The sequence below is a fragment of the Agromyces sp. Marseille-Q5079 genome, from assembly GCF_051016555.1.
GTDB lineage: Bacteria > Actinomycetota > Actinomycetes > Actinomycetales > Microbacteriaceae > Agromyces.
In genome coordinates this window covers 55,282-110,252 of sequence record NZ_JBPEJF010000002.1, presented here as the reverse complement: position 1 = coordinate 110,252, position 54,971 = coordinate 55,282, and the positions used below count along the sequence as shown (strand labels likewise).

55 protein-coding genes and 2 tRNA genes (2 of these 57 only partly in view) are annotated in these 54,971 nt (G+C 72.1%); 28 read left to right on the top strand and 29 right to left on the bottom strand.

What is annotated here, in order from left to right:
- The 3 genes in view from ACR3IO_RS04300 to ACR3IO_RS04290 are tightly spaced (at most 57 nt apart) and all read right to left on the bottom strand, a layout consistent with a single transcriptional unit that may run on beyond the window.
- Positions 1-13, bottom strand: the 5' portion of a protein-coding gene (locus ACR3IO_RS04300) for a DNA repair helicase XPB (protein ID WP_434069942.1). 1,631 nt of this gene lie to the left of the window's left edge; only the first 13 of its 1,644 coding nucleotides appear in the window; its start codon is at positions 11-13; its stop codon lies beyond the left edge, outside the window.
- Positions 14-70: 57 nt separating this feature from the next.
- Positions 71-1,936 carry a helicase-associated domain-containing protein gene (locus ACR3IO_RS04295; protein WP_434069941.1) on the bottom strand — a complete coding sequence of 622 codons (1,866 nt, stop codon included), beginning with the start codon at positions 1,934-1,936 and terminating at the stop codon, positions 71-73.
- 9 nt (positions 1,937-1,945) lie between these two features.
- Positions 1,946-2,221 (bottom strand): hypothetical protein, encoded by a 276-nt coding sequence (locus ACR3IO_RS04290; protein WP_434069940.1) that lies wholly within the window; start codon positions 2,219-2,221, stop codon positions 1,946-1,948.
- A gap of 106 nt (positions 2,222-2,327) precedes the next feature.
- On the opposite strand from ACR3IO_RS04290, the gene ACR3IO_RS04285 reads away from it, so the two are divergent.
- Both ACR3IO_RS04285 and ACR3IO_RS04280 read left to right on the top strand, forming a co-directional pair.
- The gene (locus tag ACR3IO_RS04285; protein WP_434069939.1) at positions 2,328-2,708 is read left to right on the top strand and encodes a cold-shock protein; all 381 of its coding nucleotides are present in this window, start codon (positions 2,328-2,330) and stop codon (positions 2,706-2,708) included.
- Positions 2,701-3,567, top strand: coding sequence for a DUF3027 domain-containing protein (locus ACR3IO_RS04280; RefSeq protein ID WP_434069938.1), 867 nt, complete (start codon positions 2,701-2,703; stop codon positions 3,565-3,567). The genes ACR3IO_RS04285 and ACR3IO_RS04280 overlap by 8 nt, the downstream gene beginning before the upstream one ends.
- Here the strand turns inward: ACR3IO_RS04280 and ACR3IO_RS04275 are convergent.
- Together ACR3IO_RS04275 and serC are read right to left on the bottom strand one after the other, a co-directional pair.
- Positions 3,549-3,809, bottom strand: a complete 261-nt coding sequence (locus ACR3IO_RS04275) for a DUF2530 domain-containing protein (protein ID WP_434069937.1) — start codon at positions 3,807-3,809, stop codon at positions 3,549-3,551. The two genes, ACR3IO_RS04280 and ACR3IO_RS04275, sit on opposite strands and share 19 nt — an antisense overlap.
- Before the next feature lie 5 nt (positions 3,810-3,814).
- Complete coding sequence (gene serC, locus ACR3IO_RS04270; protein ID WP_434069936.1) at positions 3,815-4,930, bottom strand: phosphoserine transaminase; 1,116 nt, start codon at positions 4,928-4,930, stop codon at positions 3,815-3,817.
- A gap of 70 nt (positions 4,931-5,000) precedes the next feature.
- Here serC and ACR3IO_RS04265 point away from each other — a divergent pair, with 70 nt between their 5' ends.
- From ACR3IO_RS04265 to ACR3IO_RS04250, 4 genes are all read left to right on the top strand, one after another.
- Entirely contained in the window at positions 5,001-5,693 is a 693-nt protein-coding gene (locus ACR3IO_RS04265; RefSeq protein ID WP_434069935.1) for a metal-dependent transcriptional regulator, read from the top strand.
- A gap of 231 nt (positions 5,694-5,924) precedes the next feature.
- Complete coding sequence (locus ACR3IO_RS04260) at positions 5,925-6,779, top strand: C40 family peptidase (RefSeq protein WP_434069934.1); 855 nt, start codon at positions 5,925-5,927, stop codon at positions 6,777-6,779.
- A gap of 374 nt (positions 6,780-7,153) precedes the next feature.
- Positions 7,154-7,651 (top strand): HNH endonuclease, encoded by a 498-nt coding sequence (locus tag ACR3IO_RS04255; RefSeq protein ID WP_434069933.1) that lies wholly within the window; start codon positions 7,154-7,156, stop codon positions 7,649-7,651.
- 317 nt (positions 7,652-7,968) lie between these two features.
- The gene (locus ACR3IO_RS04250; protein WP_434069932.1) at positions 7,969-8,742 is read left to right on the top strand and encodes a CHAP domain-containing protein; all 774 of its coding nucleotides are present in this window, start codon (positions 7,969-7,971) and stop codon (positions 8,740-8,742) included.
- Positions 8,743-9,047: 305 nt separating this feature from the next.
- Here ACR3IO_RS04250 and ACR3IO_RS04245 read toward each other — a convergent pair whose 3' ends face one another.
- Entirely contained in the window at positions 9,048-10,082 is a 1,035-nt protein-coding gene (locus ACR3IO_RS04245) for a lactonase family protein (RefSeq protein WP_434069931.1), read from the bottom strand.
- A 274-nt stretch (positions 10,083-10,356) separates the two neighbouring features.
- On the opposite strand from ACR3IO_RS04245, the gene ACR3IO_RS04240 reads away from it, so the two are divergent.
- Together ACR3IO_RS04240 and ACR3IO_RS04235 are read left to right on the top strand one after the other, a co-directional pair.
- A tRNA-Arg gene (locus tag ACR3IO_RS04240) sits at positions 10,357-10,431 on the top strand.
- 161 nt (positions 10,432-10,592) lie between these two features.
- On the top strand, positions 10,593-10,832 hold the full coding sequence (locus ACR3IO_RS04235) for a hypothetical protein (protein WP_434069930.1): 240 nt from the start codon (positions 10,593-10,595) through the stop codon (positions 10,830-10,832).
- A gap of 28 nt (positions 10,833-10,860) precedes the next feature.
- On the opposite strand, the gene ACR3IO_RS04230 is transcribed toward ACR3IO_RS04235, so the two are convergent.
- Entirely contained in the window at positions 10,861-11,133 is a 273-nt protein-coding gene (locus ACR3IO_RS04230) for a hypothetical protein (protein WP_434069929.1), read from the bottom strand.
- A gap of 223 nt (positions 11,134-11,356) precedes the next feature.
- On the opposite strand from ACR3IO_RS04230, the gene ACR3IO_RS04225 reads away from it, so the two are divergent.
- Entirely contained in the window at positions 11,357-12,421 is a 1,065-nt protein-coding gene (locus ACR3IO_RS04225) for an ATP-dependent DNA ligase (protein WP_434069928.1), read from the top strand.
- A 54-nt stretch (positions 12,422-12,475) separates the two neighbouring features.
- Here the strand turns inward: ACR3IO_RS04225 and ACR3IO_RS04220 are convergent, their stop codons facing one another.
- A complete protein-coding gene (locus ACR3IO_RS04220; RefSeq protein ID WP_434069927.1) occupies positions 12,476-12,991 on the bottom strand; it encodes an Lrp/AsnC family transcriptional regulator in 516 nt (171 codons plus the stop codon).
- A gap of 126 nt (positions 12,992-13,117) precedes the next feature.
- Between ACR3IO_RS04220 and ald the strand changes: the two genes are divergently transcribed.
- Positions 13,118-14,218, top strand: a complete 1,101-nt coding sequence (gene ald, locus ACR3IO_RS04215; RefSeq protein WP_434069926.1) for an alanine dehydrogenase — start codon at positions 13,118-13,120, stop codon at positions 14,216-14,218.
- Between the two features lie 87 nt (positions 14,219-14,305).
- Here ald and ACR3IO_RS04210 read toward each other — a convergent pair whose 3' ends face one another.
- Positions 14,306-14,608 carry a metal-sensitive transcriptional regulator gene (locus ACR3IO_RS04210; RefSeq protein ID WP_434069925.1) on the bottom strand — a complete coding sequence of 101 codons (303 nt, stop codon included), beginning with the start codon at positions 14,606-14,608 and terminating at the stop codon, positions 14,306-14,308.
- Positions 14,605-14,913, bottom strand: coding sequence for a rhodanese-like domain-containing protein (locus ACR3IO_RS04205; protein ID WP_434069924.1), 309 nt, complete (start codon positions 14,911-14,913; stop codon positions 14,605-14,607). Before ACR3IO_RS04205 ends, ACR3IO_RS04210 begins: the two co-directional genes overlap by 4 nt.
- A 237-nt stretch (positions 14,914-15,150) precedes the next feature.
- On the opposite strand from ACR3IO_RS04205, the gene ACR3IO_RS04200 reads away from it, so the two are divergent.
- On the top strand, positions 15,151-18,837 hold the full coding sequence (locus tag ACR3IO_RS04200; protein WP_434069923.1) for an AAA family ATPase: 3,687 nt from the start codon (positions 15,151-15,153) through the stop codon (positions 18,835-18,837).
- Entirely contained in the window at positions 18,834-19,082 is a 249-nt protein-coding gene (locus ACR3IO_RS04195) for a hypothetical protein (protein ID WP_434069922.1), read from the top strand. Before ACR3IO_RS04200 ends, ACR3IO_RS04195 begins: the two co-directional genes overlap by 4 nt.
- Positions 19,083-19,146: 64 nt before the next feature.
- Here the strand turns inward: ACR3IO_RS04195 and mscL are convergent, their stop codons facing one another.
- From mscL to ACR3IO_RS04180, 3 genes are read right to left on the bottom strand one after another with little or no spacing between them, the layout of a single operon-like run.
- The gene (mscL, locus tag ACR3IO_RS04190; RefSeq protein WP_434069921.1) at positions 19,147-19,575 is read right to left on the bottom strand and encodes a large conductance mechanosensitive channel protein MscL; all 429 of its coding nucleotides are present in this window, start codon (positions 19,573-19,575) and stop codon (positions 19,147-19,149) included.
- A gap of 38 nt (positions 19,576-19,613) precedes the next feature.
- A complete protein-coding gene (locus ACR3IO_RS04185) occupies positions 19,614-19,919 on the bottom strand; it encodes an FmdB family zinc ribbon protein (RefSeq protein ID WP_434069920.1) in 306 nt (101 codons plus the stop codon).
- A gap of 31 nt (positions 19,920-19,950) precedes the next feature.
- Positions 19,951-20,529, bottom strand: coding sequence for a 5-formyltetrahydrofolate cyclo-ligase (locus ACR3IO_RS04180; RefSeq protein ID WP_434069919.1), 579 nt, complete (start codon positions 20,527-20,529; stop codon positions 19,951-19,953).
- A 72-nt stretch (positions 20,530-20,601) separates the two neighbouring features.
- On the opposite strand from ACR3IO_RS04180, the gene galU reads away from it, so the two are divergent.
- From galU to ACR3IO_RS04155, 5 genes are all read left to right on the top strand, one after another.
- Positions 20,602-21,501: a UTP--glucose-1-phosphate uridylyltransferase GalU gene (gene galU / locus ACR3IO_RS04175; protein ID WP_434069918.1), complete on the top strand. Its 900-nt coding sequence runs from the start codon at positions 20,602-20,604 to the stop codon at positions 21,499-21,501.
- 2 nt (positions 21,502-21,503) lie between these two features.
- On the top strand, positions 21,504-22,166 hold the full coding sequence (locus ACR3IO_RS04170) for a GNAT family N-acetyltransferase (RefSeq protein WP_434069917.1): 663 nt from the start codon (positions 21,504-21,506) through the stop codon (positions 22,164-22,166).
- A 51-nt stretch (positions 22,167-22,217) separates the two neighbouring features.
- On the top strand, positions 22,218-23,231 hold the full coding sequence (locus tag ACR3IO_RS04165) for a hypothetical protein (protein WP_434069916.1): 1,014 nt from the start codon (positions 22,218-22,220) through the stop codon (positions 23,229-23,231).
- A 58-nt stretch (positions 23,232-23,289) separates the two neighbouring features.
- Positions 23,290-23,365: transfer RNA gene (locus ACR3IO_RS04160), tRNA-Ala, on the top strand.
- 91 nt (positions 23,366-23,456) lie between these two features.
- Entirely contained in the window at positions 23,457-24,974 is a 1,518-nt protein-coding gene (locus ACR3IO_RS04155) for an MFS transporter (RefSeq protein ID WP_434069915.1), read from the top strand.
- Between the two features lie 32 nt (positions 24,975-25,006).
- Here the strand turns inward: ACR3IO_RS04155 and ACR3IO_RS04150 are convergent, their stop codons facing one another.
- The 4 genes from ACR3IO_RS04150 to ACR3IO_RS04135 all read right to left on the bottom strand — a co-directional run bounded on the left by ACR3IO_RS04150 (position 25,007) and on the right by ACR3IO_RS04135 (position 29,514).
- Entirely contained in the window at positions 25,007-25,705 is a 699-nt protein-coding gene (locus tag ACR3IO_RS04150; protein ID WP_434069914.1) for a DNA alkylation repair protein, read from the bottom strand.
- A 40-nt stretch (positions 25,706-25,745) separates the two neighbouring features.
- The gene (locus ACR3IO_RS04145; protein WP_434069913.1) at positions 25,746-27,227 is read right to left on the bottom strand and encodes an MFS transporter; all 1,482 of its coding nucleotides are present in this window, start codon (positions 27,225-27,227) and stop codon (positions 25,746-25,748) included.
- Positions 27,228-27,390: 163 nt separating this feature from the next.
- Positions 27,391-28,731 (bottom strand): M20/M25/M40 family metallo-hydrolase, encoded by a 1,341-nt coding sequence (locus tag ACR3IO_RS04140; RefSeq protein ID WP_434069912.1) that lies wholly within the window; start codon positions 28,729-28,731, stop codon positions 27,391-27,393.
- Positions 28,732-28,854: 123 nt separating this feature from the next.
- Complete coding sequence (locus ACR3IO_RS04135) at positions 28,855-29,514, bottom strand: NADPH-dependent F420 reductase (RefSeq protein ID WP_434069911.1); 660 nt, start codon at positions 29,512-29,514, stop codon at positions 28,855-28,857.
- A gap of 206 nt (positions 29,515-29,720) precedes the next feature.
- On the opposite strand from ACR3IO_RS04135, the gene ACR3IO_RS04130 reads away from it, so the two are divergent.
- Positions 29,721-30,845 carry an LLM class flavin-dependent oxidoreductase gene (locus ACR3IO_RS04130; protein WP_434069910.1) on the top strand — a complete coding sequence of 375 codons (1,125 nt, stop codon included), beginning with the start codon at positions 29,721-29,723 and terminating at the stop codon, positions 30,843-30,845.
- A 48-nt stretch (positions 30,846-30,893) separates the two neighbouring features.
- Here ACR3IO_RS04130 and ACR3IO_RS04125 read toward each other — a convergent pair whose 3' ends face one another.
- The 9 genes from ACR3IO_RS04125 to hrpA all read right to left on the bottom strand — a co-directional run bounded on the left by ACR3IO_RS04125 (position 30,894) and on the right by hrpA (position 42,435).
- The gene (locus tag ACR3IO_RS04125; protein WP_434069909.1) at positions 30,894-32,084 is read right to left on the bottom strand and encodes a cation:proton antiporter; all 1,191 of its coding nucleotides are present in this window, start codon (positions 32,082-32,084) and stop codon (positions 30,894-30,896) included.
- A 16-nt stretch (positions 32,085-32,100) separates the two neighbouring features.
- Positions 32,101-32,595 (bottom strand): cation:proton antiporter regulatory subunit, encoded by a 495-nt coding sequence (locus ACR3IO_RS04120; protein WP_434069908.1) that lies wholly within the window; start codon positions 32,593-32,595, stop codon positions 32,101-32,103.
- 69 nt (positions 32,596-32,664) lie between these two features.
- Positions 32,665-33,540 carry a metal-dependent hydrolase gene (locus ACR3IO_RS04115; RefSeq protein ID WP_434069907.1) on the bottom strand — a complete coding sequence of 292 codons (876 nt, stop codon included), beginning with the start codon at positions 33,538-33,540 and terminating at the stop codon, positions 32,665-32,667.
- A 10-nt stretch (positions 33,541-33,550) separates the two neighbouring features.
- On the bottom strand, positions 33,551-33,727 hold the full coding sequence (locus tag ACR3IO_RS04110; RefSeq protein WP_434069906.1) for a hypothetical protein: 177 nt from the start codon (positions 33,725-33,727) through the stop codon (positions 33,551-33,553).
- 82 nt (positions 33,728-33,809) lie between these two features.
- Positions 33,810-34,973, bottom strand: coding sequence for an acyl-CoA dehydrogenase family protein (locus ACR3IO_RS04105; protein ID WP_434069905.1), 1,164 nt, complete (start codon positions 34,971-34,973; stop codon positions 33,810-33,812).
- 9 nt (positions 34,974-34,982) lie between these two features.
- Positions 34,983-35,957 carry a DUF4349 domain-containing protein gene (locus ACR3IO_RS04100; RefSeq protein WP_434069904.1) on the bottom strand — a complete coding sequence of 325 codons (975 nt, stop codon included), beginning with the start codon at positions 35,955-35,957 and terminating at the stop codon, positions 34,983-34,985.
- Between the two features lie 163 nt (positions 35,958-36,120).
- A complete protein-coding gene (locus tag ACR3IO_RS04095) occupies positions 36,121-36,942 on the bottom strand; it encodes an aldo/keto reductase (protein WP_434070561.1) in 822 nt (273 codons plus the stop codon).
- 26 nt (positions 36,943-36,968) lie between these two features.
- On the bottom strand, positions 36,969-38,177 hold the full coding sequence (locus tag ACR3IO_RS04090; RefSeq protein WP_434069903.1) for an MFS transporter: 1,209 nt from the start codon (positions 38,175-38,177) through the stop codon (positions 36,969-36,971).
- A gap of 181 nt (positions 38,178-38,358) precedes the next feature.
- The gene (gene hrpA / locus ACR3IO_RS04085) at positions 38,359-42,435 is read right to left on the bottom strand and encodes an ATP-dependent RNA helicase HrpA (RefSeq protein ID WP_434069902.1); all 4,077 of its coding nucleotides are present in this window, start codon (positions 42,433-42,435) and stop codon (positions 38,359-38,361) included.
- Positions 42,436-42,544: 109 nt separating this feature from the next.
- Between hrpA and ACR3IO_RS04080 the strand changes: the two genes are divergently transcribed.
- Genes ACR3IO_RS04080 through pnuC form a run of 4 tightly spaced genes read left to right on the top strand, consistent with a single transcriptional unit; the run spans position 42,545 to position 46,510 of the window.
- Complete coding sequence (locus tag ACR3IO_RS04080) at positions 42,545-43,381, top strand: aldo/keto reductase (RefSeq protein WP_434069901.1); 837 nt, start codon at positions 42,545-42,547, stop codon at positions 43,379-43,381.
- Positions 43,382-43,383: 2 nt separating this feature from the next.
- Positions 43,384-45,369, top strand: a complete 1,986-nt coding sequence (locus tag ACR3IO_RS04075; protein WP_434069900.1) for a thioredoxin domain-containing protein — start codon at positions 43,384-43,386, stop codon at positions 45,367-45,369.
- Complete coding sequence (locus ACR3IO_RS04070; protein ID WP_434069899.1) at positions 45,366-45,818, top strand: DUF3054 domain-containing protein; 453 nt, start codon at positions 45,366-45,368, stop codon at positions 45,816-45,818. Before ACR3IO_RS04075 ends, ACR3IO_RS04070 begins: the two co-directional genes overlap by 4 nt.
- Positions 45,815-46,510, top strand: a complete 696-nt coding sequence (gene pnuC / locus ACR3IO_RS04065) for a nicotinamide riboside transporter PnuC (protein WP_434069898.1) — start codon at positions 45,815-45,817, stop codon at positions 46,508-46,510. The genes ACR3IO_RS04070 and pnuC overlap by 4 nt, the downstream gene beginning before the upstream one ends.
- Here the strand turns inward: pnuC and ACR3IO_RS04060 are convergent.
- The gene (locus ACR3IO_RS04060) at positions 46,461-46,793 is read right to left on the bottom strand and encodes a hypothetical protein (protein WP_434069897.1); all 333 of its coding nucleotides are present in this window, start codon (positions 46,791-46,793) and stop codon (positions 46,461-46,463) included. The genes pnuC and ACR3IO_RS04060 overlap by 50 nt on opposite strands.
- A 218-nt stretch (positions 46,794-47,011) precedes the next feature.
- Between ACR3IO_RS04060 and ACR3IO_RS04055 the strand changes: the two genes are divergently transcribed.
- Positions 47,012-48,664 carry a DUF7059 domain-containing protein gene (locus tag ACR3IO_RS04055; RefSeq protein WP_434069896.1) on the top strand — a complete coding sequence of 551 codons (1,653 nt, stop codon included), beginning with the start codon at positions 47,012-47,014 and terminating at the stop codon, positions 48,662-48,664.
- Between the two features lie 3 nt (positions 48,665-48,667).
- On the opposite strand, the gene ACR3IO_RS04050 is transcribed toward ACR3IO_RS04055, so the two are convergent.
- Positions 48,668-49,093, bottom strand: a complete 426-nt coding sequence (locus ACR3IO_RS04050; RefSeq protein WP_434069895.1) for a DUF1761 domain-containing protein — start codon at positions 49,091-49,093, stop codon at positions 48,668-48,670.
- Positions 49,094-49,259: 166 nt separating this feature from the next.
- Here ACR3IO_RS04050 and ACR3IO_RS04045 point away from each other — a divergent pair, with 166 nt between their 5' ends.
- The 3 genes from ACR3IO_RS04045 (at position 49,260) to ACR3IO_RS04035 (ending at position 52,313) form a co-directional block, all read left to right on the top strand.
- Complete coding sequence (locus ACR3IO_RS04045; RefSeq protein WP_434069894.1) at positions 49,260-50,192, top strand: DnaJ domain-containing protein; 933 nt, start codon at positions 49,260-49,262, stop codon at positions 50,190-50,192.
- 175 nt (positions 50,193-50,367) lie between these two features.
- Entirely contained in the window at positions 50,368-51,645 is a 1,278-nt protein-coding gene (locus ACR3IO_RS04040) for a M18 family aminopeptidase (protein ID WP_434069893.1), read from the top strand.
- A 134-nt stretch (positions 51,646-51,779) separates the two neighbouring features.
- Positions 51,780-52,313, top strand: coding sequence for a rhodanese-like domain-containing protein (locus ACR3IO_RS04035; protein WP_434069892.1), 534 nt, complete (start codon positions 51,780-51,782; stop codon positions 52,311-52,313).
- A gap of 49 nt (positions 52,314-52,362) precedes the next feature.
- On the opposite strand, the gene ACR3IO_RS04030 is transcribed toward ACR3IO_RS04035, so the two are convergent.
- Complete coding sequence (locus ACR3IO_RS04030; protein ID WP_434069891.1) at positions 52,363-53,748, bottom strand: L-serine ammonia-lyase; 1,386 nt, start codon at positions 53,746-53,748, stop codon at positions 52,363-52,365.
- Between the two features lie 120 nt (positions 53,749-53,868).
- Between ACR3IO_RS04030 and ACR3IO_RS04025 the strand changes: the two genes are divergently transcribed.
- Both ACR3IO_RS04025 and ACR3IO_RS04020 read left to right on the top strand, forming a co-directional pair.
- Complete coding sequence (locus ACR3IO_RS04025; protein ID WP_434069890.1) at positions 53,869-54,453, top strand: GNAT family N-acetyltransferase; 585 nt, start codon at positions 53,869-53,871, stop codon at positions 54,451-54,453.
- Positions 54,454-54,577: 124 nt separating this feature from the next.
- Positions 54,578-54,971 carry the beginning of an ATP-binding cassette domain-containing protein gene (locus ACR3IO_RS04020; protein ID WP_434069889.1) on the top strand. 638 nt of this gene lie beyond the right edge of the window, so only the first 394 of its 1,032 coding nucleotides appear in the window; it begins with the start codon at positions 54,578-54,580; its stop codon lies beyond the right edge, outside the window.

Here is a 54,971-nt window from a genome sequence, read left to right as displayed (position 1 = left end):
GGCCGTCTGACATAACCGTCGAGTCTACGCCCGGTTCATGTGAGGGCGGCCTCGTGCGCCGTGATCGGCGTCACACGTTGGACGGCGCCGGCATGACGGCGGCGATGGCGGAGAGGGGCAGCGTGCGCTCGATGTCGGCCTTGCGGTCACGTGCCCGGAGCCGACCGTTCGCGACGCTCGCGGGGGCGAGCAGGTAGTCGGCGGTGGTGCCGCCCGGCATGCGCACCGTGACGGTCAGCGTCTCCTTCGCTCGTGCGGCCGCCTCGAGCTGCCTGGCGAGCCAGGCGACCTCGGTGGCGTCGTCGTCGCCGTCGACGAGCACGCGATCGAGCATCGCGCCGATGGGGTCGCTCGCGGTGGGCGGCGGCGGCGACTGGGCCAGATGGTGCCGCCGCAGGCGCACGATGGCGCCGTCACGGTCTTCGGCCGCGACCGGATAGCGGGCATCGGAGAGCGCCCAGAAGACGACATCGGGTGCGAATCGCGAGAGCAGGCGGTTGGGCCCGACCTGGCGCAGTCCGATCGCGCTCAGCGCCTGGTCGACGGCGAGGGTGCGCACGACCTGCTCGTCGTCGGAGCGCACCACGGTGCGGGCGGGGAGCTCGGCGTCGTCGGCGGTGGCGACGCGGACGCTGCCGAAGCGCTTGGCCGCCTCGTCGATGAGGTAGGCGACGGGCTGCGGGATGCCGGTCAGCGAGATGCCGCCGAGGAACGCGAGGATGGTGTCGGCCGATTCGCCGGCGGCGAGGCCGCGGTTCACGGATGCCGCGCTCACGCGGTATGTGGAGGCGAGGTCGCGGGCCTCCACGTCGGCGAACCCACGGAGACGTGCATCGAGCACGGGCTCGAGCGGGCCCGGCGAGACGATCGTGAGGTCGTGCTGCAGGTAGACCTTCGAGACCTGCGCCGGGAAGTGCGCCGAGAGGAGCGCGGCTGCACGCTCCACGTCGCCGACGAGCACGAGGCGGCCGGATTCGACCGGTTCGCCGGCCACGGCGAGGCCGAGCGCCTCGGCGTCGTCGACCAGGCGGTCGAGCCCGTCGTCGAGCCATCGGCCGCCCGCCGGATACAGCCAGCGGACGTCTTCGCGCAGGTCGGTGGAGGAGAGCGTCTCGCTGCGGCGGGCCACGAGTTCGCGCAGGGTCGGCGGGATGCGCGACAGCCACTGCTCGGCCAGGCGCTGCCATCGCTCCGCGGCGCTGCGCTGGGTCCAGCTCGCGCCGATGTCGGACTCCAGCCAGTAGGCCCCGTCGCGCAGCACCAGACCCGCCTCGTCAGCACGGTGGAACAGGCGCGGCAGGGCGTCGAGGTCGATGCCGCACACCTCGGCGAGCCGTTTCGAGTCGGGCAGCGTGAGACCGCCCTTCGCGAGCTCGCGGGCAGGTTGCGACCCGAGCGCGGCGAGGAGTTCGGCCGTCGCCGCGACGGTGGCGTATGCCGCCTCGGAGGCTCGGCGGTCGAGGATCGTGCGGTCGACCTGGTCGACGCCGACGAGCACGGGCGGCGCCGGGGCGGCGAGATCCGCGGCATCCGGGACGTCGCGGCCGGTGCGCGTGGCGAGGCGGCTCGAGACCGCCATGGGCAGGTGCACGCGCCGTCCGTCGAGGATGACGATCAGCAGGGCGGCGAGATCGTCGAGCAGGTCGGGCGCCGCCTTCGTGAGCTCCGCGGATGCGCCGAGGCGGGCGAGTTCGTCGACCACCGCGTCGACCGTGGTGTCGTTGTGGTCGGCGGTCAGCTCAGCCGTCGCGGCCAGCACCGCGAGGCGCGGACGGTCGAGTCTGGAGATGACGTGATCGAGCGAGTCGGGCGCGAGCAGCACCTCGGCCAGGTCGAAGAGGTCGCGGATGCCGGTCGTGTCGAACTCGCGCGTCTGCAGCGCGGCCGCGAGTCCTGGTCGGGGCAGCGCGCGAAGCCGCGCGGCGAGTTCGAGCATCGTCTCCGATCAGTTCGTTCGAGGGCGCGAGGAGCGGGCCCGGTTCACCGCGTGCACGATGAACAGGGCGATGAGCATCAGGAAGCCGAGCGGCAGTCCGAACCAGGGCAGCATGATGACGACCGGCCAGATGCCCTGACTGAACCCGTCGTTCTCGGCCACGCCGGCCATGGTGCCGATCAGCACGGCGATGAATGCGGCCACGGAGAGCAGCACCATCGTCGTGAACATGTACGCCAGGACGCGCTCGACGCGATGGCTGCCGCTCTGATCGGATTCGCTCACGCCTCAAGGATACGGCAGCGGCGTCGTGCGGGGGGTCGGGACTCTAGACTGGTCGTTGCAGGGCGCGCGCATTCGGCGCGCCTCCGACACGAGCGAGGTTCACACGATGCCCACCGGCAAGGTCAAGTTCTACGACGAGGAGAAGGGGTTCGGCTTCATCAGCTCAGATGACGGCCAGGAGGTCTTCCTCCACGCTTCCGCTCTTCCCGCCGGCGCGACCGTGCGTGCGGGCTCTCGCCTCGAGTTCGGCGTCGCCGAGGGCAAGCGGGGTGCGCAGGCGCTGTCCGTGCGCGTGCTCGACGCGCCCGTGAGCCTCGCGAAGATCAACCGCAAGCCCGCCGACGACATGGCGATCATCGTCGAAGACGTCGTGAAGGTGCTCGACGGCATCGGCAGCGACCTCCGTCGCGGCCGGTACCCCGAGAAGTCCAAGGCGCGCACGGTGGCTGCCGTGCTGCGCAAGGTGGCTGACGATCTGGATGCCTGAGCTTCCCGACTCCGAGATCCGGGCGGATGCGGCGGCCGACGTCGACGCATCCGTCGTGAGCGATGCGCTCGAGTACGGTGCGACCGAGGTCGAGTCCTCAGAGACCGGCGTCGAGTCGATCGCCGACGACGCCGAGTCGTCCGAGACCGGCACCGAGACGATTCCGGCTCCCGACGCGCTGGTCGCCGACGAGCCGGCCGAGGTGTTCGAACCCGACCAGGTGCTGCTCGACGCGGTCGACCTCGCGCGCCGGGCACTGCTCGAGACCACCGCTCCCGAGACCGTCGGCTCCGTGATCGGCCACATCGCCGAGGGCGAGCACGTGCTGACGCTGCACTTCGCGTCCGATCTCTCCGGATATCCGGGATGGCACTGGAGCGTGACCCTCGTACGGGTCGACGACGCCGAGCCCACGATCGTCGAGACGCAGCTGATGCCGGGCGACGGCGCATTGCTCGCGCCCGCCTGGATCCCCTGGTCCGAGCGGCTCGCCGACTACCGTGCCGCGCAGGCGGCGGCGGCCGAGGCCGCGCGCGAAGCCGGCGACGACGAGCACGGCGACGACCTCGACGACGCGTCCGAGGAGCTCGAGATCGTCGCCGACGACGAGTTCGACGACGACGACGATGACGACGACGGTGCGGGCGACGACGGCGACGGCGAGTCCGACGCGTCGGACCACGACGCGCATCGCGACGCGTTCGACGGCATCGACTTCGAGGAGCTCGACGAGGGCTCGCTCGACGACGCGCACCACGACGATGTCCGACTCGACGAGTCGTCGCTCGCGGCCGAGGAGCCTGCGGGTGCCGAGGACGGCGACGCGGACTCAGCCGGGCGTCACGACGACGAGGACTGACGTGCCGCTCGGCGCCTGATCGCCAGCACGACGACCAACGCGATCACGCCGAGCGCCGCGCCCGCCACGCACGCCCAGATCAGCCACTCCAGGCCGGCCGACGCGAGCGCGTCGCGCAGGAGAAGGCACACCGCGAGCGCGACGAGCCACAGGGCCGTGCCCGCGAGCACCGCCTTGCGCGCATCGGCACGGGCGGGCGCCGGATCCGGCCGGCGCTCCGACTCCGCGAGCCAGAGCCGCATGCGGTTCAGCCGATCCGCTCGAGCACGTGGTCGATCGACGCGGTGAGCGCGCGGACGTCGTCAGGCTCGATCGCCGTGAACGTCGCGACGCGCAACTGGTTGCGGCCGAGCTTGCGGTAGGGCTCGGTGTCGACGATGCCGTTCTCGCGCAGGATCGCCGCGATCTTCGCGGCATCCGTCGACTCGTCGAAGTCGATCGTGACGACGACCTGCGAGCGATCGGCGGGGTCGGCGACGAACGGGGTGGCCACCGAGGTGCGCGCAGCCCAGTCGTAGAGCACCGAGGACGATTCGCGCGTGCGGGCGTCGGCCCAGTCGAGGCCGCCCGAGCCGTTCATCCAGTCGAGCTGGTTCTCGAGCAGCAGCAGGGTCGCAAGGGCCGGCGTGTTCAGCGTCTGGTTGAGGCGCGAGTTGTCGACGGCGTTCTTCAGCGAGAGGAACTCGGGGATGTAGCGGTCGGAAGCCGCGATGCGCTCGACGCGCTCGATGGCGGCGGGGGAGAACAGGGCGAACCAGATGCCGCCGTCGGAGGCGAAGTTCTTCTGGGGCGCGAAGTAGTAGACGTCGAACTGGGTCGGGTCGACCGCGACGCCGCCCGCCGCGCTCGTCGCGTCGATGACGGTGAGCGCGCCGTCGTCGCCCGCGACGCGCTGCACGGGGGCCATGACGCCGGTCGAGGTCTCGTTGTGCGGCCAGGCGTACACGTCGACCCCGGCGACGGCCTCGGGGTTCGAGCGCGTGCCCGCGGCGGCTTTGCGCACGTCGGGCGCCTCGAGCCACGGGGCGGATGCCGCGCCCGCGAACTTCTGGCCGAATTCGCCGAACGCGCACAACTGGGCGCGATGTTCGATGAGCCCGGCCGAGGCCGAGTCCCAGAACGCGGTGGAGCCGCCGTTGCCGAGCACGACCTCGTAGCCGTCGGGGAGGGCGAACAGGTCGGAGAGGCCGCTGCGCACGCGCCCGACGAGGTTCTTGACCGGCGCCTGGCGGTGCGAGGTGCCGAGCAGCGCGGGGCCCTCGGCGGCCAGGTGGGCGAGCTGTTCGGGCCGCACCTTGGACGGGCCGCAGCCGAATCGTCCGTCGGCGGGCAGGAGGTCGCTGGGGATCACGAGGCTCGGCATGGAGTCGAGTCTAACGAGGCTCCGCATCCGGCTAGGCTTGATGACGGGCTGCGACAGGGAGGGCTTGCTGATGACGGATCTCATCGACACCACGGAGATGTACCTTCGCACGATTCTCGACCTCGAGGAAGAGCACATCGTGCCGCTGCGCGCCCGCATCTCCGAGCGTCTCGGCCACTCCGGCCCGACGGTCTCGCAGACCGTCGCCCGCATGGAGCGGGACGGGCTCGTCGTCGTGTCCGGAGATCGTCACCTCGAGCTCACCCCCGATGGCCGGAGCAAGGCCGTGCACGTCATGCGCAAGCACCGCCTGGCCGAGCGGCTGCTCGCCGACGTCATCGGACTCGAGTGGGAGTTCGTGCACGACGAGGCCTGTCGCTGGGAGCACGTCATGAGCGAGCAGGTCGAGCGCCGCCTCGTCGAGATCCTGGGCGAGCCCACGCACTCCCCGTACGGCAACCCCATCCCCGGGCTCGACGAACTGGGCCTCGAGCCCGCAGCCCCCTTCATGACGGGCGTCGTGCGCGTCACCGACGCCCTCGCCGACAGCGAGACCGAGGTCCGCGGCGTCGTTCGCAGGCTCGGCGAGCCCGTGCAGTTCGACCCCGAACTGCTCCTCCAGCTCAAGCAGGCCGGCATCCTCCCGGGTGCCGCCGCGAGGTTCGCCAGGAACGGCGGCTACGTGCTCGTCGAGGTCGACGGGGTCGACGGCGGACTCGAGCTCACGACGGATGTCGCGGGCCACATCTTCATCGGCGTGTAGGCCCCCCGTTCGGGGGTGTTCTCGCAAGTATGTGCGCCGAACCGTGATCAGAATGTGACATTCGGTCCATCGTCACGTATTCTCGGTCGAGTTCGACGGCACGAAGCCGGTCGTCGGACCAGGACCGGGATCGCCTCTCAGCACCCACCGCCCGGTTCAGGACGAAGACGCGCCTCGAGCGCACCAGGTGGGACGGATCAGGTTTTCCGTGGGGCGGTGGAGGAACCCGATTTGGCTCGATTCACCCCCCGTCGTCCCAATGCCCAGCTCAAGAGGAACACCGCCAAGGCGGTCGCGCGCAAGAACCGCGATCGTGCGGCAACGCCTGCAGACGAGGTGATCGCGCGGAAGCCGTTGGCCTCGACCAGGCCGCTGCGTCGTGGAGCGGTCGCCAACGTCGCGGTCATGACGCTGGCCGCCGGCATCGTGGGCACCATCGCCATCCCGGCGTACGCGTTCGCCCCGGGCAGCAACGGCCCGCAGTTCGCGACGAGCGCCGAGACGAAGCTGACGAACGCGCAGGCGCAGTCCGTCGAGGTCGCCGAGGACGTCATCGCGGCCCCGGTCACGAAGGACGGCTTCGCCGCCACGACCGCGGCCGAGATCGAGGCCGCCGCGGAGGCCCAGCGCCAGGCCGAGGCCGCCGAGGCCGCGCGCGTCGCCGCCGAGGCCGAGATGGCCTCGTACGCCGCGTCGTACTCCGGGCCGTCGGTCGACGCCTTCCTCGCCAACCCGGCGTACCCGAGCTACGACCTCGCGAGCGTCTACAACGTCGCCACGCAGTACATCGGCACGCCCTACGTCTACGGCGGCGCGACGCCGGCCGGCTTCGACTGCTCCGGCTTCGTCATGTACGTCTACGCGCAGTTCGGCATCGGCATGCCGCACTCCTCCGCGGGCCAGGGCGCCATGGGCACGCAGATCTCCGAGGCCGACGCCCAGCCGGGCGACCTCGTCATCATGGACGGCCACGACGGCTTCTACGCCGGCAACGGCATGATCCTCCACGCGCCGTACGAAGGCGCCGCGGTTCGCGTGCAGCCGATCTGGACGAGCGACTACTACATCGTGCGCATCGGCATCTGAGGCGTGAACATCGCGTGACACGACCTGTGAATGACGCGCCGGGAGGCCCCGGCGCGTCATTCATGTCGTAGCCTGAAAGCCTGACGATCCGAGATCCGGGCGAGGGGAACGCCGATGGTCCGCACGTGCAGCATCCATTCCGCGGATGCGCGCGCGCAATTCCACCAACGGCGCAGTAGTCAGCCGATCACCAGCCGAGCCGACGTTTCGACGGGCACTGTCTTCATGACGGTGCCCGTTCTGCGTTCTCGGGCCGGTTCTGCGTCGGCACGCGACATCCGCCCCCTTCATGGCCTCACGCGACCCGCACGTCGCCGGAGCGTCGTTCCGTTCACGCGGCTGGAAGCCATCCAGCCCCGATCGAAAGGCACTCCATGCGCACACTCGTGCTGAACGCGGGTTACGAACCCCTCGCCGTCGTCTCCTTCAAGCGGGCGCTCCTCCTGGTCATGAACCAGAAGGCGACCATCATCCGGCACGACGAGGGCAATCCCGTCTGCGCCGCGAGCGGCTCGTGGCAGAGACCGAGCGTGATCGTGCTCACCCGGTACGTGCGAACGCCACGGGTGCACGCGGTGCCGGTGAGCCGACGTGGGGTGCTGCGCCGCGACGAGCACCGGTGCGCGTACTGCGGACGTTCCGCTGCGACCATCGACCACGTGCTGCCGCGCTCGCGCGGCGGACGCGACACCTGGGAGAACCTCGTCGCGTGCTGCCTGCGCTGCAACAACCTCAAGAGCGACCACACCCCGGCCGAGATGGGCTGGGAGCTCCGGTTCACGCCGAGGATGCCGCACGGACGGAGCTGGGTCGTGCGCGGATTCGAGCGCCCGCTCCCGCAGTGGGACGAGTATCTCGCGAACGTGGCGTGACGTCGGGGTGACTTCGCCGTTCGGTTGCCCTAGGGTGGATCCAGTCGCCGGACGACCCGGCCGATGCGACGACGCACGTATCCCGAACAGGTCCCGACCGCGGCCCTGAACGGTGTCCGGAGGATCGACTTTTGCACGAAGGTGAGAACGCCGAGCAGCCATCGCGCTCGCAACGGCGCGCGGCCGAGTCCGCGAGATCGCGACGATCGGCCCCCTCCCAGCCCGCCCGTGCGCGTCGACGGAACCCCAGCCGCGCCGAACGGCGCGCCGCAGCGGCATCCGCGCCCTCCGAGCCGATGCGGCAGCACTCGGATGCCGTGCCTCCGGCGCCCGGCTCGGGGCGCTCGACCACGACCGTGCGGCGGGTCCGCCCGCTCCGCGTCTTCGCGACCGTCCTCGTGGTGCCGGCCATCGTCGGCACCGTCGCGATGCCGGCCTATGCGCTGATGCCCTCGGGCGACCTGTTCCAGACCTCCGGCCGGTTCAGCTTCTCCGTGGCCGAGGCGCAAGACGTCGACGTCTCGGCCGACGCCTCCGGCGCCCCGGTCTCGAGCGACGCCTATTCGGTCACCACCAAGGCGGAGATCGACGAGGCGGCGCAGAACGCCGAAGAGGAGGCCCAGGCGGCCTGGGCCGCCGAACTCGCGTCGAGAGGCGCCGGCGCCTACGCGATCTACACCGTCAAGGCCGAGGGAGACGACTACCCCTGGTGGGACCAGATCCCCGACGACTACGGCGGAGGCCTCTCGCCGCTCCGGTACTACTACCGTGAGTGCGTCGACTTCGTCGCGTGGCGCCTGAACCGCGACGCCGGCGTGACGAGCGCGCCCTGGAAGTGGGACTGGTCGAACCTCGCATCGGGCAGCGCTTACGCCTGGGCCGACGAGTGGGTCTCCCACGGATGGCCCACGAGCGACGTGCCCGTGGTCGGCGCGGTCGCGTGGTTCCCGTACAACCACGTGGCGTACGTGCAGTCGGTCAACGGCGACGGCACCGTCAACATCGAGGAGTACAACCAGAACTCCGACCACTCGTACCACCAGCGCACGATCCCCGCCGGGGACGCGCTGTACCTCTACCCGCCGACCTGATCCGCGGCGTCGGTCGCCCGACTGTGACGATGTGGCGAAATCCGCACGCGAAGTTGGACGACTCGGACAATGATGCGGTGACGCGACTCCCGTAGCGTTGGGAACCATCCCACGCAGAGGCAGGTGACCGCGATGACGCAGCCGGTGAACGAATCACGACTCGAAGAGAACACGTTCGTCGACGAGCTCTCGCCGACGACCTCCGCGATCGTGGTGCTCGGCTACAACTAGCGACTCGCCCGGCCAGACGGCTGCGCCGCACGCCCCGAGCGTGCAGGGAACCGATCAGGGCGCGTGGGGACCGATCAGGGCAGGCGGGCGAGGCACGCGGGCGCGGGCGTGCTGACCGTGCGCACGACGTGGGTGGGAACGCCGGACTCGAGCTCGATCACGGCGATGGAATCCGATGCCTGGTCGGCCACGAGCGCGAATCGCTCGTCATGCGTGAGATGCAGGTCGCGCGGATGCCGGCCGCCGGTGCTGACGGAGGCGACGTGCGTGAGCGTACGGGCATCGGCGTCGAAGCGGAGGCACGCGAGGGCGTCGGCGTCGCGATCGCCGATGAGCACGGTGCCCGAGGCCGTGAGCCGGATCGCCGAGAGCCCGAGGCCCCGCGGAGCCACGCTCGCATCGACCGGGAACGAGTCGAGCTCGAGGCCGGTGACCAGGTCGATGATGCTCGCCGTGCGGTCGAGTTCGTTCGCGACGACCGCGAGGTCGCCGAGGATCACGAGGTGCCGTGGCCCCGCGCCGGCGTGGATCAGGATGTCCGCGGCCTCGCCTGAGGTGGGGTCGAAGGTCTCGGGCAGGCCGTCGAGACCGATCACCCGGATGCGGTCGGCTCCGAGGTCGGGCACGAGAAGTCGTGACCTGGCCGCATCGAGCACCACCTGGTGCGGGTGCGAGGACTCCTGCCGCGAACGGTCGGGCCCCGTGCCGCTGTACGCGGCGGAGAGCGCGGCGTCGGCCGCGGCATCCGCTCGCACCGGATGCGCCGTGACCACGCCGCCCGAGTAGTTCGCGGCGAAGGCCCAGTCGCCGGTCGCGTCGAAGGCGATGTGGCACGGGTCGCCGGCCCCCGTGGCGCCGGCATCGCCGAAGGGGCGCACGGCGTCGCCGTCGATGCTCCACGTCGAGACCCGGCCGACGGTGAGCTCGTGCACGATGCCGAGCACGCCGGCAGGCGAGACGGCGAGGAACATCGGGTTCTCGCCCACGTCGACGGGGTCGCCGAGCGTGATGGCGCCGTCGGCCGCGACCTCGAGCGGGCGGATGCCGCGTGCGGGCGACCCGAGCGCGCCGACCGTGGACGCGCCGACCCAGAATCTCGTGCCGCTCATGATGCTCCGTTCCGTTGTGGGGGAGTGCCGGACGTGCGCGAGCACCGCGCGACGTGCGGAACGCCGTCGGACAGGGTATCGCGGTCGACCGACCCCGTCGTGCCGACGCCGTGCCGGGCCCGAACCGAGCGTGCTTCCCGACCTGCGAGGACTTCGAGCTGAGCGGCGATTCGGATCCCCGGGGTGCGTGCACGCCGTGCCCGCGACATCCGTCGTTCGCGTGACGGAGCGGGTTCTCGACCCGCCCGCCATTGCGGGTAAACTCGTGCGGTCAGCCTCTGTAGCTCAATGGAAGAGCAGTTCCGTCCTAAGGAAAGGGTTGGGGGTTCGAGTCCCTCCAGGGGCACCACGAATGCGTGGTCGCCATGCGTCAGGCCATGCGATCCAAGGCGCCGAGACGGCGGGGGCGCCGTCTCGGCGGCGGAGTATCGCGGCGCGGAGTTCGCTCGTACAGTGTGAGAGCGCGCATCGTGCTCGCACTGCAAGAGAACCGGACCTCGAGGAGATTCCATGGACACGCTCGTCTCCGTGCTGCACGACGCCACCCACCTCGTGCCCGGCGTGCCCGAGCACGGTGAGGCGCCCGCCAGCGAGCGGCACAGCCGGAGCCGCACCGACGCTCGCCGGCACGGCCGTGGCCCTCGCCTGCAGAACTCGCGCCGGCACCACCAGGCCCCGCCGCGCGTCCTCGTCGCCTGGCAGGCATGGATCGCCCGACAGGTCGGGCGCGCGAGTCGCGACGCGAGCTGATCTCGGGAACGCCTCGGTCGAGGGCCGCTCAGGTCCAGTCGACGGCGTGCGCCCAGCCGGCGATGTAGGCGCGTTCGTTCGCGCCGAGTCGAACGGCGGCGGTCGGCGCGCGACCGATGTCGAGGCCGCAGATCTCGAACACCCGGCGCACGACGAACGGGCGCAGGGGAGCGGCGGGGTTCGCGAGGATCTCGCGCTGGAGTCCGCGGTCGAGCAGGGTCCACCAGGTGCCGATGGGCGGCAGCCCCTGGGACGGAAGGTGCCCGCGCGAGCGGGACGGCTGGTCGAGAATCGAGCTCATCGTGCGGCCCTCGGATGCGGTGCGGTGCTCGGAAGGGCAGTCGTCGCTCGGGCGCTCGGATCGATGGTGATGCGGTCGTGCATGGTGTGTTCCTCGTTCCGGTCGGCCACGTCGTCGGGGTCGACCCAGATGGAGCATACGCCACGAATCCGAGTGGGGGCAGGGCATTCCCTGAAGAGTCCCGGTGCTACCGCGGCGAGGCGACGCGGAGCATGATGGACGGATGGACCTGCCCGTGATGCCGCCCATCGCACCGATGCTCTCGAAGGCCGTCAAGGAGATCCCCGACCTCGGCCACACGGAGCCGAAATGGGACGGCTTCCGCACCATCGTGTTCCGCGACGGCGATGAGATCGAACTCGGCAGCCGCAACGAGAAGCCGATGACCAGGTACTTCCCCGAGCTCGTCGAGGCGCTCCGCGAGAACTTGCCCGAGCGGTGCGTGGTCGACGGCGAGATCATCCTCGTGCGCGACGGTCGCCTCGACTTCGACGCCCTGCAGCAGCGCATCCATCCGGCCGCGTCGCGCGTGAAGCTGCTCTCCGAGCAGACGCCGGTGGCCTTCGTCGCCTTCGACCTGCTCGCGCTCGGCGACGACGACCTGATGCCCAGGCCCTTCGGTGAGCGCCGTCGACTGCTCGTGGACGCGCTGGCCGCGGCATCCGACCCCGTGTTCGTCACGCCGGCCACGGCCGACCTCGCCGAGGCGCGCGAGTGGTTCACCCGCTTCGAGGGCGCGGGCCTCGACGGGGTCGTGGCCAAGCCGCTCGACGGTGCCTACCTGCCCGACAAGCGCAGCATGTTCAAGGTCAAGCACGAGCGCACCGCCGACTGCGTGGTCGCCGGCTTCCGGTGGCACAAGACCGGCGGCATCGTCGGCTCGCTGCTGCTCGGCCTCTACGACGACGAGGGGCGGCTGCACCACGTCGGCGTCGCGGCCTCGTTCCCGATGGCCCGCCGGGCGAGCCTCGTCGCCGAGCTCGAGCCGTACGTCGAGACCGACCTGTCGCGGCATCCGTGGGGTGAATGGGCCGACCCCGAGGCCCAGGGCACGCGGATGCCGGGTGCGGTCAGCCGTTGGTCGGCCGGCAAGAACCTCTCGTTCGTGCCGCTGCGCCCCGAGCTCGTGGTCGAGGTCGGCTACAGCCAGATGGAGGGCGATCGCATTCGCCACACGGCGCAGTTCAAGCGGTGGCGCACCGATCGGGATGCCGCGTCGTGCACGTACGCGCAGCTCGAGTCGCCCGACGGGCTCGACCTGTCGCAGATCTTGCCCGTGGGCGGCTGACCCGACGGCGGATGCCACGGCCGGGCGGCCGCTCGGCTGCTCGGCGGCCGCGCCTCAGATGACGGCCCGGAGGCCCGCCGACAGCGCCGTATGGTGCTCGAACACGAGGTTCGTCTCGGTGAGCGCGACGGCCGGGTTGGCCGAGAGGTTCTTCAGCACGAACTGCCGCACGTGCTCGCTGTCGCGCACGCGCACGTGGATGAGGAAGTCCTCGGTGCCGCCGAGGAAGAAGAGCTGGGCGACCTCGGGCTCGCGGCGGAGCTCGTCGGAGATCTGCTCCATCAGGTGTCGTGCCCCGGGCCGGATGCGCACGCTCACGAGCGCCTGCAGCGTGAAGCCGAGCGCGATCGGGTTGATCTCGGCGGTGTAGCGCACGATGACGCCGCGTTCGCGGAGCGAGCGCACGCGCGCGAGGCAGGTCGACGGCGAGACGCCGACGGCGCGGGCGAGGTCGATGTTCGGGATGCGGGCGTTCTCGTGCAGCCGGGCGATGATCGCGCGATCGAGCTCGTCGAGGACGGCGGGGCCGGTCGGGAGCGTTGGGCTGATCTGCGGCGAAACCTCGCTCATGCGGCATCCAATCGAACTATTGAAACGAATGTCGCGAGTCTACCGAATTCTGTGCAGTGGTTCTTTCAATCGAGCGAATAAAGAGCGACCATGAGGGAAAACAACCAACTTCGTTCGGAGTCCCTCATGTACATCGGCGTACCCGCTGAGATCAAGAACAACGAGTTCCGCGTCGCGATGACGCCCGCCGGAGTGCACACGCTCGTGCAGCGCGGCCACCGCGTCGCCATCCAGGCGGGAGCGGGCACCGGTGCCGGATTCACCGACGCCGAGTACCTCGCCGCCGGCGCCGAGATCGCCGCCACGGCCGCCGAGGCGTGGTCGGCCGAGCTCGTGCTCAAGGTGAAGGAGCCCATCGAGGCCGAGTACGGCTTCCTCCGTGAGGACCTCACGCTCTTCACCTACCTGCACCTCGCGGCCGACCTCCCGCTGACGCGCGCGATCCTCGACTCGGGCGTCACGGCGATCGCCTACGAGACGGTGCAGCTGACCGACCGCTCGCTGCCGCTGCTCACGCCCATGAGCGAGGTCGCGGGTCGCCTCGCGCCGCAGGTCGGCGCGGCGGAGCTGCTGGCCTCCAAGGGGGGAGCGGGTGTGCTGCTCGCCGGCGTGCCCGGCACGTCGCCCGCGAAGGTCATCGTCATCGGCGGCGGCGTCGCGGGGGAGCAGGCTGCGGCCACGGCGCTCGGCCTCGGCGCCGACGTCACGGTGTTCGACATCTCGCTGCCGAAGCTCCGCGAGATCGACGCCCGCTACGACCACCGTATCCACACGCTGGCGTCCTCGCCCTACGAGATCGCCCGCCAGCTGAAGGACGCCGACCTCGTGATCGGCGCCGTGCTCGTCCCGGGCGCCGCCGCGCCGAAGGTCGTCACCGACCAGATGGTCGCGCAGATGAAGCCCGGTGCCGTGCTCGTGGACATCGCCATCGACCAGGGCGGGTGCTTCGAGGGCTCGCGCCCCACCACGCACGCCGAGCCGACGTTCCGCGTGCACGACGCGATCTTCTACTGCGTGGCGAACATGCCGGGCGCGGTGCCGGCGACCTCGACTCCGGCGCTCACGAACGCGACCCTGCCGTACGCGGTCCGCATCGCCGACCTCGGCTGGGAGGCGGCGCTCGGAGCCGACCCCGCGCTCGCCAAGGGGCTGAACGCCACGGCCGGCCGGCTCACGAACGAGGGCGTCGCGCTCGCGCACGGGCTGGAGCTGCAGACGGCGAGCTGAGTCCGTTGGGCGAGCAGGCGCCCCGGGCGCCGTCTCGAGGCCCGCATCGCGCGGGTCTCGAGACGCTTCGCTCCTCGACCGTCCGCCTCAGGAGAGCGTGAGGAACAGCTTCTCGAGCTCGTCGACGGTGAGCCGTTCGCGGCCGACGTCGTCGGGCCGTGCGGCGGATGCCGCGCCCGGGCGTTCGTCGGCGATGCAGTCGCGCATCGCCGAGGAGATGATCGCGAAGCCCGCCTTGTCGAGTGCGCTCGACACGGCGGAGAGCTGGGTCACGACGGTGCGGCAGTCGCCGCCGGACTCGACCGCGTCGATGACCGCGTTGAGCTGGCCGCGGGCCCGCTTCAGCCGGTTGAGGATGCGACGCTGCGCCTCCTCTTCGGGGATGGTCATTCCGAGCCGGCGAGCGTGAGCGGAAGGCCCTCGCGGTACCACGCGAGGATGCCGCCCGAGATGTTCACGGCGTCGACGCCGATGCTCTCGAGGTAGGCGGTCGCCTGCGCACTGCGTCCGCCGACGTGGCAGAGCGTGTAGACGGTCGTGTCGCGGGGGACCTCGTCGACCCGGGCGACCAGGTCGCCCAGCGGGATGTGCAGGGCGCCCTCGATGCGGGCCTTCTCGAGCTCGTGCGGCTCGCGCACGTCGAGGATGACGGCGCCCTCGAGCGCTTCGACCTCGGCGGGGGTGATCTCCTGCATGGCGGGCGGCTCCTTCGGGTCGAGGGGCTGGGCGGAAGGGCACAGCGTAGGGCAGGGGTCGAGGCTACCACGATACCCGGGGGGTATCTGAACCGGCATCCGACGGCGCTGCATCCCACGAAACGCCCGTTCGGGCCTTATCGTGTCCGTGTGCGGCGGCTCGATCGGAACGAAGAAGAGGATGCGCTCCTCGACGCGCAGTCGGATGCCGCCGCAGACGCACTCACCCCGGAAGCCATGCCACAGAACCTCACGAGTCCCCACAGCCTGAGCCTCGGCGACCCCGACCTCGTCGCCGGCAATGTCGCCGAGCCCGCCTGGCGGCGCTGGCAGCGCGAACTCGAGACGGTCGGCGGGCGATCGCCGCTCGTGCGCTTCGTCGACACGCCGCGCACACGCATCGAGCTCTCGACGACCCACCCCGGCGGCCTGCCGCAGTTCATCACAGGTCGCTCGACGCTGCTCTCGAGCCTGATCCGCGACGAGCTCGCCCTGCGCAATGCGAAGCTCGCCGCCGCCGAGATCACGCAGAAGGGCGTCGAACTCCGCTCCGTGCGCGGCATCGAGTCGGTGCACCTCGCGATCGGCCTCGCCTCGTGGCGCAACGGCGGCGAGGAGTTCCTCGCCCCGGTGCTGCTCCGCCCGCTCGCGATCCGCCGCTACGGCCGGGACTTCGAGCTGAAGCTCAAGGGCCAGCCCTACCTCAACCCGGCGCTCGCGCGAGAGCTGCGGGAGCAGTTCCAGATCACGCTCGACGCCGACGCGTTCGTCGCGCTCGCCATCACGAACGGCGTCTTCAAGCCCCAGCCGGTCATCGATCGCCTCCGCGGCCTCACGAGCCACCTGCCGTGGTTCCAGGTCGCGCCGCGTCTCGTGGTCTCCTCCTTCGCCGAGGTCGGCCCCTCGATGGCCGAGGATGCCGCGAACCTCGAGCACCCGCTCATCGACGCCATCGCCGGCAACCCGGCCGCCAAGGCCAGGTACGCCGACTCGGGGCAGCGGGCTCGCCCGGTGCCGCAGGACGAGCGTCCGCCCTCGACCGACACCCTGCTCCTCGACGCCGATCCCGAGCAGGAACGCGTGATCGCCGAGATCGAGGCGGGCACCTCGATGGTCGTGAAGACCCTCCCCGGCACGGGCGGCACGCAGACCATCGTGAATGCGGTCGGATCCCTCGTCGCCAGGGACCAGCGCGTGCTCGTCGTCGGCGCGCGGCGCGCGAGCCTCGACGGCATCGCGCACCGGCTCGGCCAGGTCGGGCTCGGCGGCGCCGCCGTCACGACCGCGGCCCTGCGCCGCGACCTCATCACGTCGATCTCGCGCAACGAGAAGGTCGAGCGGCCGCGGGTCGCGGACGTCGACGACGCGCTCGTGCGCCTGCGGAAGGCGCTCGTCGACTACCGGTCATCGCTCACCCGTCGCGACCCGGGCCTGCACGTCTCGGTACTCGACGCACTCGGCGAACTCGCCCGCCTCGCGCTCCTGCCCGCCGCGCCGTCGACGACCGCGCGGCTCGGCCACGCCTCCCTCGTCGAGCTCGCCGACGGGCGCGATGCCGTCTCGCGCGACCTCGTGCGCGCCGCCGCGCTCGGCGAGTTCAAGTACGGCCCCGGGGACTCGCCCTGGTACGGCGCCTCGTTCACGTCCTCCGAGGAGGCGACGACCGCCCACGAGCTGGCGAAGCGCCTCAGCTCCACCGACGTGCCGCGCCTCATCGACCGCGGTCGCACGCTCATCGGGCAGACGCGCCTGCGCACGTTCGAGTCGGTCGCCGAGCTCGGCGTCTTCCTCCGGTTGCTGCTCGACGTGCGCGAGACGCTCGACCGCTTCCGCCCGTCGGTCTTCGACCGACCGCTGGGCGAGCTCATCTCGGCGACGGCGCCCCGGCGCGATTCTCCCGGCATGTCCGGTGCGAACCGGCGCAGGCTCCGCCGCCACGCGCTCGAGTACGTGCGCCCCGGCGTGCACGTGACCGACCTGAATGCGGCCCTTCGCGGCATCCAGCAGCAGCGCACGCTCTGGCAGCGCTACTCCGAGGCCGGATCGATCCCCGCGGTGCCGGTCGGGCTCGACGACGTCCACGTGGCGTACCGCTCCGTCGAGGGCGACCTGGCGGTGCTGGACACCCCGCTCGGCCTGTCCGGGACGCCCCGTCGTCTCGCGGCGCGCCCCGTGCGCGACCTGACGACCATGCTGACCGGCCTCGCCGCGGAATCCGAGGTGCTCGCCAACCTGCAGGAGCGCACGGCACTGCTCGCGAGCCTGCGAGACCTCGGACTCGACCCGCTGCTCGTCGACCTCGCGCGGCGGCACGTGCCCGAGCACGTCGTCGCATCCGAGCTGGAGCTGGCCTGGTGGCAGTCGGTGCTCGAGCAGATGCTCGCGACCGACACCGCGCTGCTCGGCGCCGACACCGCGCTCCTCGACCGACTCGAGGGCGACTTCCGCCTCGTCGACGAGGCGCACGCGTCATCCGCGGGCCCGCAGCTGGCATGGCACCTGGGCGAGAGCTGGAAGGTCGCGCTCGTCGACCACCCCGACGAGGCCGAACGGCTGAAGCGCGCCCTCCGCGGCGACCGCGTCGACGGGCGTTCGCTGCAGCGGGACACGCCGCACCTCTTCCGGGCGCTGGCGCCGATCTGGCTCGCCTCGCCGTACGACGTCGCCGCGATCGACCCGTCCATCACGTTCGACACCGTCATGCTGGTCGACGCCGGATCCACGACGATGGCCGAGAACCTCGGCGCCATCAAGCGGGCCAGGCAGGTCGTCGCGTTCGGCGATCCGGTCACGCAGACCCCGACGATCTTCGAGACGGGGCTCGACGACCCCGACCGGGCGGATGCCGCAGCCGACGCGGAGGTCGAGACCGACGGTGTCGACGCGCTGCACGCCGACTCCGCGCTCGCCCGCCTCGGCGAACTGCTGCCGACGATGACGCTCACCCGCAGCTACCGGGCGGGCGGCGAGGACCTCGCGGAGCTCGTGAACCGCCGGTTCTACGGCGGCCGCATCGAGTCCCTGCCGTGGGCCGGCAGCTTCCTCGGGCACGGCAGTCTCGGCCTGCACTACGTGCGGGGCAACGGGCTGCCCGACCAGGTCACCGGCACCGTCGAATCGATCGACTCCGAGGTGGCGAAGGTCGTCGAGCTCGTCATGGAGCACGCCGTCAAGCGGCCCCGCGAATCGCTCATGGTCATCACGGCGAGCACGAGGCACGCCGCCCGCGTGCACCAGTCGGTGCTCGCCGCGTTCGCGAAGCGCACCGACCTCTCGGACTTCATCCTCAAGGATCGCGCCGAGCCGTTCACCGTGCTCACGCTCGAGCAGTCGGTCGCGCAGTCCCGCGACCGCGTGATCTTCTCCGTGGGCTACGGGCGCACCCCGCACGGCCGACTGCTGTCGAACTTCGGCTCGCTCGGCGAGCCCGGGGGCGACCGCCTCCTCGCCGTCGGCATGACCCGCGCACGTCGCTCGATGGACCTCGTCTCGGCCTTCCGCCCCGACGACATCGACGCCGATCGCCAGTCGCACGGCGTGCTGGCGCTCGCGAGCATCCTGAGCCAGACCGAGGAGCGTGCTGCCGAGGGCCCCAACGGGTCGAGCGGGTCGTCGATGCTCGACGACCTCGCCGCGAGGCTCGAACGCCGCGGCATCCGGATCTCGCCCGGTCACCGCGGACGCCTCGCCCTTGCCGCGGCCAATGCCGGCAAGGCGGTCGTGGTCGAGACCGACGAGGTGCTCACCGGCTACAGCCTGCGGGAGTCGCTGCGGCTGCGACCCGACGTGCTGCGCCGCCTCGGCTGGCACTACCTCCGCGTGCACAGCTTCGAGCTGTTCGGCAACCCCGAGGCCGTCGCCGATCGGGTCGCGACCCTCCTGGGCCGCCCGCCGGTGCTGCCCGCGGATGCCGCGTCCGAATGAACGACGAGCACGCGACCGACGAGAGCCCGGACGACGAACCTGCGAAGCGCGGTCGGCAGCGTGTCGAGCGGGCCGGCGGACGAGCGCGTCGTGCGCGCCTGACGCCGGCGCCCGGAACCGACCCGTCGCCCGAGACGCCCGTGCCCGGACGCGAGGCGGCGGCCGACGACGATGAGGGCGCCCGCAGGCCGGCTCGCGCCGAAGACGAGCGGTTGACGCGCGAGAAGCCGCCGCACTGGGGCTGAACGGCCCCGTCGAGCGGGGAGCCGGCGACCGCGGAGGCCTCGGGCTCGAGGCATCCGCCCGGTCTCAGTGCCTCGGATGCCCCGAACCGCCGGAGTTCGCGGAGCCGGTCTCGGCGAGCAGGTCGCGGATCTGGGTCAGGAGCTCGGTCTCGGTCAGGCCCGCGTCTTCGACCTCCTCGGCGGCGGCGGCCTTCGCGCGCCGATCGCGGTACACGTTCATGGGCAGCACGAACACGAAGTACACCACCACCGCGACCGCGAGGAAGGAGATCACCGCGCCGATGACGGCGCCGAAGCGGAACTCCGACCCGTTGATGCTCCACACCATGGCCTTGTCGAGCGAATCCGCACGGAAGACGAGGCTGATGAGCGGATCGATGAGGTTGCCGACGATCGAGTTCACGACCGCGGTGAACGCGGCGCCGATGACGACCGCGACCGCGAGGTCGATCACGTTGCCCCGTGTGATGAAATCCCTGAATCCGCGCAGCACGTTCCGTCTCCCCACCCGGGTCGCTGGGCCGACCCGACTCAGGCCACGCTAGCGGCGGAACCGCCGGAAGACGAACTGGACGACGAGCCGCTCGACGTCGTCGACGACGAGTTCGACGACGCGCCGCCGGTCGAGGAACCGCCCTTCGACGGGCCGCCGGAGCCGCCGGCGCGCGAGTCGGTGCGGTAGAAGCCCGAGCCGTTGAAGGTCACGCCGATCGTGTTGAAGAGCTTGCGGAGCGGCTCGCCGCACGCCTCGCAGGTCGTGAGCGTGTCGTCGCTGAACGACTGGTGGATGTCGAAGGCGTTGTCGCACACGGTGCAACGGTAGGAATAGGTGGGCATGGAGCTCTTTCGGTTCGGGGGTGCATCGCTGCTAGAACGCGTGGATGCGCGTCGGGGTGACGACGCCGTTCACCGGCTGGTCGTGCACCTCGCGTGGAACCTCTTCGACGAACTCGCTGTCGAACACCACGGCGTACACCGGAGGACATTTTCCCATCGAACCGAGGGTCTTGTCGAAATAGCCCCGGCCCCAGCCCAATCGCATGCCCGTGGAGTCGATCGCTGCGGCGGGAACGAGGATCAGGTCGACGTCGTTGATGGCCATCGGGCCGAGCAGTTCGCCGACCGCCTCGGGCGTGCCGTGCAGGCCGAGGATCTCGTCGTCGCTCTCGCCGATCGTCCAGTCGAGCAGCCCGTCCTCCCGGGTCACCGGGAGCAGTACGCGGATGCCGCGGGCCTCGGCCCACTCCACGAACGGCCGGGTGTCGGGCTCGCTCGGCATCGAGAGGTAGCACGAGACGGATTCGGCTTCGGTCGACCCGACGAGCTCCTCGAGCCGGGCGGTGAAGCCCTCGGTCGCGAGCCGGCGCTCGTGGTCGGGCATGTTCTGCCGGCGTTCGCGGAGTTCGGCGCGCAGAATGCGCTTCTGAACGGACGGATCGTCGGACATGGCCCCCATCCTAAGACGATCGGGGCAGGGGCAGGACTGCACGGAGTCGCGCGTCCGGTTACGCTGAGGCGCATGACTGTACGCATCACGAAGGCTGTGATCCCGGCCGCCGGCCTCGGCACCCGATTCCTCCCCGCGACCAAGGCGATGCCGAAAGAGATGCTCCCGGTGGTGGACAAGCCCGCGATCCAGTACGTGGTCGAGGAGGCCGTGGAGGCGGGCCTCACCGACGTGCTCATGATCACCGGGCGCAACAAGAACGCGCTCGAGAACCACTTCGACCGCGTCGCGGAGCTCGAGGCGACGCTCGTCGCGAAGGGCGACACCGCGAAGCTCGAGAAGGTGAACCAGTCGACCGACCTCGCCGACATGCACTACGTGCGGCAGGGCGATCCGCTCGGCCTCGGCCACGCGGTGCTGCGAGCGAAGATGCACGTCGGCCGCGAGCCCTTCGCGGTGCTGCTCGGCGACGACATCATCGACGCGCGCGACGTGCTGCTGGCGCGCATGCTCGAGGAGCAGGTGCAGCGCGACGCCTCGATCGTCGCGCTCCTCGAGGTCGACCCCGACAGCATCCACCTCTACGGCGCGGCGGCCGTCGAGCTGACCGACGAAGACGACGTCGTGCGCGTCACCGGCCTCGTCGAGAAGCCGACCAAGGACGACGCCCCCTCGAACTACGCTGTGATCGGCCGCTACGTGCTGAAGCCCGAGGTGTTCGACGTGCTCGAGCACACCGAGCCCGGCAAGGGCGGCGAGATCCAGCTGACCGACGCGCTCATGGAGATGGCCGCCGACGTCGAGGGCACGGGCGGCGTCTACGGCGTGATCTTCCGCGGTCGTCGCTACGACACGGGCGACAAGCTGGACTACATCAAGGCGGTCATCCAGCTGGCCGCCGATCGCGACGACCTCGGGCCCGAGCTCAAGCCCTGGCTCGTCGAGTACGTCGCCGGCCTCGGGCGCGACTGACCATGCCCGCCGCCGGGATCCCGACCCTGCGCGACGGTGACATCATCGTGCGCCCCATCCGCGCGCGAGACGCCAAGGCCCTCGAGCGGGTCCTGCTCGAGAACCGGGCCTGGCTCAGGCGGTGGGAGGCGACGTACCCCGGCGGCGGAACGGTCATCGACGCGAGGGCGAGCATCCGCAACCTGCTCGCGCACGCACGCAACGGCTCGGCGCTGCCCTTCCTCATCGAGGTCGACGGCGCGATCGTCGGCCAGATGAACGTGTCCTCCATCACGCACGGCTCGCTGTCGTCGGCCTCGATCGGCTACTGGGTCGCCCAGGGCGCGGCCGGCCGCGGCATCACGCCGACCGCCGTGGCGCTGGCGACCGACTACTGCTTCCGCACGCTGCGCCTGCACCGCATCGAGATCTGCATCCGGCCCGAGAACGGTCCCTCCCTGCGCGTCGTCGAGAAGCTCGGCTTCCGCTACGAGGGGCTGCGCCGGCGCTTCATCCACATCGACGGCGCCTGGTGCGACCACTTCGCGTTCGCGCTCGTGGCCGAGGAGGTGCCCGGCGGAGTGCTCCGTCGCTGGCAGGACGGGCGGGCGCCGGCCGACGCCGCGCGCATCCACCCCGAGGATCGCGCCGCGGCGGCGCAGCCGTTGCGAGTGTCCGATCGCTGACACGCCCGGGCTGCGTCGCACCATCCGTCCGCCGTGTCCTAGCGTTGTGCCATGGGCGTGATCGGCGGGGGGCTGCTCGTGGCGGTGGCCGCGGCATTGTGGCTCGCGTACCTCATGCCCATCTGGATCCGTCGTCGCCAGTACGTCGCCACCGAGCGCAATGCCGTGCGACTGCAGCAGACGCTCCGCATCCTCGCCGAGACGGCTGAGACGCCCGAGCCCGTCATCATCGAGGCGACGGCGCGCCAGGTCGCCGCGCATCAGCGCGTGCTGCACGAGCAGGAGCGCGCTGCGCGGCTGAACGAGCAGGCGAGCGAGCGGCTCGCGATCGCCGAGCGCCGTGCCGCGCAGGCGGCTGCGGACGCGGCGGCCGAGGTCGTCGCGAGCATCGCCGTGCCGACCGAGCCCATCTCCGTCGTCGACGCCGCCGCCGCGGAGCGGCGCACCGGCTCCGTGGCATCCGCCGCGATCTCGCCCCGGATGCTGCGCCGCCGGCGGGCCCTGTGCTCGCTGCTGCTGCTGGCGGGGCTCGTCACCGCCGTCGTGGGTTCCGTGATGCTCGCGTTCGCGGCGGTCGCGACCGCCGTCACCGTCGTGATCGTCGGCGTCGCGATCTGCGTCGCCGCGTTCGTCGCGCTCTCGGTGCTCGCCCGTGCCCGCGTCACCCGTCCGGTCGTGCGCGCCGCGGCCCCGCGCGTCTCGGAACCGTTCGAGCCGGTCGAGCTCGTCGAATCGGATGCCGCACCCGAGGGCTGGACGCCGCAGCCGCTGCCGCGCCCGCTGACGCTCTCGCGCGGCACGATCGCGGCAACGGCGATGGCCTCGATCGAGGCGGCCGCCGAGCTGCAGCGCCTCGCCCTCGAGGCCGAGCGCGCCAAGCGCATCGAGGAGCTCGCGACCCCGATGCCGACCATCGCGCCGGCCGCGTCGAAGCCCGAACCCGTCGACGCCGAACCGGTCGTCGAGGAGGTCAGCCCCTACGCGGGCATGGGCGTCGTGGGCTCGCCGCAGCGTCGGTTCGACGATCTCGACGCCGTGCTGCGTCGACGTCGCCAGGCGAGCTGATGGGGGCCGCCCGATGGTCCGAACCACCCTTTCGGGGATGATAGGCTCGTACTCGCTCGGGCCCATGGCGCAGTTGGTAGCGCGTCTCGTTCGCAATGAGAAGGTCGGGGGTTCGAATCCCCCTGGGTCCACCAGCAGCACACGAAAGGCCGGCGAAAGCCGGCCTTTCGTGCATCCGGCCCCAGGTGCTCCGGCCCGTGACGTCGCGGGCATAGTCTGTCAGGGATGACGCAGCAGCCGGCCACCAGGTCCATCCCCGTCTCCGAACAGCACCGGTGGCGCGCCTACTGGATCTGCGTGGGCGTCGCGGCACTCACGATCCTCGACCTGTCGAAGGTCAACGTGGGCCTGCCGTCCATCGAGTCCGCGTTCGACGCCACCGCGACGCAGCTGCAGCTCATCGTCGCGGGATACGTGCTCACGTTCGGCCTCGCGCTCGTGCCCGCCGGTCGCATCGGCGACCAGCGCTCGCGCAAGACGCTCTTCGTCGTGGGCCTCAGCCTCTTCCTCGTCACCAGCCTCGTCGCGGCCCTCGCGCCGAACATCACGGTGCTGCTGGTCGCCCGCCTCCTGCAGGGCGTCGCGGCCGGCATCCAGATGCCGCAGGTCCTGGGCATCATCCAGGAGCTGTTCCGCGGACCGGAGCGGGGCAAGGCGTTCGGGCTCTTCGGCGCGGTCATCGGACTCGCGACGGCCTTCGGGCCGACCCTCGGCGGGCTCATGATCGCGATCGGCGGTCCGACCGACGGATGGCGGGGCATCTTCCTCATCAACGTGCCGCTCGTGCTCATCGCGCTCGTGCTGGCCATCTGGTTCCTGCCGGTCACCCGGCGCCCGTCCGGCGAGCCGCTCTCGCTCGACCCGATCGGGCTCGCCCTCTTCGCCGTGACGGTGATCGCGCTCATGTGGCCGTTCCTGTTCACCACGGGATCGCCCAGCGACAACCCCGCGCGGTGGTGGGCGCTCGTGCTGTTCGTGCTCGCCATGACGGCCTTCCTCGCGTGGGAGCGGCGGTACGCGGCATCCGATCGGCAACCGCTCGTGCCGCTGACCCTGTTCCGTGTCTCGTCGTTCCGCAACGGCATCTCGCTGGCGAGCGTGTACTTCGCCGCGATGCCCTCGATGTTCCTGCTGACCACGCTCTACCTGCAGGACGGACTCGGCCTCGAGGCCGTGTTCGCCGGCATGGTCAGCATCGGCTTCGCCCTCGTCAGCGCGGTGAGCTCGTGGATCGGCGGCAACCTCGTGAACCGGCTCGGGCGCCCCCTCGTCGTCGGCGGCCTCGTGCTGCTGCTCGTCGGCATCGGCCTGCTCGTGCTGGTCGCGATCTCGACGCCCGCCGCCGTGACCCCGTGGGCCATGGCCGGCGCGATGGCGATCGCGGGCGCCGGCGGCGGCCTCGTCGTCTCGCCGAACCAGACCCTGACCCTCATGGACATCCCGGTGCGCCAGGGCGGCCTCGCGGGTTCGGTCGGGCAGCTCGGGCAGCGCATCGGCACGGCCATCGGCACGGCGGTCACGCTCTCGCTGTTCTACTCGACGATCTACCGGGAGTCCGGGGGAGACCCCGACCTGACCGTCTACCACCACGCCTACGCGTACGGCATGCTCGCCGTCGCCGTGCTGATCGCCGTCGCGTTCGGCATCGGCGTTGCCGACCTCGGCTCCCGTCGCCGACGCCGCGAGAACGGCGACCACGCGACGGACGAGGCCGACGACGACGCCGGCACCGGACACGCCTGAGTCGCCTCGCTTCTGGGGCCGAGCCGGCTGCGTCAGCCGAGCGCGAGCAGTCGCGCCCGCTCTGGCTTGTCGTAGTGCTCGACCGCCGCGCGCACCGCGACCCTGGGCATCCGGGCGGCCCGCCGCTCGAGGAAGGCCGTCAGTCGCGCACGGTCGAGGTCGCCCGCGGCGCGGAGCACCCAGCCGAGGGCCTTGGCCACGTACGGCTGCTCGTCGTCGGCGAGGGTCTCGGCGATCGCGTACGCGTTATCGAGTTCACCGCGGCGGAGGAACGCGAACGTGGCGACGAGCGCCGTGCGGCGCTCCGGCCAGGCGTCGGATGCCGCGAGCCGGGCGAGCGGCGCCCGATCGCGTTCGACCAGCCATGCTCCGACCACGTCGCGCGCGGCGAGGTCGACGAGGTCCCACTGGTCGATGCGGTCGTGCCGGCGCAGGTAGAGCTCGGAGAGCTCGCCGCGACGTTCGTCGGTGGTGTGTCGATGCGCGGCGGACTTGCCCATGATGCTGCAGGCGAGGGCGCGGACCTCGTGCGTCGGCTCCTCGAGGAGCACCTCGAGGTCGGCCGTCGGCAGGTCGAGCGCCGACTTGGCGAGGTCGAACACGGCGCCCATGCGCACCCCGATGAAGGGCGCTGACTCGTCGGGAGGGAAGAACCGCGTGTACTTCTCGCGCTCGGCGGGCGTGGCCATGCGCTCGAGCTCGGCGATGAGCGTCGCGGCATCCGTCGCCATGATCGACCCCTCCGTGCGACCGGCTCTCGGCCGTACGGGATCAGCGTACGGCGGGAGTCTCCTCGACGGCACCCGTCTCGCCCGCGGCATCCGCCGGCGCATCGGCCGGATCGGAGAACGCGAGCCGGGGCACGAGCGCGAGCAGGCCCGCCGCGACCGCCGCCGTGACGCCGCAGATCAGCCAGACCGTCATGTAGCCCGTGAGCGAGCCCGCCGTGCCGTGCACGGCCTCGCCGGCCGACCCGAGGAGCGCGATGCCGAACACGCACGAGGCGATCGCACCGCCGACGTTCTTCACGGAGTTCGTGAGGCCTGTGGCGACGCCCGTCTGCGTCGGAGGGGCCGCAGCCGCAGCGGCAGCGGGGAGCGCGGCGACGAGGGCGCCGGAGCCGATGCCGACGATGATCATGTTCGTGAGCGCCTGGCCGTAGCCGTCGTGGAACGGCAGGAAGAGCAGGTAGCCGACGGCGACCATCGTGCTCGCCCCGATGAGCGTCACGCGCGGCGTGAGCCGGCGGGCGATGACGGGGAACAGCATCGCCCCGACCACCATCGACAGCACGTAGGAGCCGATGAGGAGCGAGGTCTGGAAGCTGGTGGCCCCGAGGCCGTACCCGACCGTGTCGGGGTCGGTGCGCGCGAAGGTCGACAGCGGTGCCTGCGCTCCGAGCACGCTGACGCCGAACAGGCCCGCCGTGAGGAAGACCGGCCACAGCATCGGCGAGCGGAACATGCGCACGTCGATGAGCGGGTCGGGGTGGCGCAGCTCGTAGCGGGCGAACGGCCAGACGAGGAGCGCCCCGAGTGCGACGAGGCCCCAGCTCAGGAGATCGGCGGGACCGTTCGGGCGCATGAAGCTGAGCCCGCCGGTGAGCGCGAGCAGCGACAGGGAGATGAGCACGAGGCCCCCGGTGTCGAGCGTTCCGCCGGTGAGGTCTGGCGACTCCTTCACCCCGAACAGCACGACGAAGAAGCAGATCGTGACGGCGACCGCGGGCACCAGCAGGAGCACGGTCATGGGCAGCACGTCGGCCAGTGCCCCGGCCGACAGCGCGCCGGCGATGGCGCCGAGCTCGAGCGCGGCCACGAGCAGGCCGGCGGCCGTGCGGGTCATCGCCGCCGGATGCTGCGAGCCCCGGCTGCGCGACCAGATGAGCGCGATCTCGAGGGGCAGCCAGACCACGTAGAACCCCTGCAGCGCCCACGCTGCGAGGAAGACCCAGAACTGGTCGGTGAACGCGAGCGAGATCGAGGCGATCGCGGTGATCGCCGTGGACCAGACGAGCATGCGCTTGTGGCCGACCATGTCGCCGAGCTTCGCGAACGCCGGCACGACGAGCGCCGACAGCATCAGCTGGGTGCCCTCGAGCCAGTTCACGTCGGCGTCGTGGATGCCGAGGTTGCGCGCGATGTCGGTGAGCAGCGGGGTGTAGTAGCCCTGGAGGATGCCGCTCGTGAACTCGACGAACGCGAGGAATCCGACGATCGCGGCGACCGGACCGAGCCTCGTGGCAGTCGACATCGGGGCTCCTTCGGGGTGGGGGTGGATTCACCCTAAGCCCTCGTGCGCGCGCTTCCGCGCCGGGTCCGGCGTCCGTTGGTCACGCTTCGATCACACCTTCGGGGCGCATGAGCGCGGACGCCCCGGATGCCGCGGCAGCCCTCGCCGCGGCATCCGCGCCGGGTCATGCCGTGAGGTGCTCGATGAGCGCGCGGTGGAACCGCTCGCCGCGCTCGAGGCTGTCGATCGTGACCGACTCGTCGACCCCGTGGATCGCGGCGCGCTGCGCGGCCGTCATCGCGAGCGGCGCGAAGCGGAACACCGACGGCGCGAAGCGGTGGAACCAGCGCGAGTCGGTCGCGGCCATGACGAGGTACGGCGCGGTGATCGCCTCGGGGTACGACGCGGCGACCGCGGCCTCGATCGCACGGAACGCGGGGCCATCGGTCGCCGACTCCGGCGACGGGTCGTTTCCGTCGAGCACGGTCACGCTGACGTGCCGGTCCCGGATGACGCGGCGCACCCGGGCGGCGGTGCCGGCCACCGTCTCGCCGGGCGCGATGCGCAGGTTCAGCACGGCGGCGGCCGTGGAGGGCAGCACGTTGTGCGCGGTGCCGCCCTCGAGCATCGTGGCCGCGACGGTCGTGTGCACGATCGCGGCAGGCTCGCCGCCGAGCCTCGCGAACACGCGAGCGGTCAGCCACGGCATGGCCGTGAGGGCCCGCAGCAGCAGCTTCGCGCCGCCCTTCGTGTGCGGCGTGAAGCTTCGGAGCATCGCCCGGGCCGAGACCGGAACGCGCTTCGGGAACGGATTCGGGTGCAGCCGGTGCACCGCGCGCGCGATGCGGTCGGTCGGGGTGTCGCGCGGCGGCGCCGACGCGTGCCCGCCCCGGCTCTCGGCCGCGAGGCGGATCGAGACGATGCCCTTCTCGCCGACGCCGACCATCGCCGACGGCAGCGCCACGAACGGGAACGGGGCGTCGACGACCGCCCCGCCCTCGTCGAGCACGAGCCAGGGCATGATGCCGCGCTCGTGGAAGAGGTCGGCGATCGCCTTGCCGGCGCTGCCGTGGTCCTCCTCGTTGCCGCCGAACGAGAGGTACACGTCGCGTGCGGGCGTGACGCCGTCGGCGAGCAGGTTCTCGACGGCCTCGAGCAGCACGAGCATCGGGCCCTTGTCGTCGAGCGTGCCGCGGCCCCAGACCGAACCGTCGTGGATGCGCCCCTCGAACGGCGGGAAGGTCCACCCGTCGGCCTCGACGGCCGGGACCACGTCGTAGTGGGCCATGAGCACGACCGGGTCGGCGTCGCTCAGGCCGCGCCAGTGGAAGAGGAGCCCGAGCGGATGCGGCTGCTCGAACGCGAGGTGCTCGTGCACGAGCGGGTAGAGCTCGGCGAGGAGGTCTCGGAACGCGTCGAAGTCGGCCATGCCGCGCTCGTCGAGCTCGGCCGAGACGGTGGGGAGCCGCACCATGCTGGCGAGGCGCTCGGGCGCGCCGGTGCGGACGGTGGGGGAGTCGGGCATGCGAACCAGCGTACGACGCGTTCGTCCGCGGTCATGCCGCCGGATGCCCCGTCGCCCGTGCCTCGTCACCCGCGCCTCGCCCCCGGGTGGAGCAGGAGCGCCGGGCCCGCGCGGCCGGCCGGGTCAGGCGGCCACGTGCACGCCGGGCGCGACGAGCGCGCGCAACTCGTCGGCGCTGAGCTCGCGGCCGAACGCCGGATGCCCGGGCTCGAGGGCGCGCCCGTTCGCGAGCGGGCCTCCGTCGACCGGGTCGAAGCCGAGGTCGTCGATGATGCGGGCGAGCACGGCGCGCGCATCGGGGTCGTCGCCCACGACGGCCATGGCGCGCCGCAGCGGCGAGCCGGCGTCCATGCTGTCGTCCTCCATCTCGTGGTAGCCGACGTGGTTCAGCGACTTCACGAGCCTCGCCTCGGGATTGCGGGCGGCCATGATCTCGCTCGTCGATCGCTCGTCGGCGTCGACCTCGACGATGTGGCCGTCGACCGGGGGCCAGTAGTTCATGGCGTCGACCACGATGCGGCCGCCGAACTCCGACCACGGCACGCTCGCGGCCTTGCCGAACGGCACGGCGACGATGATGACATCGGCCTGGGCGACGAGTTCGTCGGGCGTGCCGACGCGAGCGCCCGGCGCGACGACCGAGACGAGCAGCGCGAGCGCCGTCTGACGGGGAGAGCCGGCCATCACGACGTCGTAGCCGGAGCCCACGAGCAGGCGGGCGAGGGCGGTGCCCACCTTGCCCGCCCCGAAGATGCCGATCGTCGGCCGGTCTGCCACGTGCATGTCTCCATTCTCTCGCGCACACCCGTCGTCGTGCTCGAAGGTCCATGCGTGCGCATCTCCGACAACCGGTCGAGCGGATGCCGCATTCCCGCGTCGCCTCGTCGCGGCATCCGCGCATCGCCCTCGCCGGGGCGTCCGCCCGGGGAATAGGGTCGGGTGAGGGCGGGTTCACTTATGCAAACGCATACGGATGAAGGCGGAACGGCATGACTGAGTACGAGTTCGGCATCGACACGTTCGGTGACGTCACCCTCGACGCGGAGGGCGTGCGCCTGCCGCACGCCCAGGTGCTGCGCAACGTCGTCGAGGAGGGCGTGCTCGCCGACCGGCTCGGCCTCGACTTCTTCGGCGTCGGCGAGCACCACCGGCACGAGTTCGCGGTGTCGGCGCCCGAGGTCGTGCTCGCCGCGATCGCGGCCCGCACCGAGCGCATCCACCTGGGCTCGGCCGTCACCGTGCTGAGCAGCGACGACCCCGTGCGCGTCTTCCAGCGCTTCGCGACGCTCGACGGCCTCTCGAACGGGCGTGCCGAGGTCATCCTCGGGCGAGGCTCGTTCATCGAGTCGTTCCCGCTGTTCGGATACGACCTGAACCAGTACCAGGAGCTCTTCGAGGAGAAGCTCAACCTCTTCGCCGCACTGCTGCCGCAGCAGCCCGTGACCTGGTCCGGCGAACTGCGTCCGGCCCTCGAGAACCAGCTCGTGTTCCCGCCCGTCGAGCACGGCAGCCTGAAGACCTGGATCGGCGTCGGCGGAAGCCCCGAATCCGTCATCCGCGCCGCGCACTACGGGCTCCCGCTCGTGCTCGCCATCATCGGCGGCAGCGCCGCGCGGTTCGCCCCGCTCGCGGACCTCTACCGCCGCGCGCTCGACCAGTTCGGCCACGAGCCGCAGCCCATCGCCATCCATTCGCCGGGCTTCATCGCCGACACCGCCTCGCAGGCCCTCGACACGCTCTGGCCGCACTACGAGGCGATGATCAACACGATCGGGCGCGAGCGCGGCTGGGGCCCGACGACCCGCGCCCACTTCGAGGACGAGGCCCGTCGCGGCGCGCTCTACGCGGGCGAGCCCGAGGCCGTGGCGCAGCGCATCGCCGAGGCGATGCGCGTCACGGGTGCGACGCGATTCGACCTGAAGGTCTCCAACGGCGGGCTGGCGCACGAGGCGATCATGGGCAGCATCGAACGGTACGCGACGCAGGTCGTGCCGCGCGTGCGCGAGCTGCTCGCGGCCGATGCCGACGTCGATGCCGATCTCGCGGCGTTCCGCGCGGCCGGCGCCCAGGACCGGGCGGATGCCGCGGCCGAGGCGGGCTCGGCGGCCGAGTAGCCGCGCCATCCGCCCGAGGACCCGCGCTACCCGACCGAGGAGGCCGCGCTACCCGACCGAGGAGGCCGCGCGCGCCGCACGGCGGCGTACGATCGCGCGGAACCACGCGGCATCCGGAACCCGCGCGAGGAACGTGCCGGAGATGATCGTGATGAGCACGTACGCGGTGGCGAGCGAGGCGAGCTCGGGCGCCGCGCCCGACGCGACGGCGATGCCGGCGATCACGATCGAGAACTCGCCGCGCGGCGCCAGCGTGAACCCGGCGCGCCACTGGCCGAGCGTGCCGACGCCCGCGCGCCGGGCGGCGTAGGCGCCGGTCACGACCTTCGTGGCGATCGTCACGATCGCGAGCAGGAACGCCGGCAGCAGCATCGACCAGAGCGCCGACGAGTCGGACGTGATGCCGAAGAACACGAAGAACGTGGCCGCGAACAGGTCGCGGAGCGGCGTCAGCACGCGGCTCGCCGCCGCGGCGACGCGCCCGGAGAGGGCGATGCCGACGAGGAACGCGCCGACCGCCGAGGACACGCTGACCTGGGCCGCGAGCCCGGCGACGAGCATCGTGAGTCCGAGCACGCCGAGCAGCAACGGCTCGGCGTGGTCTGCCGGGAACAGGCGCGACACGATGTGCCCGTGCCGGAGCGCGACGTAGAGGATGACGCTGACGACGCCCACGGCGATCGCCACGCCGATGGCGCCCTGCAGGATGCTCGCACCCACGGCCAGTGCCGAGAGGATCGGCAGGTAGAACGCCATCGCCAGGTCTTCGATGACGAGCACGCCCAGCACCGCCGGCGTCTCGCGGTTCGACAGGCGCCCGAGATCGCGCAGCAGCGTGGCCACCACGCCGGAGGACGACACCCACGTGACGCCCGCGAGCGCGACCGCCGCGAGCGGCCCCCAGCCGAACATGAGCGCCACGAGGGCGCCGGGCACGGCGTTCAGCAGGCCGTCGACGATGCCGGCGGCACGTGTGGACTTGAGGCTCCCGAAGAGCTCGGGCGCGGTGTACTCGAGCCCCAGCAGCGCGAGCAGCAGGATGATGCCGATCTCGGAGCCGGCCTCGAGGAACTCGGCGCTCGCGTCGAGCGGGACGAGCCCGCCCTCGCCGAACGCGAGCCCGATCACCAGGTAGAACGGGATCGGCGACATGCCGATGCGCAGGGCGAGGCGTCCGGCCAGGCTCATGACAAGCAGGAGCGCGCCGACTTCGATCAGGAGCAGCGTGGTGTCGTGCATCGGCGGCGCCCGGCGATCAGTCGGGGCCGGTGGCGAGCAGCTTGGCTACTCCGTCGAGTCCTTCTCGTGTTCCGACGACGACGATGACGTCGCCCGCCCGCAGGTTCTCGGACGGCGTCGGGGAAGGGATGATCGCGCCGTCGCGCACGATCGCCACGATCGAGGCGTGCGTGCGGGTGCGGGCCTTGGTGTCGCCCAGGGTGCGGTTCAGGTAGGGCGAATCGGTCGGCAGGGCGATCTGCTCGGTGTACAGGCCCGCGGTCTCATCGCTGAGGCTCATGAGGCGGCTCAGCATGACGGACGCGCCGAGCACATCGGCCAGGGCCGCGGCCTCGTCGTCGTTCAGCTGGACGGAGTCACGGCACGCGTCGGGATCGTCGCGGTCGAAGACGCCGAGATCGCGCTCGCCGTCGCGGTGCGAGACGACGCTGATGCGTCGTCCGCCTTCGGTAACGAGGTCGTGACGCACGCCGATGCCCGGCAGGTCGACCTTTTCGATGCGAATACCCACAGCGATCATCGTAACCCCGTTGGGAGGGCTCCCGTCCGTCGGGGACCGGCCCGCCGGAAGACTGCTGCGTCAGCCCGTGACGCCGGTGCGCATCTCGAGCACGGGGGTGCCGTCGTCGTCGACGAGTCGCAAAGAGACGCGCACGTCGCCGAGCTCGCCGAGCGAATCGGCGTGGGTTCCACCGCAGGGGATCTCCGCGGTGCCCACCGGCAGTTCGGCGACCCACCTGCGGCGATCGGTGAGGCCATCGCCGTCGCGGTCGATTCGGATCGGTGCGTTCGCCGTGATCCACCCCTGCACACTCGCGGCGATCGTGCGCGCGAGGTCGTCGAGGTCGGTCTCGAGCAGGCCCGGGACGTCGAACCCCGCTCGACGCAGTGACTTGTTCAGTCGGTAGCGGTCGACCGATGCTCCCGGCTCGATGCGGCTCGAGGCGATCGCGATGCCGTCGAAGTCGGGGTTCCCGAGGGCATCGGCGCGCGCCTCCTTCGACCAGCGCGACGCCAGCGCGAGGTTCAGGGCGAGGGAGGCCGCATGGCATGCGGTGTGGCCGAGCGAGAGCTCGCGTCGCGCCGTGGGATCGGCAACGATCGCGACCAGGTCGCCCTCGGCGATCGCCGCGTCGTCGTCGACGAGATGCGCGACGAGGAACGCCCACCCCTCGGTGCCCTTGCGCACGGGGATGTCGGCGCCGAGGTGCAGCGAGGCGCCGTCGCTCGCGGCGACGACGGCGTCGCGGACGCGGAGATCGACGCCGTGCGCCTCGATGACGCCCGTGTCGGCCGGCTGGTCGGGCCATGCGGCGTCGACCGGGTGGAAGCTCGTGACGTCGGTGACCACCGCGAGCAGGCCGTCGCCGGCCGTCGCGACGTGCAGCACGCGAGCCGGTTGCACGAGTTCGCCGGCGGGGTAGGTGACCCGTGTGTCGACGTCGGGCAGCGCCATCGGAGGGCGCTCAGGCCTTGTCGCTGCGGCCGAGGATGCCCACCGGGATCGCGACGGCCAGCGTCACGCAGAGGATTCCGGCGAAGAACACGATCGCCTCGAACCCGGCGATGTGGGTGGCGTTGCCCATCAGCCACATGCCGAAGACGAAGATTGCCATCGAAATGATGAACGCGATGCCGCTCATGCCTCAACTCCCAAGATCTGGCGAAACTCCGTCGCCGCCGACTCGGCCAGTCTAGCGAGCGGATGCCGCCGCCGGGGGGACGTCAGTCGGGCACCGGCCCGAGCCAGGCGTTCGCGACCGTCGCGTGCGCCGATTCGTCGTCGGACGGATGGAAGATGCCCGCGAGCACGTCGCGGTACAGCCGCCCGATCTCGGAGCCCGCGAAGTAACTGGAGCCGCCCGAGACCCGCACGGCCTGGTCGACGACCTGCTTCGCGGTCTCGGTCGAGCGCACCTTCACGCCCACGAGCTTCGCGAACCACATCCGGCCGTGGTCGACGAGGCCGTCGAGGTCTCGCGCGAGGGCGAGCAGTTGCGGTTCGAGGGCGTCCTGCGCGAGCGCGGCATCCGCGATGCGCCATCGGATGTCGGGATCGTGGGCGTAGGGCGCCCCGTCGTGCTTCATCGAGGTGCGGCGGTGCGCCGCGGCGACCGCGAGGTCGAGCGCGCGTGCGCCGATGCCGGCGTAGACCGAGGCGAGCAGCAGTTCGAAGCTCGCGAAGATGCCGAAGACGAGCGGGTCGGCGTTGGGGCCCGGCTCGAGCCGGCGCACGATGCGGTCGGGCGCGGCGTATGCGCCGTCGAGCACGGTCGTGCGGCTCTGGCTGGCGCGCATGCCGAGCGTGTCCCAGTCGTCGAGGACCTTCACGTCGGGGTCCTCGCGGTCGATGAAGCCGTAGACGAGCTTCGGGGCGTCGGCCGACGCCTCGTCGAGTCCCATGGTCCCGAGTCGGGTCCAGGCCGGCGAGAGCGACGTGAAGATCTTGCGCCCCGTGTACCGGTAGCCGCCGTCGGGCTGCGGATCGGCCACGGTGCGCGAGCCGAAGAGCATGAGGTCGTTGCCCGCCTCGCTGATGCCGAATCCGAACACCTCGCCCGCGCCCGCCTCGCGCTGGAGGAACTCGAGCGAGTCGTCGCCCCGGTCGGCGAGGATCTTCGCGACCGCCGTCCAGACCAGGTGCATGTTGATCGCGAGGGCGGTGGCCGGCGCGGCGCCGGCGAGGCGCATCTGGGCGCGGACCGCGTCGTCGAGTCCCCACCCGAGGCCGCCGAACCGCTCGGGCACCAGGACCCTGAGGTAGCCCGCGTCGCGGAGTTCGGCGAGGTCCTCGTCGAAGAAGGCGTTCTCGCGGTCGTATCGTGCGGCCCGCTCTCGGAAGCGTTCGAGCAGGTCGTCGTCGAGCAGGGTCTCGGGCGTCGAGGTCACGTCGCCAGACTACGCCCGGGGACCATCGTGCACGGTGGTCTCCTGCGCCTCGGCGACGCTGCGCGCCTCACGCTCGCGCCGCCGGGCCGACGCCCCACCGAGCCGGATGATGCCGAGTACGATCGCGACCACGACGGCCGCCGCCAGCATCCACGGCAGGATCACGCCGACCGCGACGCCGAGCCACCCGAGGAACCAGAGGAGTCCGCTCCAGCCGGCGACCAGGCCGCCCCAGAATCCGTCGGGCGCCGGCGACGGCGCGGCGTCCTCGGTGCGCAGCTCGACCGAGATCGTCGAGTAGGCGATCTGGTCGTCGAGCTGGTCGCGCTGCTGCGTCAGGCCGTCGAGCTCGCCCTGTCGCGTGGTCAGCTCCGACTCGATCGCGATGAGGTCGCCGATGTCCGCGGCCTCCGCGAGGAGCGCCTGCATGCGGGAGACGGATGCGGTGAGCGCGCTGATGCGGGCGTCGAGGTCGCGGTGCTGCGCCGAGACGTTGGCGGCGCTCGTCTGCACCGAGGTCACGTCACCGAGGGCGCGGAGCTCGTCGAGCACGGCGTCGAGGGCGTCGGCGGGGATCCGGAGCACGAGCGAGGCGGAGGCGGGCTCCGTCTCGGTGCCCGGGCGCTCGGTGCGGTCGTCGACCCGACCGTCGGCCTCGGCGGTGAGCCGGACGGCCTCGGCCGCGGCCTCGACCGGGTCCTCGACGGTGATCGAGACCCACCCGGTGGTGACGACGCTGCGATCGGCGTCGGTCGTCGCGGCGTCGCCGTCGACGCGCTCGAGGGCCGCGTCGCCGACCGCGCTGTCGGACCCTCCGTCGGCCATCGGCGCGTCGGCTGCGGGATCGATGGCGGTCGACGACTCGTCGCCGCCCGAACCGACGGTGCATCCGGCGAGCAGGGCGGCGGATGCCACGGCGACGGCCGTGGCGACCGCGAACCTGCGGGGGATGCGGGGCGAGGTGCTGCGCTGCGTGGCTCTCATGCGCACACGGTACTGCGGGGCCGGAACCTCATGTCTGGACGCCGGCTGGGAGTGCCGTCACGATCGCATTGCGGTTCGCTGGGAGTCGGTGAACGGCCCCAACGAACCGCCGGTTCCACTCGTTCACGACGCGATCGCCGAGGCCTCCGGCCGGCGGGCGGCGTCAGTCGAGATCGGGGTCGCGACCCGTGCGCGTGCCCGACTCGAGCGCGGCGATCGCGGCGGCATCCGCGTCGTCCAATGCGAAGTCGAAGACGTCGAGGTTCTCCCGGAGGCGGGGCGGCGAGGACGCCTTCGGGATCGCGATCACGCCCTGCTCCATGTGCCAGCGCAGCACGACCTGCGCGGGCGAGCGGCCGTGCCGGGCGGCGATGCCCGCGAGCGTCGGGTCCTCGAGCACCCTCCCGCGGGCGAGCGGCGACCACGCCTCCACCCGGATGCCGCGCGCGGCATGGTCCTCGCGCAGCGCACGCTGCGGCAGCCACGGATGCAGCTCGACCTGGTTGACGACGGGCGCGACGCCGGTCTCCGCCACGATGCGGTCGACGTGGTGCACGTGGAAGTTCGAGACGCCGATCGATCGGACCCGGCCCTCGGCCTGCAGCCGGACGAGCGCGCGCCACGTGTCGACGTAGAGATCGGTCGACGGCACGGGCCAGTGGATGAGGTACAGGTCGAGCGCGTCGAGCCCGAAGCGCGCCATGGAGGCGTCGAACGCCCGGAGGGTCGCATCGAAGCCGTTGTCGTCCTTCCAGACCTTGCTCGTGACGAACAGGTCGTTTCGGGCGACCTCGGCCTCGCGGACGGCACGTCCGACCTCGGCCTCGTTGTCGTAGAACGCCGCGGTGTCGAGGTGTCGGTACCCGGCGCGGATCGCCGCGAGCGCCAACGCCGTGGCATCCGTCGCCGGCACCTTGTAGAGCCCGAAGCCGAGCTGCGGGATGCGGGCGCCGTCGGCGAGCTCGAGCTCGGGGGCGGGCGTCAGCGGTTCGTCGGTCATCGGGGCTCCGATCAGCTCGGCTGCATGGGCACGGGTTCGGTGTCGGGGATCGGGCTCGCGTCGCGCCCGCGGAGATCGGGATGCCAGCGGCGGCCGAACGTCGGCACGAGCACGCCCACGAAGGCGAAGCCCGCGGCGATCCAGAACGCGCCCTGCGCGCCGTACCCGTCGATGAAGAAGCCGGCGAGGGCGGACCCGAGCGCCGCGCCGATGAGCTGTCCGGTGCCGACCCAGCCGTACGCCTCGGCGGTGTCCGAGAACTTCACGCTCGCCGAGACGATCGAGAACAGCACGGCGAGGGCCGGCGCGATGCCGATGCCCGCGATGAACAGGGTGGCGGCGAGCCACCAGAAGTCCATCACGAACGCGGCGAGGGCCATGCCCGCGAAGACGATGAACATGCGGCGGGCCGTGGCCCACGGCCCGATGGGGATGTGGCCGAAGAGCAGGCCGCCGGCGAGCGAGCCGACCGAGAAGATCGCGAGGACGAGCCCGGCCTCGGGCCCGCCGTGGCCGAACACGGCCACGACGCCGGCCTCGACCGCGGCGCACGCGCCGATGAGGAGGAACCCGACGACGGTCGCGAGCAGCACGGCCGGCCGGGTGAGCACGACGCCGAACCTGCGCTTGGACCGCGGGATGCGCACGCGCCCGAGCTCGGGCGAGCTGATGAACCAGGCGCCGCCGCCGACCATGAGCGCGGCGGCGAGCATGATGGCCCAGACCGTGCCGATCTGCGTCGCGATGAGCGTCGTGATGACGGGGCCCACGACCCAGATGATCTCCTGCGCCGAGGCGTCGAGCGAGAACAGCGGGGTGAGCTGGCGGGAGTTGACCATCTTCGGGTAGATCGTGCGCACGGCCGGCTGCACCGGCGGGGTCGCGAGCCCGGTGACGAACCCCACGAGCATGTAGAGCGGCACGGTCAGGGTCAGCAGGCCGATCGAGAGGATGCCGGTCACGCACACGATGGTCGTCACGATGAGCACGGGTCGCATGCCCGCACGGCCCATCAGGCGGCTCGTGAGCGGGCCCGCGATGGCCTGGCCGATCGAGGTCGCCGCGAGCACGAGGCCGGCCGAGCCGTACGAGCCCGTCTGCTGCTCGATGTGGAGCAGGAACGCGAGCGAGAGCATCCCGGACGGGAAGCGTGCAGTGAGCTGGGCGGCGATGATGCGAGCGACGCCCGAGGTTTTCAGAAGGTCGGTGTAGCTTCCCACGGTGGCACCACTCTAGCGATCCGGATGCCGCGGGCGAGGGTACGCCGGGGCGCCCTGCGTGTCCTGCGCTGTACGCCGTGGCGCGCGTCGAGCCGGTCGATGAGGCGCGTCAGCGCCGTGTCGAGACCATCCGGGACGCGACGATGGTCTCGATACGCTCCTTCGTCGCTCCTCGACCGGCTCAGGCCGCGAGCGCCTTGGCGATGCGCTGGGGCGAGACGGGCTCGGCCGTGCGCAGTTCCTGTGCGAACAGGCTCACGCGCAGTTCCTCGAGCATCCAGCGCACGCGCACGAGGTGCTCGGGCGCCTCGGGGTCGATCGGGATGCGACCGCCGGCGGCCTCGAACGCCGCGAGCGAGGGCTCGAACTGGTTCATGGCCTGCCGGTCGCGGCCCGGGTTCTCGACGAGCTTCGCGACACGGGCGTCGATCGCCGCGAGGTAGCGGGGCAGGTGCCGCAGCCGATCGAGGCCCGTCGCCGAGACGAAGCCCGCTGGGACGAGCCCCTCGAGCTGCGCGCGCGCGTCGCCCAGCGCCGACATCAGGTGGATGCTCGACGCCTTCGCGATGGCGCGATCGACCTCGCGCGCCGCGCGGACGATGCGGGCCACGAGCGCGACGGTCTCGAACATGCGATCCATCACGTTCGCCGCCACGGCGTCGCGCACCGCGTCGAACTCGGCGCGAGTGCTCAGCAGGCCGTCGGGATGCCGGGCGCGGAGCTCGGCGTCGACGCAGGCGGCGAGGCAGTCGTCGAGCAGCGCGCGCGGGCCCGGGTAGGCGCTCGCCGCCAGCGCGAGCTTCTCCTCGTTCGAGAGGTGCTCCTGCACGTAGGCGACGGGGGTCGGCGTCGCCAGGATGAGCAGGCGGCGGATGCCGCGGCGCGACGCCCGGTCGCGTTCATCGGCGGTCGCGACCAGGCGCAGGGCGACGCCCGTCCTCTCGTCGACGAGGGCGGGGTAGGCCCGGATCACGTTGCCGGCCTGACGGGTGTCGAGGTGCGTCGGAAGCTCGTCCCACTCCCATGCGGTGATGCCGGAGCGCTCGGCGAGGGCGGGGTCCGCGGCGGCGACGTTCGCTCGCGGTGACCGGCCGACGGGGGCCGCGTCGGGTCGGGGGGTCGCACCGCCGCGGCGCCGGCCACCGGCATCCGCGGTGCCCGTGACGGCCTTGGCGACCGCCTCGCGCGTGCGATCGGCGAGCTGCAGCTGCAGGGCGGCGAGGTCCTTCGAGGAGCCGAGCGCGCGACCGCGCTCGTCGACGGCGCGGTAGGTGACGCGCAGGTGCGGCGGCACGCGCTCGAGGTCGAAGTCGCCCGGGTCGACCGGGGCGTAGGTGAGCGCGCGGATGACGCGTGCGAGCACCGCGGTGAACGCGTCGCGCTCCTCGCCCCGTTCGGGGCCCGAGGGCAGCTCGGCGGCGATCTTGGCGGCCCACTCGGCGGCGGGCACGACCTGGCGGCGGATGACCTTCGGCAGCGTGCGGAGCAGGGCGGTGATGAGCTCGTCGCGGAGGCCCGGCACCTGCCAGTCGAATCCGCTGGGGGAGATGCGCGGCAGCAGCACGATCGGCACGACCACGGTCACGCCGTCATCGTCGGTGCCGGGCTCGAAGCGGTACGAGAGCGAGAGCGTCTGGTCGCCCTGCACCCAGCGGTCGGGGAAGTCCTCGCCCGTCTCGGCCACGGACTCCTCGCCGAGCAGGTCGGCGCGGGTCATGGTGAGCAGGTCGGGGCGTCGGCGCTGCTCGCCGCGCCACCATCGCTCGAACGAGCGCGTGTCCGCGACATCCGCCGGCACTCGCGCCTCGTAGAAGCGCACCACGGCCTCGTCGCCGACGAGGAGGTCGCGACGGCGCGTGCGCTCCTCGATCTCGCCGAGCTCGCGCCGCAGCGCCGCGTTCGCGCGGACGAAGCCGAACACGCGGCGGTCGAGGCGGTCGGAGTCCCAGTCCTCCTCGACGAGCGCGTGCCGGATGAACAGCTCGTGCGCGAGCGACGGGTCGACGCGTGCCAGCAGGATGCGCCGCTTCGCCACGATGGGTACGCCGAACAGCGTCACCTTCTCGTCGGCCACGGCCGAGCCCTGGCGGCGCTCCCAACGGGGCTCGCTGAAGGTGCGCTTCGCGAGCGGGCCCGCGAGCTGCTCGGCCCAGGCGGGGTCGATCGCCGCGTTGGTGCGCGCGAAGAGGCGGCTCGTCTCGACGAGCTCGGCGCTCATGATCGCGGCCGGCGGCTTCTTGGCCAGCGCCGACCCGGGGAACACGACGAACCGCGCGTTGCGGGCGCCGACGAACTCGGCCTGCTGGCGGCGGCCCTTGCGCTCGGACTCGCGGGCGGAACCGGCGCCGCCGCGGCCCGACGAGGTCTTCGAGTCGTCGCGCAGTCCGATCTGCGAGAGCAGCCCCGCGAGCAGTGCCCGGTGGATGCCGTCGGCGTTCGGCTCGCCGGCCTCCTTCGCGACGTGCAGGCCCAACGGCTTCGCGAGGCGCACGAGCTGGCGCACGAGGTCCTGCCACTCGCGCACGCGCAGGTAGTTGAGGTACTCGGACTTGCACATGCGCCGGAACGCGCTGCCGGAGAGCTCGCGCTGCTTGGCCTCGAGGTGGTTCCAGAGGTTCAGCAGGCTGAGGAAGTCGCTCGTCGGGTCGACGAAGCGGGCGTGGAACTGGTCGGCCTGCTCGCGCCGCTCGAGCGGGCGTTCGCGCGGGTCCTGCACGGTGAGGCCCGCGACGATCGCGAGCACCTCGCGGGAGACGGCCTGGGCCTTCGACTCGAGCACCATGCGCGCGAAGCGCGGCTCGATCGGCAGGCGCGAGAGCTGGCGCCCGATGCGGGTGAGCTGGGGGCCGCGTGCGGCCGCGGCATCCGCTCGCCCGTCGCGCCCGGCCCGGTCGCCGCGGTCGTCGTCGATGGCGCCGAGCTCGCGCAGCAGGTCGAGTCCGTCGCGGATGCCCCGACCGTCGGGCGGGGTGAGGAAGGGGAACTCCTCGATGGGCCCGAGCCCGAGCGAGGCCATCTGCAGGATGACGGCCGCGAGGTTCGTGCGCAGGATCTCGGGGTCGGTGTACTCGGGACGGCGCTCGAAGTCCTCCTCGGAGTAGAGGCGGATCGCGATGCCGTCGCTCGTGCGCCCGGAACGCCCGGAGCGCTGGTTCGCCGAGGCCTGCGAGATCGCCTCGATGGGCAGGCGCTGCACCTTCGAGCGCACCGAGTACCGGCTGATGCGCGCGGTGCCGGCGTCGACGACGTAGCGGATGCCGGGAACGGTCAGGCTCGTCTCGGCGACGTTCGTCGCGAGCACGACGCGTCGGCGGAGGCCGGCGACCTTCGACGGCTCGAACACCTTGTGCTGGTCGGCCGACGACAGGCGCCCGTAGAGGGGGAGCACCTCGGTCTCGCCGGCCCGACCACCCCGGGCCGTCGCGTAGTGGGCGCGCACCGCGGCCTCGGCGTCGCGGATCTCGCCCTCGCCGGAGAGGAAGACCAATACATCGCCGGATGACTCGCGGTCGAGCTCGTCGAGGGCGTCGAGGATGCCGCGCTGCACGTCTTTATCGTCGGCTGCCGCGCCCTCGTCGTCGCTGTCGTCTCCGCCGGCGCCCGCGCCCTGCTCGGCGACGAGCGGCCGGTAGCGCACCTCGACGGGGTACGTTCGGCCGGACACCTCGATGACGGGGGCGGGCTCGGGTTCGGGCAGCGGCGTGCCCGAGGCATCCGTCTCGCTCGCGAAGTGCCGGGCGAAGCTCTCGGGGTCGATCGTCGCGCTCGTGACGATGACCTTGAGGTCGGGCCGGCGGGGCAGCAGGCGCTTGAGGTACCCGAGCAGGAAGTCGATGTTGAGGCTGCGCTCGTGCGCCTCGTCGATGATGATCGTGTCGTACTTGCGGAGGTCCCGGTCGCGGTGGATCTCGTTCAGCAGGATGCCGTCGGTCATCACCTTGATGCGCGTGGCGTCGCTCACCTGGTCGGTGAAGCGCACCTGGTAGCCGACGAGGCCGCCGAGCTCGACGCCGAGCTCGTCGCTGATGCGCTCGGCGATGGTGCGGGCGGCGATGCGTCGCGGCTGGGTGTGCGCGATGGACTCGCGCCCGAGCTCGAGGCAGATCTTCGGCAGCTGCGTGGTCTTGCCCGAGCCGGTCGCGCCCGCGACGATGACGACCTGGCTCTCGCGCAGGGCGCGCGCGATCTCCTCGCGCTGCCCGGAGACGGGCAGTTCGGGGGGATACGTGATCACGGGGATCGGCGAAGTCGAGGTCATCAGCCCTCCATCGTACGGCGGGCCTGGGCCGCGGTGGTCGCGATCGTCGCGCCTTCGCGCTGGGCGAACCCCCTGTCGGATGCCGCGGCCCGCGTGGTGGGATGGGAACATGACCGATCAGCTCGTTCCCCGCGTCCAGCTCAACGACGGCACCTCGATCCCGCAGCTCGGGTTCGGCGTGTTCAAGGTCGATCCGGGTGAGACCGAGCGCATCGTCAGCGACGCGCTCGAGGTCGGCTACCGCCACCTCGACACCGCCCGCATCTACGGCAACGAAGAGGGCGTCGGGCGCGCGATCGCGGCATCCGGCATTCCCCGTGAGGAGCTCTTCATCACGACCAAGCTCTGGAACGACGACCAGGGCACCGAGTCCGTGCGCACCGCGTTCGAGCTGAGCCGCGAGCGCCTCGGGCTCGACTACCTCGACCTCTACCTGATCCACTGGCCGACGCCGGCGCGTGACCGGTACGTCGAGACCTGGAAAGCGTTCGAGCAGCTGCGCGAGACCGACGGCCTGCGCTCGATCGGCGTCTCGAACTTCCTCGCCCACCACCTCGAGCGGCTCATCGCCGAGACCGAGGTCGTGCCCGCGGTCGACCAGATCGAGCTGCACCCGTACCACCAGCAGCCCGAGACGGCGGCGTTCGCCGAGGAGCACGGCATCCGCATCGAGGCGTGGGGGCCGCTGGGGCAGGGCAAGTACCCGCTCTTCGACCTGCCGGAGGTGACCGGGGCCGCCGCGGCGCACGGCGCGACCCCGGCGCAGGTCGTCATCCGCTGGCACCTGCAGCGCGGCCACATCCTGTTCCCCAAGTCCAACCGTCGCGAGCGCATGGCCGAGAACTTCGACGTGTTCGGCTTCGAGTTGAGCGAGGCCGAGGTCGACGCGATCACCGGGCTCGAACGCGAGGGTCGCGTGAGCGCGCACCCCGACGAGTTCAACTGAGCATGAACCGCCTCGCGGGCGCGCTCAGTCCGTACCTGCGCTCGCACGCGGACAACCCCGTCGACTGGTTCCCGTGGGGCGAGGCGGCGTTCGCCGCGGCGCGCGAACGCGACGTGCCCGTGCTCGTCTCGATCGGGTACGCGACGTGCCACTGGTGCCACGTCATGGCCCGCGAGAGCTTCAGCGACCCGGCCGTCGCGGCGTACCTGAACGAGCACTTCGTGGCGATCAAGGTCGACCGCGAGGAGCACCCCGATGTCGACGCGAGCTACCTCGCCGCGGCATCCGCGTTCACGAAGCAGCTCGGCTGGCCGCTCACGGTGTTCGCGACGCCGGAGGGGCGGGCGTTCTACGCCGGCACGTACTTCCCACCCAGAGGGGTGCAGGGCGTGCCGGCGTTCGTCGACGTGCTCGTGGCGGTGACCGAGGCCTGGCACGAACGGCGCGGCGAGCTCGACGAAACGGCCGGCGCGGTCGCCGAGGCGCTGGGCACGGCATCCGTCGCCTCGACCGAGGGGGCACTGCCCGACGCCGCCGCGCTCGCCGGGGCCGTGCGGCTGCTCGCCGACGAGGAGGACGGCGTGCACGGCGGATTCGGCGGGGCGCCGAAGTTCCCGGTGGCCCCGGTGCTCGACTTCCTCGCGGCATCCGGCGGCGACGGGCGCGCGCTCGCCGAGCGCACGATGCTCGCGATGGGGCGATCGCCGCTCCGCGACCCGATCGAGGGCGGCTTCTTCCGCTACGCGACGCGCGCCGACTGGAGCGAGCCGCACTACGAGCGCATGCTCACCGACAACGCGCTGCTGCTGCGGGTGCTCTCCGAGCTCATCGTGCAAGCCGACGTCCCCGACGACCTCGATGCCGTCGATGAGGTCGAGGGGCTCGCGGCGGGCGTGAGCACGTTCCTCCGCACCGTCATGCAGCTGCCGTCCGGCGGCTTCGCGAGCGCGCAGGACTCCGAGAGCGACCTCGACGGCGTGCGGTCCGAGGGCGGCTACTACGCGCTGCCCGCCGACGAGCGGATGCGGCATCCGTCGCCCGCCCTCGACGACAAGGTGCTCGCGGGCTGGAACGGGCTCGCGATCGGCGCGCTCGCGCGCTACGCCGCGGTCGCGGGCGGCGCAGAGGCCGACGAGGCGCTCGCCGCCGCGACCCGCGCGGCCGAGCACGTGCTCGGCCGGCACCTCCGACCCGACGGCACGCTCGTGCGCGCCTCGCTCGGCGCGGAGGTGTCCGACGCGGTGGCCACCCTCGAAGACGTGGGCATGCTGGCCGGCGGCCTCCTCGACCTCGCGCTCGCCACCGGCGAGGCGTCGTACGCCGTGACCGCACGCGCCCTCCTCGACCGCGCGATCTCGCCCGACGGCCGATTGGTGCCACCCGGCGGACCCGACCCGGTGCTCGCGGCCCGGGGGCTCGCGCTGCCCGACGACCCGGCCGAGGGGGCGACGCCGTCGGGACTCACGTCGTGCGCCGACGCCGCGTGGCGCCTGGCCGCCCTCGGGGCCGGCACCCGATACCTCGACGCGGCGCGCGAGGCGATGCGCTCGGTCGCGGGCGTCGCCGTGCAGCGCCCGATCGCGTTCGGCGGGTCGCTCGCGCTCATGGCCAGGCTCGCCGCGCCGATCGTGCAGCTCGTCACGGTGGTGCCGGATGTCGCGGACCAGGCGCCCGCCGAACCGGTCGAGCCCGCCGCCGTGTTCGATGCCGTGCTCGGCGAGGGGTTCCGGCCGGCGTTCGACCGGGCGGTGGAGCTCGTCGACGCGTCGCGTCGGCACGCGGCATCCGTCACGGCGATCGTCACGGAGTCCCAGGCGCGGGCCTTCGCCGAGGCCGGCTTCGAGCTCTTCGAGGGGCGCACGGCCATCGCCGGGGAGGCGACGGCCTTTCGGTGCGAGTCGTTCGTCTGCGCGCTGCCCGTGCACGGGGCATCCGAACTCTCCGCGCTCGGACCGGGTCCGCTCGATGACCGTACGATGAGGGCGTGACCACAGCCCCCACCGCACGCCGATCGAACCCCGCGGGCACGGTCGTGCTCGCCGCGGCCGTCGACGCCGTGCTCGTCGTCGTCTTCGCCCTCATCGGCCGCAGCAGCCACGCCGAGGCGCTCGACCCCGTGGGCCTCTGGGGCACGACCTGGCCGTTCCTCGTCGGAGCCGCACTCGGGTGGCTCGCGATCCGCGCCTGGCGCGCCCCGTTCGCGGTGTGGCCCACGGGCGCCGTCGTCTGGGCGTCGTCGGTGATCGTCGGCATGCTCCTGCGCGTGGTGTCCGGCCAGGGCACCGCGGTGGCGTTCATCATCGTCGCGACCGTGACGCTCGGGCTGTTCCTCGTCGGCTGGCGGGCGATCGCGCAGCTGGTGCGCCGGCTGCGGCGCCCGGCGGCGGGCTCCGCGGCATCCGGAATCGGCGCGGCATCCGGGAGCGGGCGGGCATGAACCCGATCGAGTGGCTCTTCGACGCGCAGCTCGTGATCGGCGACCAGGTGGTCCTCTGGCGCGAGATCATCGGCAACCTGTTCGGCCTCGCGAGCGCGCTCGGCGGGCTGCGTCGCAAGATCTGGGCGTGGCCGGTCGGCATCGTCGGCAATGCGCTGCTCTTCACGGTGTTCCTCGGCGCGGTGTTCGACACCCCGAACCCCGTGAACCTGCTCGGCCAGGCCGCGCGCCAGGTCATGTTCATCATCGTCTCGGTCTACGGCTGGATCCGCTGGTCGCAGCACCAGCGCGCCGGCGGCGCGGACACGCCCGCGGTCGAACCCCGCTGGGCGGGCTGGAAGGTGCGCGTGCTGCTCGGCGTCGGCATGGTCGGCGGCACGCTGCTGCTCACGCCGATCTTCCGCGCGCTGGGCTCGTTCGAGCCCGTGTGGGCCGACGCCTGGATCTTCATGGGGTCGCTGCTCGCGACCTACGGCATGGCCCGGGGATGGACCGAGTTCTGGCTCATCTGGGTGGCGGTCGACCTCGTGGGCGTGCCACTGCTGTTCAGCGCGGGCTACTACGCGTCGGCGTTCATGTACGTCTTCTACGGCGCGTTCACGCTGTTCGGCTTCTTCGCCTGGATGCGCGTGCAGCGCCGGGCTACCAGGCTGACGGGATCCGGTCCAGCACCTTCCACACCGCAGCACTGAGCTCGGGCAGCTCGAGCGCGATCTCGCGCAGCAGGTCGAACTCGAACTTCTCCACGTCGCCCTCGCGTGCGGCCGGGTGGTATGCCCGCGCCCGGGCGGGGCTCCAGCGGTCGGAGTGCATGCGCTCCTCGCGGAGGGTGGCCACGACCTGCTCGTCGACCGACGGCAGGTCGGGAAGGAAGACCCACGGGTCCTCGCCGAGGCGGCACCGCAGTTCGATGAGCGCCGAGAGTTCGTCGCGCGCGTCCTGCCGCAGGTTCTCCAGCGTCGTCGCATGTGTCATGGCGACCTCCCCTCGCTGTGTCGATGCTATCCACGCTACGACCCTCGTGTGTCGTGCGGGTTACGCCGGGTGACCCGAGATGGACGCCGGATGACGCGCCGGTGACGATCGTCGGAGACGCCGGGTGACACGGCCCCCACGATCACGGACCATGCCGGCTGGAACGCGCATCGGACGCCCGCATTCGGTCGACGCGGGGCGTGCGCTTGAATGGACGGATGAACGTGCACGCAGACCCCGGCCAGGACCGCATCGGCACCGCCGGGCCCGAGCGCCGCCGCGAGCTGCTCGCCTCGCTCGCCGCCGACCTCCGATCCGCACGGTTCGCGGTCGCCTCGCTCGACTCCCTCTGGGGCGCCGAGGCCGCCGCGGCCCTGCACCGCGGCCAGCGCGTTCCCGCGAGGCGGGTGCTCGACGCCAGGCGCGCCGGGCACGGGGCATCCGCCGAGCTGGCGACGCTCGCCGAGCTCTTCGTGCTGGGCCTGCCGGTCGGACGCGACGAGCTCGCGCGCGCGCTCACGACGCTCGGCGTCGACGGCGCGATCGAGCTCGGCCTCGTCGAGCCAGTCCCGGCCGAGCCCGTCGACGGCGACGCCCCGACCGGCGGCATCCGGGCCGTGCTCGACCTGCGGCCCTACGCCTTCGTCGACGCCTTCGGGGCGGGCGAGTGGTGGATCCTGTCCGACCTCGGCGAGCTCGCGCTCGGGCACGCGCTCGGCGAGCAGCACGTGCTCGGCGTCGGGGGAGCGTCGATGACCCTGTCGGGCCTCATGATCCCCGATGCCGCGACGAGCGTGCTCGACCTCGGCACCGGGTGCGGCATCCAGGCCATGCACGCCGCGCGCTTCGCCGACCGCGTCGTGGCCACCGACATCTCGGCCCGGGCGCTCGAGATCGCGGCGATGAACGTCGAGCTGAACGGCATCGAGGGCGTCGAGTTCCGTCTCGGGAGCCTCTTCGAACCCGTCGCCGGCGAGCGCTTCGACCGGGTCGTCTCCAACCCGCCGTTCGTCATCACCCCACGACGCGAGGGCGTGCCCGAGTACGACTACCGCGACGGCGGCATGGTCGGCGACGGCATCGTCGAGGCGGTCGTCACCGGCGCCGGCGCCCATCTCGAGCCCGGCGGCATCGCCCAGCTGCTCGGCAACTGGGAGTACCGCGGCCGCGACGACGCGTTCGACCGCGTCGCCGACTGGACCGCCCGAAGCGGGCTCGAGCACTGGATCGTCGAGCGCGAGGTGCAGCACGTCACCGAGTACGCCGAGACGTGGATCCGCGACGGCGGCACGCGGCCGGGCGAGGAGTTCGACCGTCTCTACGACGCATGGCTCGACGACTTCGCCGAGCGCGGGGTCCGCGAGGTCGGGTTCGGCTACGTGCTGCTGCGCCGGCCCGAGCAGGGGGCGGATGCCGCGGGCGCGACGCACGCGGCATCCGCTCGCCTGGCCCGGCTCGAACGCCTGCACGGGCCGCTCGGCTCCGCCGGGGCGACCCTCGGCACGCACCTCTCCGAGTGCCTCGAGGCGCACGACCGGCAGGCGGGGCTCGACGACGCCGAGCTCGCGGGCTCCCGGCTCGCGGTCGCCCCCGACGTCACCGAGGAACGCCACCATTGGCCCGGCGACGAGAATCCCACCGCCATGGTGCTGCGGCAGGGCGGCGGGTTCGGGCGCGCGATCACGCTGGACACCGGACTCGCGGCGCTCGTCGGCGCCTGCGACGGCGAGCTCGAGGTCGGCCAGATCATCGCGGCCATCGCGCACCTGCTCGAGGTCGACGCCGCGGCGCTCGCCGCGGAACTGCTGCCCGCCGCGCGCACGCTCGTCGACGACGGCATCCTGCGCTTCGCGGACCCGGCGGCCGGGTAGCCGTCAGACGGTGCCGGCCGGCGGCCAGAGGCCGATGATGAGCGCCATCACCACGAACGTCACGAGTTCGTGCGCGATGTTCAGGATCGTGAGCCCCGACGGCCGGCCCTCGAACGCATCATGGGTGATGAAGCGCGCGGCCGTGAAGCCGGCCCACGCGACGGCCGCGACGGTCAGGGCCACGACCAGGTAGTTGCCGCCGAAGGCGAGCCAGGTGACCTGCACGGCGAGCGCGAGCACCCACGCCGAGATGAAGCTCACGATGAGGGTCGTGAGGATCGGCCCGACCGCGCTGCGGTCCTCCATGTCGACCTTCGCGACGCGCATCCAGTAGTTGCCGAAGACGTTCGGCGTGTACCAGATCGATCCCACGACCATCGTGGAGATCGTAGCGAGCACGACGGCCCAGTAGTTGACCTCGATCGACATCGATCACCTTCCCCCTGCGGCGCCGCCGCTCGGCCGGAGTCTATCGGCGAGGAATGCTCGACAAGCGGAACCGGTCGTGGGCGCGATGCCGTGTCGCGTGCCCGACTCTGCGCCGCCTCGGAGGAGGGCGGCGGTAATGTCGTCTGCGCACACCGAAAGCGAGCCCATGCCCGACAGTCCGCTCTCCGCCTCCCCGTACGAGGTGCTCGGCGTCCGCGCCGACGCGAACGACGACGAGCTCCGCCGTGCGTACCGCCGCGCACTGCGCCACGCCCATCCCGACACGGGCGGCTCGACCGCCCAGTTCGACGCCGTGCAGCGCGCCTGGAACCAGGTGGGCACACCCGACGCCAGGTCCGACTTCGACCGGCGCGGGCGCAGTGCGACCCCCGAGCCCACGCACGAGACCTGGGCGCCGGCCCCGCCGCGGCCGCGTCGCGACTCCCGGCCCCTCGCACGTTCGTACGGACACCCCGGCGGCCTCACCCGCCAGCGCTACCTCGACGGCATCCGCGAGTGGGTGGGCCTCGGCGACGAGATCCCCGACCCGTACGACCCGACGCTCGTGCGACGCGCTCCCCGGGAGATCCGGCACCTGCTCGCCGACGCCCTCGCCGAGGAGGCGACCGCCCGCTCGCTCGCCACGCTCGGCATCGCCTTCACGGTCTGGCACGACCTCGCGACGGATGCCGCGGGCCCGGGCCTGCCCCCGAAGCTCGACCACCTCGTGCTCGGCCCCACGGGCCTCTTCGCGATCCAGTCCGAGGACTGGGGCGGACCCGTGCGCTTCCGGCGCGGCGAGCTCATCGGCGAGGCGCTCGCCGGCGAACGGCCCGTGCGGGCGCTCGCGGCGCGGGCGAAGTCCATCGGACGCGCGGCGAGGGTCAAGCCGACTGCGCTGCTGATCGTCGTGCCCGACGAGTTCGCCGACGAGCCGCTGCAGATCGGCGGCTCGCACCGCGGCGCCGTGATCGCGCTCGTCCGGGCCTCGCGCCTCGCGAGCGCCGTGTTCGAGGGCATCCCCGGATCGGCGCACCTCGGCGGCTCCGAGGTCATGGAGGTGCGCACGCGCCTGCAGCAGTCCGTGCGCTTCGCCTGAGCCGACGACACGCCGCCGTTCTGCCGCCACAGGTCACGTTCTGCGGCTTCCGGGCGGGGAGAGACCGCAGATCGTGACCGGTCGGCGTCACTGGCGCGGCGTGTCGTGACGTGTGAGGTCGTGCCGGGCCGTCGCCGGTTCGCGTCCGCGGCATCCGACGGTGTTGGATTGACCCATGCCACCCGTTGATCGTGACGCCCACGTCGAAGACCTCGCCTCGTTCATCCGCGAATCCCCGTCGTCCTACCACGCGGCCTCGGCCGTGGCCGATCGGCTCGTCGCAGCCGGCTTCGAGCGACTCGACGAGGCCGAGGCGTGGCCTTCAGGACCCGGCCGACACGTGGTCGTGCGCGACGGCGCCGTCATCGCCTGGGTGCAGCCCGAGGCCGCGACGACGACGAGCCCGTTCCGCATCCTCGGCGCGCACACCGACTCGCCCTCGTTCAAGCTGAAGCCGGGCGCGTCCACGAGCTCCGAGGGCGTGCTGCAGGCCGGCGTCGAGGTCTACGGCGGGCCGCTGCTGAACTCGTGGCTCGACCGGGAGCTCGAGCTCGCCGGCCGCCTCGTCACCGCCGACGGCACCGTGCACCTCGTGCGCACCGGCCCGTTGCTGCGCATCCCGCAGCTCGCGATCCACCTCGACCGCGAGGTCAACAAGGGCCTCACGCTCGATCGGCAGCGCCACCTGCAGCCCATCTGGGGATCGGGTGCCGCGCGCGACGTGCTCGCCCACCTCGCCGACCTCGCGGGCGTGCCCGCAGACCAGGTCGCGGGGCACGACGTGCTCGTCGCCGACACCGCCGCCCCGGCACGGTTCGGGCTCGACGACGTCTTCTTCGCCGCCGGGCGCCAGGACAACCTGACCTCGGTGCACGCCGGACTCGTGGCGCTGCTCGCGGCCGCCGACGACGCGGCATCCGACCACGTGAGCGTGCTCGCCGCGTTCGACCACGAGGAGCTCGGCTCCGAGTCGCGCTCGGGCGCGAGCGGACCGTTCCTCGTCGACGTGCTCGCGCGCATCGCCGTCGGCCTCGGCGCCGACGAGGTCGACCGCAGGCGCTCGTTCGCGGCGTCGTGGCTGCTCTCCTCCGACGCCGGGCACGCCGTGCACCCGAACTACCCCGAGCGGCACGACCCCGTGAACCGGCCCCAGCTCGGCGGCGGTCCGCTCCTGAAGCTGAACGCCAACCAGAAGTACGCCTCCGACGCACTGGGGTCCGCGCTCTGGGCGCGCACCTGCGAGCAGGCGGGCGTGGGCTTCCAGCCGTTCGTGTCGAACAACGCCATCCCGTGCGGGTCGACCATCGGCCCGCTGAGCGCGACCCGGCTCGGCATCCGCACGGTCGACGTGGGCACGCCGCTGCTGTCGATGCACTCGGCCCGCGAGCTCTCGCACGTCGACGACCTCGCCGCCCTCGCGTCGGCGGTGACGGCCTTCTTCGCACCCGCCTGATCGCGTCGCGCGTGCGGCCTCGGCGACGGGCGCCGCACGCGCGGCCGGCGACGCGTGAACCGTGGCCGGATGTCGCGGGTCGTCGTCCGGATTTCACGAGACCTCCGAACCGCGCCGGTGGCAGGGTCGGAAGCATGACGCCGCACACGATCACCACGACCCTCTTCGACCACGTGGCCGACCCGGCCGACGCGATCGCGCACTTCCGCGGGCGCCTCGGCTTCGAGGCCGACGTCTCCGACGTGCAGGCCGCGCTCGCGGACGGCGAGCCGTTCGTGCTCATCGACACCCGCAACGACGCCGCCTGGACCCAGGGCCACGTGCCGGGCGCCGTGCACCTGCCGCGCCGCGACATCGGCGCGCGCGCGGCGTCGATCGTGGCCGTGGGCACTCCCGTCGTCGTCTACTGCTGGGGACCCGGATGCAACGGCGCGACGCGCGCCGCCCTCGAGTTCGCGACCCTCGGGTACCCCGTGAAGGAGATGATCGGCGGGTTCGAGTACTGGGTGCGCGAGGGGTTCGCCTTCGACACGGCCGAGGGGCTCGCGCAGCGCGTGCCCGACGGGCTCACGAACGTCGCGCCCGACGGGCTCGTCGGCCCCGCGGCGGGCGTCGGCCCCGCGGCATCCGTCACCGCGATCGACCACGGCATCACCTGCGCCTGCTGAGCGGATCCGCCGGCGCGAATCGGAACTGCGCGAGCACGTACTGACGGGCTCAGCACTCGACGACGTTGACGGCGAGGCCGCCGAGGCTCGTCTCCTTGTACTTGTCCTTCATGTCGATGCCGGTCTGGCGCATCGTCTCGATCGCGGCGTCGAGCGAGACGAGGTGGGTGCCGTCGCCGTGGAGTGCGAGGCGTGCGGCCGAGACGGCCGTCGACGACGCGATCGCGTTGCGCTCGATGCACGGCACCTGCACGAGGCCGCCGACCGGGTCGCAGGTGAGGCCGAGGTGGTGCTCGACCGCGATCTCGGCCGCGTTCTCGACTTGCTGCGGGGTGCCGCCGAGCACCGCGCAGAGCGCCCCGGCGGCCATCGCGCAGGCCGAGCCGACCTCGGCCTGGCATCCGCCCTCGGCGCCCGAGATCGACGCGTTGCGCTTGACGAGCGAGGCGATCGCGGCGGCCGTGAGCAGGTAGCGGCGGATGCCGGCGGCATCCGCACCGGGCACGAAGCGCAGGTAGTAGTGGCCGACCGCCGGGATGATGCCCGCGGCGCCGTTGGTGGGCGCGGTGACCACGCGGCCGCCCGACGCGTTCTCCTCGTTGACGGCGAGGGCGAACGCGTGCAGCCACTCGGTGGTCGTGTCGCGGGCGCCGGGGTGCCCGGTCTCGTCGCGCTCGTACTGCTCGAGGCGGCGGCGCACGTCGGGCGCCCGGCGCTTGACCTTCAACCCGCCCGGGAGCGTGCCGTCGGTCGCGAGGCCGTGCTCGACGCAGGCGGTCATCGCCGCCCAGATGGCGTCGAGGCCCTCGTCGATGCCGCGGTCGCCGTGCAGGGCCACCTCGTTGAAGCGCACGATGTCGCAGAACGAGACGTCGTGGCGCTCGCAGAGCTCGAGCAGCTCCGCCGCGTTGGAGTAGGGGAGCGGATAGCGCACGACCTCGGACTCCTGCGGGGCGTCGCCGTCGCGGCGGATGAACCCGCCGCCGACCGAGTAGTACGTCTCCTCGGCGAGCGGGAGGGCGTCTTCGCCCCGCCAGGCCTGGAGCGTCAGGGCGTTCGGGTGCCCCGGCAGGCGCGTGCGCGGCGCGAAGGCGATGTCGTCGACGGTCATGGCGATCGGATGCCGCCCCGCGAGCGACACGTCGGCGCCGTCGCCGAGCGACGTCCAGGCGCCGCGGACCTCGTCGGGGTCGCACGTGTCGGGACGGAGTCCGCGGAGGCCCGCGACGACGGCGTCGGGCGTGCCGTGCCCCAGCCCGGTCGCGCCGAGCGAGCCGTAGAGCGTGCACGTGACCCGGTCGACCTGCTCGAGCCGCCCGTCGTCGGCCAGACGCTCGACGAACGCCCGCGCGGCCCGCATCGGGCCGACCGTGTGCGAACTCGAGGGCCCGATGCCGATCGAGAAGAGATCGAGGGCTGAGACGAACGCTGTCACGATCCCAGCGTACGTCGAAGGGCCTGCACGAGGGCGGCGACTTCGTGGAGAATCTTGCGTCGCAGGAGGCTGCCGCACACGGTCTTCGCGCAGCTGGGCGGATCTAGGCTGGAAGGACCCATGAACGATCCGAACACCGTCACCGCGCCGTCCCAGAACCGAACCCTCGACGCCCCGGCTCCGCAGCGCGACGACGTGCACGTGCGCCTCATCCGACCCGATGAGGTCGAGGCCGTCTCGGCGCTCGCCGTCGGCGCGTACGCGGCCTCGTACGACCTCAGCGACGGCTACCGCGCCGACATCGGCGCCGTCGCCGAGCGGGCTCGCGACCACGAGGTGTGGGTCGCCGTCGACACCGGCACCGACGCGCTGCTCGGCACCGTCTCCACCCCGCGCGAGGGCCGCACGATGTCGCCGGTCGCGCACGACGGCGAGCTCGACTTCCGCCTCCTCGCGGTCGCCTCGACGGCCCGACGCCGGGGCGTGGGCGAACGCCTCGTCGAGCACGTGCTCGACCTCGCCCGCGAGCGCGGCATCGCCCGCGTCGTGCTGAACACCGGTCCCGACATGCTCGCGGCGCATCGCCTGTACGAGCGCCTCGGGTTCGCGCGGCTGCCCGAGCGCGAGCACACGATCACCCGCGCCGACGGGTCGGCGTTCCTCCTGATGGCGTACGGGCGCGCCGCCGAGGCATCCGCGGCCTGAACCGACCCGGCGAGGCGTCGATCGCGCCCGCCGACCGCCCCGCCGACGACCGCTGTCGCGGCGCTGTCGCGGCTGTGAGCGCCGTGCAAGTGCCGTGTGAGCGACGCGGCGCACCATGGTCGTCATGACCACATTCACTTCACACGACACCACCGCCGGTCGCGGCTGGGCCGTCGAGGCCGAGGGCCTCGTGAAGACCTTCGGAACCAACCGTGCCGTCGACGGCGTCGACCTCCGCGTCGCGACGGGCACCGTCTACGGCGTGCTCGGCCCGAACGGCGCCGGCAAGACGACGACGATCTCCATGCTCGCGACCCTTCTCCGCCCGGATGCCGGCAGCGCCCGCATCTTCGGACACGACGTGCAGCGCGAGAGCCAGGCCGTGCGCCAACTCATCGGCGTCACCGGCCAGTACGCGTCGGTCGACGAGACGCTCTCGGCCAACGAGAACCTGATCCTCTTCTCCCGGCTGCTCGGGCTCGGCCACTCGGCCGCCAAGCGCAAGACCGCCGAGCTCC

Excerpts from the sequence above, each read along its gene's own strand:
- ACR3IO_RS04295 (WP_434069941.1), bottom strand. The coding sequence starts at position 1,936 with ATGCTCGAACTCGCCGCGCGGCTTCGCGCGCTGCCCCGACCAGGACTC.
- ACR3IO_RS04285 (WP_434069939.1), top strand. The coding sequence starts at position 2,328 with ATGCCCACCGGCAAGGTCAAGTTCTACGACGAGGAGAAGGGGTTCGGC.
- ACR3IO_RS04280 (WP_434069938.1), top strand. The coding sequence starts at position 2,701 with ATGCCTGAGCTTCCCGACTCCGAGATCCGGGCGGATGCGGCGGCCGAC.
- ACR3IO_RS04275 (WP_434069937.1), bottom strand. The coding sequence starts at position 3,809 with ATGCGGCTCTGGCTCGCGGAGTCGGAGCGCCGGCCGGATCCGGCGCCC.
- serC (WP_434069936.1), bottom strand. The coding sequence starts at position 4,930 with ATGCCGAGCCTCGTGATCCCCAGCGACCTCCTGCCCGCCGACGGACGA.
- ACR3IO_RS04265 (WP_434069935.1), top strand. The coding sequence starts at position 5,001 with ATGACGGATCTCATCGACACCACGGAGATGTACCTTCGCACGATTCTC.
- ACR3IO_RS04255 (WP_434069933.1), top strand. The coding sequence starts at position 7,154 with ATGCGCACACTCGTGCTGAACGCGGGTTACGAACCCCTCGCCGTCGTC.
- ACR3IO_RS04245 (WP_434069931.1), bottom strand. The coding sequence starts at position 10,082 with ATGAGCGGCACGAGATTCTGGGTCGGCGCGTCCACGGTCGGCGCGCTC.
- ACR3IO_RS04235 (WP_434069930.1), top strand. The coding sequence starts at position 10,593 with ATGGACACGCTCGTCTCCGTGCTGCACGACGCCACCCACCTCGTGCCC.
- ACR3IO_RS04230 (WP_434069929.1), bottom strand. The coding sequence starts at position 11,133 with ATGAGCTCGATTCTCGACCAGCCGTCCCGCTCGCGCGGGCACCTTCCG.
- ACR3IO_RS04225 (WP_434069928.1), top strand. The coding sequence starts at position 11,357 with ATGGACCTGCCCGTGATGCCGCCCATCGCACCGATGCTCTCGAAGGCC.
- ACR3IO_RS04220 (WP_434069927.1), bottom strand. The coding sequence starts at position 12,991 with ATGAGCGAGGTTTCGCCGCAGATCAGCCCAACGCTCCCGACCGGCCCC.
- ald (WP_434069926.1), top strand. The coding sequence starts at position 13,118 with ATGTACATCGGCGTACCCGCTGAGATCAAGAACAACGAGTTCCGCGTC.
- ACR3IO_RS04210 (WP_434069925.1), bottom strand. The coding sequence starts at position 14,608 with ATGACCATCCCCGAAGAGGAGGCGCAGCGTCGCATCCTCAACCGGCTG.
- ACR3IO_RS04205 (WP_434069924.1), bottom strand. The coding sequence starts at position 14,913 with ATGCAGGAGATCACCCCCGCCGAGGTCGAAGCGCTCGAGGGCGCCGTC.
- ACR3IO_RS04200 (WP_434069923.1), top strand. The coding sequence starts at position 15,151 with ATGCCACAGAACCTCACGAGTCCCCACAGCCTGAGCCTCGGCGACCCC.
- ACR3IO_RS04195 (WP_434069922.1), top strand. The coding sequence starts at position 18,834 with ATGAACGACGAGCACGCGACCGACGAGAGCCCGGACGACGAACCTGCG.
- ACR3IO_RS04185 (WP_434069920.1), bottom strand. The coding sequence starts at position 19,919 with ATGCCCACCTATTCCTACCGTTGCACCGTGTGCGACAACGCCTTCGAC.
- ACR3IO_RS04180 (WP_434069919.1), bottom strand. The coding sequence starts at position 20,529 with ATGTCCGACGATCCGTCCGTTCAGAAGCGCATTCTGCGCGCCGAACTC.
- galU (WP_434069918.1), top strand. The coding sequence starts at position 20,602 with ATGACTGTACGCATCACGAAGGCTGTGATCCCGGCCGCCGGCCTCGGC.
- ACR3IO_RS04170 (WP_434069917.1), top strand. The coding sequence starts at position 21,504 with ATGCCCGCCGCCGGGATCCCGACCCTGCGCGACGGTGACATCATCGTG.
- ACR3IO_RS04165 (WP_434069916.1), top strand. The coding sequence starts at position 22,218 with ATGGGCGTGATCGGCGGGGGGCTGCTCGTGGCGGTGGCCGCGGCATTG.
- ACR3IO_RS04155 (WP_434069915.1), top strand. The coding sequence starts at position 23,457 with ATGACGCAGCAGCCGGCCACCAGGTCCATCCCCGTCTCCGAACAGCAC.
- ACR3IO_RS04150 (WP_434069914.1), bottom strand. The coding sequence starts at position 25,705 with ATGGCGACGGATGCCGCGACGCTCATCGCCGAGCTCGAGCGCATGGCC.
- ACR3IO_RS04145 (WP_434069913.1), bottom strand. The coding sequence starts at position 27,227 with ATGTCGACTGCCACGAGGCTCGGTCCGGTCGCCGCGATCGTCGGATTC.
- ACR3IO_RS04140 (WP_434069912.1), bottom strand. The coding sequence starts at position 28,731 with ATGCCCGACTCCCCCACCGTCCGCACCGGCGCGCCCGAGCGCCTCGCC.
- ACR3IO_RS04135 (WP_434069911.1), bottom strand. The coding sequence starts at position 29,514 with ATGCACGTGGCAGACCGGCCGACGATCGGCATCTTCGGGGCGGGCAAG.
- ACR3IO_RS04130 (WP_434069910.1), top strand. The coding sequence starts at position 29,721 with ATGACTGAGTACGAGTTCGGCATCGACACGTTCGGTGACGTCACCCTC.
- ACR3IO_RS04125 (WP_434069909.1), bottom strand. The coding sequence starts at position 32,084 with ATGCACGACACCACGCTGCTCCTGATCGAAGTCGGCGCGCTCCTGCTT.
- ACR3IO_RS04115 (WP_434069907.1), bottom strand. The coding sequence starts at position 33,540 with ATGGCGCTGCCCGACGTCGACACACGGGTCACCTACCCCGCCGGCGAA.
- ACR3IO_RS04110 (WP_434069906.1), bottom strand. The coding sequence starts at position 33,727 with ATGAGCGGCATCGCGTTCATCATTTCGATGGCAATCTTCGTCTTCGGC.
- ACR3IO_RS04100 (WP_434069904.1), bottom strand. The coding sequence starts at position 35,957 with ATGAGAGCCACGCAGCGCAGCACCTCGCCCCGCATCCCCCGCAGGTTC.
- hrpA (WP_434069902.1), bottom strand. The coding sequence starts at position 42,435 with ATGACCTCGACTTCGCCGATCCCCGTGATCACGTATCCCCCCGAACTG.
- ACR3IO_RS04080 (WP_434069901.1), top strand. The coding sequence starts at position 42,545 with ATGACCGATCAGCTCGTTCCCCGCGTCCAGCTCAACGACGGCACCTCG.
- ACR3IO_RS04075 (WP_434069900.1), top strand. The coding sequence starts at position 43,384 with ATGAACCGCCTCGCGGGCGCGCTCAGTCCGTACCTGCGCTCGCACGCG.
- pnuC (WP_434069898.1), top strand. The coding sequence starts at position 45,815 with ATGAACCCGATCGAGTGGCTCTTCGACGCGCAGCTCGTGATCGGCGAC.
- ACR3IO_RS04060 (WP_434069897.1), bottom strand. The coding sequence starts at position 46,793 with ATGACACATGCGACGACGCTGGAGAACCTGCGGCAGGACGCGCGCGAC.
- ACR3IO_RS04055 (WP_434069896.1), top strand. The coding sequence starts at position 47,012 with ATGAACGTGCACGCAGACCCCGGCCAGGACCGCATCGGCACCGCCGGG.
- ACR3IO_RS04050 (WP_434069895.1), bottom strand. The coding sequence starts at position 49,093 with ATGTCGATCGAGGTCAACTACTGGGCCGTCGTGCTCGCTACGATCTCC.
- ACR3IO_RS04045 (WP_434069894.1), top strand. The coding sequence starts at position 49,260 with ATGCCCGACAGTCCGCTCTCCGCCTCCCCGTACGAGGTGCTCGGCGTC.
- ACR3IO_RS04040 (WP_434069893.1), top strand. The coding sequence starts at position 50,368 with ATGCCACCCGTTGATCGTGACGCCCACGTCGAAGACCTCGCCTCGTTC.
- ACR3IO_RS04035 (WP_434069892.1), top strand. The coding sequence starts at position 51,780 with ATGACGCCGCACACGATCACCACGACCCTCTTCGACCACGTGGCCGAC.
- ACR3IO_RS04025 (WP_434069890.1), top strand. The coding sequence starts at position 53,869 with ATGAACGATCCGAACACCGTCACCGCGCCGTCCCAGAACCGAACCCTC.